Below are 44,647 nucleotides of genomic sequence, written 5' to 3'. Positions count from 1 at the left end.
CATCGAGCGTCTCCCGCAGGCCATCGGCCAGATCCACGCTGGCGCGCCAGCCCAGCTCCCGCTCGATGCGGGCCGGCGAATAACAGGCCGAGCCGAGCAGCCGATCCAGCGCCTCGCTATCGAGCGGCATGCGCCGCCCGAGGACGGCCGCGCCCAGATCGCCCAGCCGCGCCGCCGCGGCGAGCACGCCCCGGGGCACCGCCCAGCCAACCGGAGGCATGCCGCTGGCGGCCCGCAGCGCGTCGTAAAGCTGTCGCCCGGAATGAGTTTTGGGGTGGGCGACGATGTAGCTGCGCCCAGCTGCACGCGGGTCGCCCGCCACCCGTCGCATCGCCGCCACCACGTCGACCACATGGACCATCGAGCGGCGGTTACCGGTTTCGGGCAGCGGCGGAAACCACCCGCGCCGCACCAGCGCGGCCATCCGCTCCAGGTTACCCCGCCCGCCGGCGCCATAGACCATCGCGAGGCGCAGGCACACCACATGCATCCCGAAACGCTCGCCGGTGGCCAGCAGCACGGCCTCGGCCTCGCGCTTGGCGAGGCCGTAGGCCGACGCGGGCGGAACGGGCCAGGCTTCGTCGATGCAGTCGTCGCCAGGATCGCCCATCGCCTTGACGCTCGAGAGGAACACCAGCCGCCGCACGCCAGCCCGGCCGGCGGCTTCGGCCAGCACCCGGCTGCCTTCCAGATTGACGAGCCGGTGCCGCGCCGCGTCGGCCTCGCTGCGGGCACCAAAGGCGTGGGCGTGGCCGGCGCAGTGGAATACCGTGTCGATGCCGGCGCAGGCCGCGGCGAGGCTGGCCGGCTGGCACAGGTCACCGCGGATCTCGTCGGGGCCGGCCGGCTCGCGCCGGGTGAGCACCCGCACGCGCAGGCCGTCCGCCCGCAAGGCGGCCACGAGACGCCTGCCGATGAAGCCGTTTCCGCCGGTAACGAGGATGCCCATGGCGTTCAGAACACCTCGCGCCGCCGCAGGTAGCTGGCGAAGCGCGGCACGCCGTCCTGGGTCAGGTCGCGATAGACGAAGGTGACGAGACTGCCGACGGGCGGCGGATTGCGCCGCTCTGCGTCGGTAAAGCCGGTGCCGAGCTGGAAGCGCACGCCCTTGTCGGTTTCCACCAGCAGCGCGCCCATCAGGCCGTCGAGCCGCCCGCGGCCCGGCAGATGGGCGATCACCGTGGCTTCGGCGTCGAGGAGCGGCTTGAGCTTGAGGAGCACGTCGCTGCGGCCGGTAAGATAAGGCGCGTCGGCCAGGTGGAGCATCAGCCCTTCGCCGCCACCGGCGACGACTTCGTCGAGCTTTGCCTGGAGCGCCGGCCGATCGGCGACGCGGAACTGCTCGACCACCGCCAGCCACGGCACGCCGGCCCGGGCCACGATGGCCTGCAGACGGGCGATGCGTTCGGTGAAGGAACCCTCACCGCCGGGCTGCTCGAAGACCATGAATCGCACCGGGCGCCAGTCGTCGTCGCGGGGCTCGCGGCGGCGGACGATGCCGGACAGATCCTCGAAACGCCCGCGACCGAGCCACAGCTCACCGTCCAGCGGCTCCGGCGGCAGGCCGGCGACGAACCACGCCGGCGCATTCACCACGCGCCCGCTGCGGAACCGCAGGACGCGGCCATCCCAGACGGCGCGCACGCCATCGAGTTTTTCGCTGACCCAGTAGCGGGTGACATCCACATCGCCCCGCAGCACTTCGGCCAGGAGCAGCGGCGGCGCCGCGACACCGGCGACCGCCAGCACCCGGGCCGGGCCGCAGAACGCAGCCGCAAGGGCAGCGCAAACCCCGCCGCGCAGCCACGCGCGACGGGTTTCAAGGGGAGTCTTCAGAACCATTTCCAGCCGTGCAATCGGAAGAACAGCGCGGCACCGTGCATGAAGAGGCGGATGTGATGCAAGCCCTTCTTTGCCGCGTGGCCGCCATGATGCACGACTTTCACCGTCGGCACATATGCGATCCGCGTTTCACGGGCGGCGCGCAGGCTGAGGTCGTAGTCTTCGAAGTAAAGAAAGAAGCGCGAATCGAAACCGCCGAGCCGGCGCAGCACGTCGGTGCGGAAGCACATGAAGGCGCCGCTCACCAGCGGCGGATCCCACACCACGGCGTCACCGATCACGTCCTGCATCTCATAGCGGGCCATGCGCGCGGCAAAGCGGCGGCGCAGCCAGCCGGGCGCAAAGCCGCGCAGGAACAGGTCGAACACCGTCGGCACGCGCTTGCACAGGTATTGCACGCGGCCATCCTCCCAGCGCACCGCCGGGGCGATCAGGCCGCATTCGGGGTGTGCGCGGAAGAAGGCCCGGGCCTCGACGAGGGCGTCGGGGGCCAGTTCGAGATCGGGATTGAGAATCAGGTGGACGTCGCCGGCGCCATCGAGGCTGAGGTTGTGCCCGCAGCCGAAGCCCACGTTGCCGTGGCCGGAGAACACGTGAACCTGCCAGTCGTCGGGCAGTTGCAGGCCGGCGAGCACGGCGTCGCTGCCGCCGTTGTCGATGAGGAAGAGATCGGGGACGACATCGGCCGCCCGGCTCGCCGTGACCAGCGAATCCAGGGTTGCCTTGAGCTGCGCGGCGTCGGGCCGGTACAGCACGAGGCTGACGGTCAGGCGCTCCATCAGCGCCCGACTTCAGGATTGGCGGGCGGCAGGACGCCGCCCAGCGCGACAGACATCAAACCTTGTAGTAACTCCGGTACCACTCGACGAAGCGGCCGATGCCCACCGGCACCGGGGTGGCCGGCACGAAGCCCGTCCAGGCGTTGAGGGCGTCGGTGTTGGCGTAGGTGGCGGGCACGTCGCCATCCTGCAGCGGCATGAAGTTCTTCTCGGCCTTCTTGCCCACGGCGTTCTCGATGGCTTCGATGAAGCTCATCAGCTCGACCGGGTTGTTGTTGCCGATGTTGAACACGCGGAAGGGCGCGTTGCTGGTGCTGGGGTTCGGCGCGTCCGCGTTGTAGGTGGCGTCCGGCTCGGCGGTGTGGTCGAGGGTCTTGATGACGCCCTGGACGATGTCATCCACGTAGGTGAAGTCGCGCTTCATCTTGCCGTGGTTGAACACGTCGATGGGGCGGCCTTCGAGGATGGCCTTGGTGAAGAGGAACAGGGCCATGTCCGGACGACCCCACGGGCCATACACGGTGAAGAAGCGCAGGCCGGTGGTAGGCAGACCGAACAGGTGGCTGTAGGTGTGCGCCATCAGCTCGTTGGCCTTCTTGGTGGCGGCGTACATGCTCACCGGGTGGTCGACGCTGTCGCACTCGGCGAACGGCATCTTGGTGTTGCCGCCATACACGCTGGAGCTGGAGGCATAGACGAGATGCTGCACCTTGTTGTGGCGGCAGCCCTCGAGGATGTTCATGAAGCCCGAGATGTTGCTCTCGATGTAGGCGTGGGGATTGACCAGCGAGTAGCGCACGCCGGCCTGGGCGGCCAGGTGGATGACCTTGTCGAACTTCTCTTCGGCGAAGAGCTTTTCCATGCCTTCGCGGTCGGCCACGTCGAGCTTCACGAAACGGAAGTTTTCGTGGGGCGTGAGGCGGGCGAGGCGATCCAGCTTGAGCTGGACGTCGTAGTAATCGTTGAGGTTGTCGAGGCCGACGACGGTGTCGCCGCGCGCCAGCAGGAGCAGACTGGTATGCGAGCCGATAAAGCCGGCAGCGCCGGTAACGAGAATTTTCATGTTCGTGAGGGACGATGCAGGTTGTAGGGCGGGCGCGCCTTCCGGGCGAAACCGTCAGCCCGGCATTTTCGCACGGGCACATGACAGCGTAAATCCAAGACACAACTTGTGCCGTGGCATCTGCAACGCCCGGTATACTTTGAGGCCATCGCATCGACACTCATCCCCTTGATCCATCGCAGCCTTTACACCGCCGTCTGGTATGCCGCCGCGCCCTTCGTGGGCCTGCGGCTGCTGTGGCGCGCGCGCAAGCAGCCGGAATACCTGCAGCACGTGGGCGAACGCCTGGGCCGCTACACCGGCCTGCCGCCGGGCCCGGTGATCTGGCTGCACGCAGTATCGGTGGGCGAGACCCGGGCCTGCGCGCCGCTGCTGCATGCGCTGCTCGATGCGCACCCGGATCACTCGGTGCTGCTCACCCACATGACGCCCACCGGCCGGGCCACCGCCGCCGAGCTCTATGGCAGCCTCGCGCCGCGGGTGCAGAGCGTGTATCTGCCCTATGACTTCCCGTGGGCGGTGGCGGCCTTCCTGCGGCATTTCCATCCCCGCCTCGGCATCCTGATGGAAACCGAGCTGTGGCCCAACCTGGTGGAAGCCTGCCGCCAGACCGGCACCCCGCTGGCGATGGTCAACGCGCGGCTGTCGGCCCGTTCGGCCAAGGGCTACGCGCGGGCCGGGGCGCTGGCGCGCAAGGCATTCGCGCACCTGTCGGCCATCGGCGCCCAAACCGAAGCCGACGGCCAGCGCATGAGCAACCTGGGCGCCCGCTACGTGATGGTCACCGGCAACATCAAGTTCGATATCGCCCCGCCGGCGCCGATGCTGGCCCTGGGCGCGGTGTTCCGCAACCGCTTCGGGCCCCAGCGCCGGGTGCTGCTGGCCGCCAGCACCCGCGAGGGCGAGGAAGGCCCGCTGCTCGAAGCCTTCGCCCGGCTGTGCCCGCCCGAGGTGCTGCTGGTGCTGGTGCCGCGCCACCCACAGCGTTTCGACGAGGTCGCCAAGCTGGTCAAGCGCGCCGGCCTGCAGATGCAGAAACGCTCCAAGGATGTCCCGGTGATGGCCGACACCCGCGTGTGGCTGGGCGATTCGATGGGCGAGATGTACGCCTACTGCGCGGCAGCCGACGTGGCGATCATCGGCGGCTCGTGGGAGAAGCTCGGCGGGCAGAACCCCATCGAGGCGAGCACCGTGGGCTGCCCGGTGATCGTCGGGCCCCACACCTTCAACTTCAAGGTGGTGTGCGAGCAGGCCATCGAGGTGGGCGCCGCGGTGCGCGCCGACGACATCGAAGACGCCGTCGAGGAAGCCATCGAGATCCTCGCCAACCCGCCCCGCCGCGCCGCCATGGGCCAGGCCGGGCGCGACTTTGCCCAATCCCACCGGGGCGCCACCGAGCGCACCATGGACATGCTCACCCCGCTTCTGCGGGGCTCGCGCCCCCAGCGGCGCTGATCAGCCGCGCAGCAGGTAATCCACCGCCCAGCCGGCGAAGATCGCCGCGCCCACCCAGTTGTTGTGCAGAAAGGCCTTGAAGCACTTCGCCCGGTCGCGCTCGCGGATCAGGGTGTAGTGGTAGCCCATGATGCCCGCCGCCACCACCAGCCCGGCCACAAAGGCCAGCCCGGCACCGGTGACAAACCCGACCCAGCCGAGGATCGCCAGGGTGGCCACGTAGCACAGCATCACCGCCGCCACGTCGAAGCGGCCAAAGGTGATCGCCGAGGTCTTGATGCCGATCTTCAGGTCGTCCGGGCGATCCACCATCGCGTACTCGGTGTCGTAGCCCACCGCCCAGAACACGTTGGCCACCAGCATCGCCCACGCTACAGCCGGAATCTCGCCCTGCAGCGCGGCAAAGGCCATCGGAATGCCGAAACCGAAGGCGATGCCCAGGTAGGCCTGGGGAATCGCCAGGAAGCGCTTGGTGAAGGGGTAACTGCCCGCCAGGAACACCGCCGGCACGCTCATCAGGATGGTGAGCAGGTTGAGGGGCAGCACCAGCAGGAAGGACACCACCGCCAGCCCGGCCGCGAGCCACAGGGCCTCCTTCGGCGTCACGCGCTTGGCGGCCAGCGGGCGGTTGCGGGTGCGCTCCACGTGGCCGTCGAAATCCTTGTCGGCGTAGTCGTTGATCACGCAGCCGGCGGAGCGCATCAGCACCGTGCCCACCACGAAGATCGCCACCACCAGCAGCGCTGGCCTGCCCTCGCCGGCCACCCACAAGGCCCACAGGGTGGGCCACAGCAGCAGCAGGATGCCGATGGGCTTGTCGAGGCGCATCAGCTTTTCGTATTCGGCGAGGCGCTCGCGCAGGGTGAGGGTTGGCATGGTCGGGTTCATGGGGCCAGGCTCCGGATCGCGGGCAGGAAGATTTCGGTGATGAGCAGCGGCGCGCCGTTGCGCCGGAAAGCCGAGCGGCGCGCCCACAGGGCCGGCAGATCGGCGTTGCCGGTAGCACGGGCGGCGTGGTGCCAGCGGGAATCGCGGGTGTCGAGGCGGGCTGCCTCCAGCGGCGAGCGGGCCACCCGCGGGTCGTCGAACAGCACCGCCGCCAGCGGCCGCCCGCCCAGCCCGCGCAGCAGGTGCCAGTCGGCGGGAATGATCGTGTCGGCCACCAGCGAGCGGGCGAACACCACCGGCTCCCCGTCGGCGATCAGCAGCACCTCGCGCTGCCACAGGCTGGCATGGCGATGCAGGCCGAGGGCGGCGAGCTCGTCCGGCAGCACGCGGCCCTTGCCCTGGCTCACCACCTGCAGCGAAAAGCTGCCGCAGCGGGCGCGGATGCGGGCGGTGAGGGAACTGTCGTCGGTCAGCCAGCCGCGCATCTGCCGCGGCGCCTGCCAGGCAGCCATGCGGAAGGGATCGCGGCCCGGGAAATGGGCGAGGGTCATCGGTGTGCGGAAAAACGAAAAACGCCCGCCAGCGGGCCGCGCAATTGTACGGCTTATGGCGGACCAGGGGAGCACGGCGGAGTGTAGGTCTGACTTTAGTCCGACAACCCCACCTGCCCAACCCGACGCTGTCGGACTGAAGTCCGACCTACAGGTGCGGGCGCCGCCGGGCGTGGCGCTTCTCCACCGCGGGGCGATTCCGGGCCAGGGGCGGACCGGCGTTTGCATCCCAGCCTGCCGATTATTGATCTCACTGTAGGTCGGACTTTAGTCCGACAAGCCCACCTGCCCAACCCGATGTTGTCGGACTGAAGTCCGACCTACAGGGACCGGATCAGGCCTTCAGCAGCGAGGCCCTTCCGCCGAACCAGCGGGCGGTGACTGCATCGGCCACCCGGGGCGCGTCGCGCAGCAGGGTTTCGGCCAGATCGCGGGCGATGTCGACGAGCACCGCGTCTTCTTCCAGGTCGGCGTAGCGCAGCAGCGGCACGCCGCTCTGGCGGGCGCCGATGAACTCGCCGGGGCCGCGGATGCGCAGGTCTTCCCGTGCGATGATGAAGCCGTCGGTGTGCTCGAAGATCGCCTTCAGGCGCTCACGCCCGGCCTGGGACAGGGGCTGGGCGTACAACAGAATGCACACCGATTCATGCACGCCGCGCCCCACCCGGCCGCGCAGCTGGTGGAGCTGGGCGAGGCCGAAGCGCTCGGCGTGCTCGATCACCATCAGGCTGGCGTTGGGCACATCCACGCCCACCTCGATCACCGTGGTGGCCACCAGCACCTGCACCTCGTTGGCGCTGAAGGCGGCCATGGTGGCGGATTTCTCGTCGTTCTTGAGCCGGCCGTGCACCAGCCCCACTTTAAGATCGGGCAGCGCCGCGGTGAGCATCTCGAAGCTCTCCTGGGCGGTCTTCAGCTGCAGGGCTTCGGATTCTTCGATCAGCGGGCACACCCAGTAGGCCTGCCGGCCGGCCACGCAGGCGTCGTGGACGCGGCGGATCACCTCGTCGCGGCGCTGCTCCGACACCAGCTTGGTGACGATGGGCGTACGGCCCGGCGGCAGCTCGTCGAGCACCGAGACATCCAGATCGGCGTAGTAGCTCATCGCCAGCGTGCGCGGGATGGGCGTGGCGGACATCATCAGCATGTGGGGCGACTCGCCGGCCTGGCCCTTCTCGCGCAGGGCCAGGCGCTGGCGCACGCCGAAGCGGTGCTGCTCATCCACCACCGCCAGGGCCAAGAGCGGCAGGGCCACCGGGTCTTCGATCAGCGCGTGGGTGCCCACCGCCAGCAGGATCTCGCCGGCGGCAAGGCGCGCCATGGTCGCCTCGCGCTCCTTCTTTTTGCGGCTGCCCGAGAGCCACGCCACCTCCAGCCCGATGGGCGCGAGCCAGTCGGCCAGCTTGCGGTAGTGCTGCTCGGCGAGGATCTCGGTGGGCGCCATCAGCACCGCCTGGCGGCCGTTTTCGGCGGCCAGCAGCATCGCCAGGGCCGCCACACAGGTCTTGCCGGAGCCCACGTCGCCCTGCAGCAGGCGCTGCATGGGGTGGTCCGAGGCCAGATCGGCGGCGATCTCGGCAAAGGCGCGGCCCTGGGCGCCGGTGAGGGCAAAGGGCAACTGCTCCAGCAGGCTGCGGGTGAGCGTGTCGTGGCGCGGCAGGCTGGGGGCGTTCTTGGCGCGGCGGGCGGCGTAGGCCCGGCGGAGCGAAATCTGCTGGGCCAGCAGTTCGTCCAGCTTCACGCGCTGCCACGCGGGGTGGCCGCGGTCCTCGATGTCCACGATCGCCATCGACGGCGGCGGCGCGTGGAGCGTACGCAGCGCATCGGGCAGCGTGGGCAGGTTGAGGCGGCGGCGCAGGGGTTCGGGCAGATCGTCGACAAGCGGGTTGTGGCGCAGCGCGCCGCCGATGATCTTGCGCAGCGCCGACTGGGCGAGGCCCGCGGTGGTCGGGTAGATCGGGGTGAGGCTGTCGGGCAGCGGCTCGCCCGCGGCCACCGGCTTGACCCGCGGGTGGATCATCTCGGCGCCGAAGAAGCCGTCGCGCAGCTCGCCAAAGATGCGCAGCCGGCTGCCGGCCGCAAGTTGCTTCTGCTGGTTGGGGTAGAAGTGGACGAATCGCAGCGTCACCTCGCCGCTGGCGTCCGACGCCCGGGCCAGCAGCTGGCGCCGGGGCGGCGGGCTCACGTCGCAGGAGATCACCTCCACCTCGCACTGGGCCGGCACGCCGGGGCGCAGGTCCGCCAGCATCGTAAGGCGGGTCTCGTCCTCGTAGCGCAGCGGCAGATGGAGGATCAGATCGGCCGGGGCAAAGATGTCGAGCTTGGCCAGGCGCTCGGCCAGCTGCGGCCCCACGCCCGGCCAGCCGCGCACCGCCGCCTTTTTGGGCGGCGCGGCGGTGGCAACGGGCGCGGCGGTGTCGGGCAAGATCAGCCGAGCACGAGGACGGCGTCGGCCTCGACCAGCGCGCCGCGGGGCAGTTCCTTCACGCCCACCGCCGCGCGGGCCGGGAAGGGCTCGGCAAAGTAGCGCGCCATCACCTCATTCACCTTGGCAAAGTTGGCCAGATCGGTGAGGTAGATGTTGAGCTTGACCGCATCGCCCAGCGAACCGCCGGCCGCCTCGGCCACCGCCTTGAGGTTCTCGAACACGCGCACCGTCTGGGCCTCGAAGCCCTCGACCATCTGCATGGAAGCCGGATCGAGCCCGATCTGGCCCGACATATAAACGGTGTCACCGGCCTTCACGGCCTGGGAGTAGGTGCCGATGGCGGCAGGGGCGTTGGGCGTGGCGATGATCGTCTTGGACATGGGAGAAGGCTCCGTGGGTTGAACGGGCGGAGTTTACGGGGGGATTGGGGAATGGGGAATGGGGCTCAACCTGTAGGTCGGACTTCAGTCCGACATTTCGTGCCATCTGGATCGCAGGGTGTCGGACTGAAGTCCGACCTGCAGATCCGCAGCGTCGTGGCCCGCCCCGTCCCGGAGCGGGCCACGGGCCCCTCCGGGGCCAAACCCCCGGTCACGCGTCCCGCGTGACCACCGCCTCCGGCGGGCGCACTAGATTGCGTCTAGGCACCAGTAAGAAGCGAAAGCCCTGAGAGTCGACGCGCTCGTCACGGCGCCTTCGGTTGCGGTAGGCAGCACGCAGCCCGTGAGGGTCATTGAACCATGACCCTCCGCGCACGGCACGCACGGCACGCGCAGCGTCGGCCTCTGCACCCACTGGGCCACGCGGGTCGATCTGCGGCGCACCGTCATAATCCCGCAGGCCGTCCGCGCACCACTCCCACACGTTGCCGTGCATTTGGTAAAGGCCCCAAGCATTCGGGGAATAGCTCTTGACCGGCACCGTTTTCTCAAGGTAGGCGCTCGTCGGACCTTTGGCGTAGCTGACTGTGGCGTCGTAATTGGCTTGATTGGGAGCAATGCAACTACCCCAACTAAACGCATTCTTGCTCCCCGCGCGACACGCATACTCCCATTCTGCTTCCGTCGGCAAATCAGCCTTTACCCCCGGCAGGCTCTTTTCCACTTCCCGCAGAAAACCCTGTACCTCATCCCAGCTGACCCGCTCCACAGGGTTCTCCGGGTCACTCTTAAACCTGCTAGGGTTGTTTCCCATCACCGCCCGCCATATCGCCTGGTTGCAGGCTGTCTCCGCCAACCAGCAGCCGTCGGCCAGGTGAACCTGGTGCTGCAGGCCTTCATTGTCAAAACGACCGACCTCGCCCTCCAGTGATCCCATCCAAAACTCACCTGGCTCAATCCAGCGGAAACGCTGCACCGGCCCGCCGAGCACCACATCGATCCACAATCCGAAACGGTCATCCCCCCACGCGCTGGCGCACACCGGCGGAAAAACCACCGGCCAGCGCTGGGGCTCGGGGCGCCAGGTGAGGTCGGGGGCGTGATTCTGAATAGAAACTTTGGTCACCTCTTGCCTCCGCGCTTCGGCTTTGGCTTCTTCGCCACAGGTATCGTTTCGCGGAGCGCTGACCACGGCACAGGACCCTTACCAACTACAAGCATTCTCGACATACGTTCAAGCATGCGGCCTCTGTCTACATTCGATGACCTTGATGGCTCACCAGACTGAACACCCACACTGCCATTGCCCGCCCTTTGCTTCTCATCAAAGAATCTGGACAGTTCGTGTGCATCAAGCGGCGCCAATAAACCCTCCGGGGCCACCGACGCATCCGGCGGGCGCTCCTCGCTGCTTGTGGACCTCAGGGAGAAGCGGAAGCCCTGGTCGTCGTAGTCCCCGACGCGGTGCCTGTAGTCGCGGGAGGCAGCACGCAGTCTGTACGGGTAGTCGAACCACGAACCGCCGCGCACGGCGCGCGGGGCGCTGCCCTCCGGGCCCCGCGGGTCCGCGTGCGGCGCGCGGTCGTATCGTCGCTCGCCGTCCGCGCACCATTCCCATACGTTGCCGTGCATCTGGTACAGGCCCCACGCGTTCGGGGCGTAGCTTTTGACCGGTACCGTCTTTTCCCGCCACTCGCCCGTTGGGCCGTTGGCGTAGCTGATCGTGGGTTGGTAGTTGGCTTGCTCAGGCGTAATCCCGTCGCCCCAGCTGAATGCCGTCTCACTGCCCGCACGGCACGCGTATTCCCACTCCGCTTCCGTCGGTAAATCCGCCTTCACCCCAGGCAGCCGCTTTTCTACTTCACGCAGAAAATCCTGGACGGCATGCCAGCTCACCCGCTCCACCGGGTTCTGCGGGTCGTCCGTGAAGTTGCTCGGGTTCCTCCCCATCACCAACGACCACACCGACTGGCTGCACGCCGTCTCCGCAAGCCAAAAGCCTTCCGTCAGACGAACCAAGTGACGCGGGCCTTCGCCGTCGAAGCGCACCGCCTCGCCTTTAGGCGAACCCATCGAAAACTCGCCGGGCTCGATCCAGCGGAAACGCTGAAGGGCGCTGCCGAAATGAACGTCGAGCACCAACCCGAACTCCAGATCGGCCCACATCCTGACGCCCGGCGCGATAGGTATTGTTTCGGCGCTGAAACCACGCCCCTTGGTATGGAAGCGGTCAAAAAATAACAGGGACGGTGGATCCCAATACAGCGGCCTTGGCGGCCCCACTGGCGATGGTGCCAAGGCATAAACTCCATTGGCGCCCTGCCCCCATTCGATGGCCCATGAAGGTCGCGTGACGGAACCAAAATCCCACTGCCGTCCACCCGACGCCAATGAGAAGGTGCAGCCTTCGGGCCCATCTCCCAGGGGCAGTTCAAGCGGTTTCAGACCCGGGACAAACCACCGACGGATCGCCCCGTCGCTCCGCGACCACTCAAAGCCCCCGTTGATCGTCACCACCGGCCAGGGCATGGATGCCCAGCCGTCGAGTTCCTGTTTCTGGCGCAATTCCCGCGGCTCCAGAAACAGCCTGTCGCCCTGCTGGACGAGCACGTAATCACGTTCGTCCAGCTCCAGCGCCACCGGCCACCGGGCGGCAGCCACATCGGCCGAGGCCAGGCCGGCGGGGATGGTTTCCTGGCCACTGCGCGCCCAGAGAGGCGCAAAATATTCGGACTGAACCTCCATCAGCCGAGAATCCCCGCCCTGGCGCGCGAGCAGATCTCTCGCGTAGCCCGCCACATCGCCCGCCACCCCATCGGCAACAAGACCGGCGCGGCTCATCCATTCCCCGGCGCCTTCCACTGCCAGCTTGAATTCATCCGGCAAGCGGGCTGCATGGGTACGCCAGATCAGCGACTCCATCGCGCCAGTGGACCGCCCCCGATAGGCATGCCAAGCCAGCATCCGCCGCAAGACTTCATCCTGCTCGGCCCTGCCGCCAGTGGTAGCCCCCAAGGCTGCGAAAGCCGCACGATAGCTGGTCAGCGCAGGGGTAGTGATTTCGCAGAAGCGATAACCCGCCCGAACGTCCGATGGATGCGCCCACACCAGCGCCTCCAACCCCGGCTCGGCGGCAGTTTCGAGCGACAGGAGGCGCAGACTGCGCAGCAGCGCGGGCTCGACACGCACGCAGCAGGCAATGCGGACAAGCAGGCGGTGCAAGGCTTCGTCGGGCCATTGGGCTTGGGCGGCGCAGCGGTTGGGTTTGACGTGCCGGAGGTCACCGGCGCCCAGGCAATGCACGCGGGCGTAGCGGGCAGTTTCGCGTGTCACCAGTTGCGGCGAGGCAGGCACCCAGGCCACCGGATGAGCGCCAGCGACTGACATCCGACGGCAGAACGCAATCCACTGAGCGCCAACGGCATTTTCGCGAGACAGCAAACCCAGGTCGCCCAGAATCAGCATCGGTATGCCCGCAGGTGGAGCGGGAATGTGCCCAGCCACGGCCTCGGGCTCTGCCCGGCCGCACTGCATTGACAGCACCGCATCGGGCACCTCCGAAACCAGCCACAGGCGCACGTTGGCCGCCCCATGCAGGCGCCGGACCTCATCCACAACGCCTACAAGATCGTGCTCATACGGAATCAGGCGCTGGGCAATGTCGAAAACGATCCAGATCTCTCCGCCGGTGCCACAGCGGCTTGTGCGCGGCAGGCGCCGGATGCTCTCGGCCCGGGACAGGCGGCGCACCAGCTTGGGCACGTCGACACGGCCAGCCCGGGTCTGACTTAGAGAGCGACGCAGGGCCGGCCACAAGCGTGCACGCGGGACGAGTGGCTGGATTGGCGGCGGTTCACTCGTATTCAATGGTCCGCAATCGGCTGCGGTAAGGGGCTCAAGCTGCCTGGACGTCGCGCGCGCCTCCTTCATCGGAAGCTCGCGGGATTCCAGCACGACAAAGAATCGGGCCTGCAGGGGAGGGCGCCGCCCGGGCTCTGGTCGGGGCGGCGGATCGGCAATGATGTGATCTTCGCCCTCATCGCCGGGTTGGTCGCCGGATTCCTCGCCCCCCGCCTCGGCCCCAATCAGCGCCTCTACCCCACCCCCTCCCTCAGCGGGCAGGGCGCGCCAGTCTAGCAGCGACGCAAAGCGTGCCAGTTCATCACCGGAAACTGCATCGGGATCGCGTCCGCAGGTATCGGCCAGCGCCCGGAGCAGATCGGCACGTCCGCTGATCCGGAGGTTGCCCATTCAGCGCGGCTCCTGGTCAGCCGTCTTGCCGCGTTCAGCAGCGTTGGTCGACTGATTGGCGGCGTTCTTCGGGTCGTCGACCGAGTGCTTCAGGTATCCATAGGCCGACAAACGGACAAGCCATTTGCGCTGGGCGGTGGCGCGTTTACCCGCGTCTGCTTCGTCCTCGAAGAGGGCATGCAGCGCATAGAGCAGATCCAGATACTCGGCGAGGCCGGGCTTGGAGAGATTGAGCCCTGCCACGGCGTCCCGGTCTTTCACCAGTTGCGCGGCAGCCTCCCACAGCACGTCGTCGTCCATCAGCGCGAGTTCTCGCCCAGCCACTTTCTCCAAGGCGCCAAAGTGGGCCTTGCCCCGCGCCACCAGCCAGCCTGCGTATTCGCCATCCGGCGCCAGAGAAAGCACGATGCAGCGGCGCAGAAAGGCGGCAGGCAAATCCCGTTCTTCGTTGGTGGTGATGACGATCAAGGGTGGTTTCACCTTGGGGCCACCGATGGGTTCAGCCACCGGCTCCACATGAAAACTCCGTTGGGCCAATACCTCCAGCAGGCTGTTGGGCAAATCACTGTCGGCCTTGTCGATCTCGTCGATGAGGACAACGTGGCCCTTAGGTTCGGCGATTCGTTCCACCACAGGCAGAAACTCTATTGCCGAATCCCAGCCATAGGCCTTCCAGAGCACACCCGGGCGCCAGTATCGATGGTCGTCCAAAGCGTCAGCCCCTTTGTCGCCAGCCTGCGCATCCGCCAGTCGTTTCACGGCGTCGAAGCGGAAGCGCAGTTCGTGGGGCTCGAACCGGGGGTGGATAGTTTCGGCATGCAGCTTCCAACCAAGAACCTGGGCTGCGGCACGGGCCAACTGGGTTTTGCCGGTGCCAGGCTCGCCGCGCACCAGCAACGGCCGGCCAGCCGCATAGGCGAGGGTCAACGCGTCAATTTCCGGCTGGGACCACTGGTGCCAGGATTGAGCGTACTCGACCGTCTCATCCAACTTGGTGATTGTTCCGGCCTTCAAGCTGGCAAAAGGGGATTTTGGGGGGGGCATGGGGGCGTCCTCAGGACATCAATTTCAGCAAATCGGGCCACGCCGCTTTGAGGCCATCCCGAATTAAGTTTAGTGTCTCGCGTAGTGGGTCTTGCGTGGGCAGGCCCTGGAAACCCTTCTCAATTTCGCCAAGACATCGCCTTACAGTGGGCGCATCGGCGGCCTCCGGTTCGGCAGCAATTCGCTCCTGAATTGTCTGGATGGCATCCAGCAGGTGGCTGCGCTGAGCGGCAAGGTCCGGACGTCTGCAAGTTTCCGTCATCAGACGTCTCAAGCACTGCCGACTCTCGGACCACGGCAACGCCGTACTAGGCGAGACACTCTGAGGTTCGATTTCGACGGGAAACGCGCTCTGGAATGCCTCTTCCAGGCTACCGATTGGAAAATCGGCCCACTCTTCCGGCGGAAGCTCCTGCTCCTCCGCAGCAAGAAAGAAGGTGTGAATCCCGCAGGTCTTCAGGTATTCGCAAAGCTGTTGCCGTCGCATGGGGTCTTCGTAATCGCCCACCGCATCCACTCGCACCGCGACATCGAACGCATCACGCATCGCGTCAACCGTAGCCTTGACTGTGTCATGGTCGATCTTTCCGCGCGTACCGATGCGGCGTCGCTTGATTGCCCGCATCGCCTCACGATTTACCAAGCTTGGCCCGAACTCTCCGGGCATGCCCAGTTCAACGGCTGGCGGTGTCGCTGCAAAAACGCTCTCGGGCTCACGCTTACCACTTTTGAGCGCAAGCCCGAAGTTCTGCTGTTCCGCCGCAATTGTGGCGGCGGTCAAGGCATCCCGAACCCAGATCGGCTCATGATCAGCCAGCCGCGCAGTTCCTCTCTTGTTCTGGATGAAGCGGTCTACGACAACGGGCAGCATTCGCAGGAAGGCATCGCACGCTGCACTACTTTCCGGTTTGTTCCAGACTCTCCCCAGCGCATTGCCGACTTTGACGAGATTAGCCGTGCTGCCGGGCAAGTCCACAGCACGCGCCATGACGGCCTCAATCGTGAGTGGCCTGGCAAGACCGGAAAAGAGCGGGTCTTCGACGAATTCAGGGTGCCTTTCGAGAGACCGCCATGCTTTGTGGAGATGCTGGCGCAACAACTGCGCATGTCGGGTGGCGTCTGCAGTGTTGTTCGCTGACGCTACATCGGCGGTGGCAACTGTGCCGACTTCCGCTTGCACTGGCGCCGACTGAACACCCCCTGGCTCTCTGAAGTTGTCGCCTTGCATGAAGGTCAGAATTCGCTTGCAGACATCGTCCCACGCTGCATCCTCGCTTGCCCACGCGCTGACGGGCTTCATGTTCACTCTTTCTTTGGGTAGCCCCCCCGAGTGAAAGTCGCCAAGTTTGCCCAACTCCGCCCCTGTACTCGGATCGCGCACCTTTGCGAGGTGCCAGTCGGTCGAGGGTTGCAGCAGCACAGTAATGACGGGCACCCGCCGCAACAAGACCGGAGCCAGTTCCTTGGGCCTGCAGAAGGTTGATTTGATCGAATCAGCGCTGACCAGGAATATCAGTAGCCAGCACTGGCTCAGCGCCTCGCCGATTGCACCGGACCAGGCAGCCTCTGCATCCAGCCTGGCGGCGTCGAAGAAGATCTCATCCTCAGTGAGCAGTTCTTCATGGCCTTCAATGGCCGCTTGGAGACGCGAGAGGAAGACGCTTGGATAACCCGCGCCAGGCTCCACTTTCGAATCCCCTCGCAGTTCATCCTTGTGCGCATACGAGATGAACACCTTGCAGCGCTTGGCCATGCTTTTCCCCAGCCCTTTCAATGAGTGCAAAGCATAAGCCATCGCCATCACAAGGGGGATGGCTCGTGGATCGCCGCAAGGGCGGGGGCAGAGCCTGGGCACGAAACCGCCCCACCCTGCAAATCCATATCGCCTACCATCATGTATTATTGAAATCGCGTAAACAACGCACCACGGTACTTTCACACAACATCAATCAATCTCAGGAGCACCACCATGACTCAAAACCTCGTCTCCCTCGATCTCACCGATAACCTGCCCAAGTTCGATGCAGCGCTGGATGCCATCGAGGGCTTGATGGACGTTTTTGTGTCGCTCACGCCGGACGAGGTGCGGCAGCTGACCAAGATCGGGGACAAGAGCGAGACCTTCTGCCGGCAGACGGTGGCGATCCTCGATCAGAACAAGCAGGCGCTGCCGCCGGGCTTTGATCTGGGCGAACTGAAGCGCGATCTGACCGCTTTCGATGCGCTGCGCCCGCGGCTGATCCGCCTGCAGGCGCTGGCGGCCAAGTGCGCCGATACCCAGGTGGCCCTGGGCAGCGACATCCTCTCGGCGAGCTACGACGGCTACCGGCTGCTCAAGGCCTTCGGCAAGGCCGACAACGTGACGCCCCTGCAGGAGACCATGCGTTCCAACGTGCGCCGCACCGCACCGGCCAAGGCCGATAGCGCGGCCTGAGCCCGGCCCGGGGTTTGAGGGGGTGGGGGGTGGTTTTTCATCGACGGGGGGTAATTGCCACCCTCCGCTGCCCAATTTTTAGGCGACGCTGCCTGATTTTTAGGCAACCGAGGGTAACCGGCACCCTCGGTCGCCTCATTTTTAGGCGACGTCGCCTAAATTTTAGGCAGCATTGCCTAAGGATTAGGCGGCATTGCCTAAAATTTAGGCAACAGAGGGTAATCGGGAGGGTCGATTGCCTAAAGATTAGGCAATCGAGGGTGAGCGGGACCCTCGATGGGGTGAGCGCCACCCTCCCGTTGCCCACGGCCCTGTAGGTCGGACTTCAGTCCGACATTTCGTGCGATCCGGATGGCGCGAAATGTTGGTCGATTGCCCGGCCTCCGGGGGCGGGGCGGCGGGGTTGGGTGTCGGACTGAAGTCCGACCTACAGGGTCGTGGGGAGCGGGGCTTTCCCGGGTAGTGATCCGCGCCAAACCGCGCTACCCTCTCGCCCACTTCCCAATCCCAATTTCCCACGCCTGCCATGCCCTTGCCCGACGCCTTTACCCAAGCCCTTGCCGAGCGCTTCGGCAAGCGTTTTTCCACTGCCGAGGCGGTGCGTGCCCACCACGGGCACGATGAATCGCACTTTCCGGATGCGCTGCCCGATGGGGTGGTGTGGCCGCATTCCACCGCCGAGGTGGTGGAGGTGGTCAAGCTGTGCCACGCGCACCGGGTGCCGGTGATCCCGTTTGGCGTGGGCAGCTCGCTGGAGGGGCACATCCTGGCGACCAACGGCGGGATCAGCATCGACCTGTCGGAGATGAACCAGATCGTCACGATCCACGATGAGGACATGGACGCGGTGGTGCAGCCGGGCGTGACCCGCAAGACGCTCAACGCGGCGCTGCATGGCACCGGGCTGTTCTTCCCCATCGACCCGGGCGCGGATGCTTCGCTCGGCGGCATGGCCTCGACCCGCGCCAGCGGCACCAACGCCGTGCGCTACGGCACCATGCGCGAGAACGTGCTGGGGCTGGAGGTGGTGCTGGCCGATGGCCGGGTGATCCGCACCGGCGGGCGGGCCCGCAAGTCGTCGGCGGGGTATGACCTGACCCGGCTGTTCGTGGGTTCGGAGGGCACCCTGGGCATCATCACCGAGCTCACGGTGCGCCTGCATCCGCTGCCGGAGGCGATCTCCAGCGCCACGTGCTCCTTCCCGGATGTGGCGAGCGCGGTACAGACGGTGATCCAGACCATCCAGCTAGGCGTGCCGGTGGCGCGCATCGAGCTGCTCGACACCCTCACGGTGCAGGCGGTCAATCGCTACAGCAAGACCACCCTGCGGGAATCGCCGATGCTGTTCTTCGAGTTCCACGGCTCGCCCACCGGCGTGGAGGAGCAAGCGCAAACAGTGCAGGAGCTCGCCCGCGACAACGGCGGCCAGGATTTTGAATGGGCCACCCGCCCCGAGGATCGCTCCCGCCTGTGGCAGGCCCGCCACGACGTGCTGTTCGCCTGCCTCAACCTGCAGCCGGGCAGCCGTGGGATTTCGACCGACGTGTGCGTGCCCATCTCGCGCCTTGCCGAGGCCATCGCCGGCACCCAGGAGGAGATCGCCGCCACCGGGCTGATCGCCCCCATCGTCGGCCACGTGGGCGACGGCAACTTCCATGTGGTGATCCTCACCGAGCCGGACAACCCGGATCAGGTGCACGCTGCCGAGGCCCTCGGCCGACGCATCGTCGAGCGGGCGCTGGCGCTTGACGGCACCTGCACTGGCGAGCACGGGATCGGGATCGGCAAGAAGGATTTTCTGCTCGCCGAACATGGCGAGGGCGTGGCGGTGATGGCCAGCCTCAAGGCGGCGCTCGACCCGCTGGGGCTGATGAATCCGGGCAAGGTGATCGGCTGATCCATCCCCGGATGGCGGGCGGCTGCAGATTTATCCGGAATTAACAATCGGGTGATCAAGTCGGCCCGGGCAGGGTCGATACCCGAAGGATCGTCAAACGCACCCACGCGATCCGCCATGTCCACATCCCCCTCCATCCGTGCCGATGACATCGCCACCCTCTCCGGCATCGTGCTGGCCCTGGCCGGCATCGCGGCCCACTACACCGGCGCCCCGGCGTGGCTGCACTACGCCCTGGGCTGCGGGGTGATCGCGGCGCTGCTGGGCGCCACCCTCATCAGCCACCAGGCCCGCGCCAGGGCCCGCGAGAACGCCCGCCGGCAGCGGGAGCGCATCGACTCCGGGGTGCTGGATTACGACACCCTGTGCGACCGGATCGCCGCCGAGAGCGAAGCCCACTACGCCCGGCTCGGCGAATCCCTCGCCCAGATGAACGAGGTGGTGGCCAGCGCAGCCCGGGCCATGGGCGGCAACGACCACCGGGAACAGCTGCGCCAGCAGGCCGACGAGCTGGTGGCCCTCGCCGCCAACGAAGACCAGGCCCGGCAGCACAGCGGGCTGCAGCGCTTTGCCGAGGAAACCCGCGAAGCGCTGCGGGCGTTCGTGGTGACGGTGGGCGCGCTCCAGGCCAGCGGCGCCGACATCTCGGCCCGCTTCATGGCGATGCGCGAGAAGGTGGATGGGGTCACCCGCCTGATGACCGAGGTGAACCAGATCAACAGCCAGACCGAGCTGCTGGCCCTCAACGCCGCCATTGAGGCCGCCCGCGCCGGCGAGGCAGGCCGCGGCTTTGCGGTGGTGGCCGACGAGGTGCGCAAGCTCGCCCAGCGCACCGAGCTGTTCAGCGACCAGATCGAAGCCCTGCTGCGCGAGATCCACGTGGCCATCGACGACGTGGGCGTGGCGGTGGATGTGTCCGCCTCCACCGACCTCAGCAAGGCCCGGTCGTCGGAAGACAACGTGAACGCCATGTGGGCCGAGATGAGCGAACTCAACGCCCGCACCGCCGTCCAGGCGCAGCGCATCAACGAGGTGTCCGAATCGATCCACCGGCTGGTGATGCAGGGCATCCTGTCGATGCAGTTCGAGGACATCGTGAGCCAGGTGCTCGGCAAGCTGCAGCAGCACACCGCCTTCATGAGCCGCTACACCCAGGGCTTCTTCGACGCCCACCGGGACATGGACGAGAAGGACGGCCTCGCGCGCATCCAGCGCCGGGTGAGCACCCTCCACCAGCTTCTCGCCGAATCCTGCCGCTCGTCGGCCGAGATCCGCTTCGAGGCGGTCAGCCAGACCGCGGTGAGCGCCGGCGAGATCGACCTGTTCTGACCCCGCCCCTCAGGCCTGCAGCGCAAGGAGCAAGCGCGCCGATGTGCGCAAATACAACAGTTGCAGCGAGCGACAACCGCACCGGCCGGAATGCATTACCATCCCTCCGGCATCACCTGGCAGCACGAACAAACTTCCAACAACGCACCAAGAGGGTAACGACTATGAAGAAACTGCTGATTTCGCTGGCTGTGCTCCTCCCCGCCTCCGCCTTTGCCGCCGCCAACAACGTCGGCTCCTGCGGCCTGGGCTCCAAAGTGTTCGAAGGTCAGAAGGGCATCGCCCCGCAAGTGCTTGCCGTCACCACCAACGGCACCTTCGGCAACCAGACTTTCGGCATCACCTCCGGCACCCTGGGCTGCTCCCAGGATGGCGTCGTGACCTCCGCCTGGAAGACCGCCATGTTCATCGACGGCAACAAGGCCCAGCTGGCCCGCGACGCCGCCTCCGGCCAGGGCGAAACCCTGGACGCGCTGGCCGCCCTGCTGAAGATCGACGCCCAGGACAAGGCCGCCTTCGTCAGCCTCGCCAAGGCCCGCCACGCCGACATCTTCGCCTCGGTCGACTCCGCCGACAGCATCGCCACCCAGCTCAAGGCCGCGCTGCAGTCCGACGCCCGCCTGGCCAAGTACGCCGACGCGGTGTAACCCCTCTCCGGCGGGCTGGCGATGCCCACCCGCCGCGCTTCAAGCCCTGTGCCCGCACAGGGCTTTTTCATGTCTGCCCGCCCCCGATGAAGACCCTGCCCGCCCTCGGCGCCGCCCTCGCTCTTGCCGCGTTGCCCGCCTGGGCCGCGCCCATCGACGACCTGCGGGCCGCCGCCCGCACAGCCCACCTCGCCGACGACCCCGCCTGGGCCGACCTGCTGCAGTACGAGCCCGCCCCGGTCACCGGCCGCCTGCGCAGCCTGGCTGACGACGCCAGCTTCTTCAACGCCCCCGACGGCGCCACCAACGCCGCCGCCGAACTCGACGCGACCCTCGCCCGGCTCGTCGAGCCGGCCCGCCCCAACGCCCCCGACGAGCACCCCCAGTGCCGCTTCCCGGCCCGCTTCCACTGGCTCAAGTCGCGCCTGCCCGAGCTCGCCCAGGCCACCCCGGACCAGCCCTGCCCGCGGCTGGCCGCCTGGGCCTCCGAGATCCGCCCGGCCGGCGCCACCCTGGTGTTTCCGTCGGCCTACGTGAACAGCCCGGCCTCGATGTTCGGCCACACCCTGCTGCGCATCGACGCAGAGGGCCAGACCGACGCCACCCGGCTGCTGGCCTACACCATCAACTACGCCGCCAAGGCCGACGCCACCGACGGCTTCACCTTCGCCATGAAGGGCCTCTTCGGCTTCTACCCCGGCACCCTGTCCAGCTCGCCCTACTACGTGAAGGTGCGCGAATACAGCGACATGGAAAGCCGCGACGTGTGGGAATACCGGCTCAACCTGACGCCCGACGAGACCCGCCAGCTGCTCCGCCACGCCTGGGAGATCGGCGCCACGCGCTTCGACTACTGGTTCTTCGACGAGAACTGCTCGTACATGATCCTGCGCCTGCTCGACGTGGCCCGGCCGGGCCTGCGGGTGTCCCAGCGCTTTCCCCTCACCGCCATCCCGGTGGATACCGTCAAGGGCGTGGTGGATGTGCCGGGCCTGGTCACCGACATCACCTTCCGCCCCGCTGGCGGCACCGAGCTCGCCCACCGGGCCAGCCGGCTGCCGCCCGACGCCATGGCCGCCGCCATCGCGGTGGCCGACGGCAGGCAGACGCCCGCGAGCCTGGGCACCGCGCCGCTGGCCATCGAACAGCTCGAATTCGCCGACCGGCTGGTGTCCTTCCGCGGCCACGCTGGCAAGCTCGACCAGGACGACGCCCTCGCCCGCCTGAAGGCCATCCAGACCACCCGCAGCCGGCTGCCCGCCATCGACACCGGCAGCGTGCCGGTGCCACCGCGCCCCGAAACCGGCCACGCCTCCGGCCGCTTCGGGCTCTCGGCCGGCCGCGCCGCCGGCGCACCGGCGCTGTTCCTGGGCCTGCGCCCGGCCTACCACGACCTGCTCGATCCAGAGACCGGCTACAGCCGCGGCGCCCAGATCCGCTTCTTCGACATCGCCGCCAGCCAGCGCGAAGGCCACGGCTGGCGCCTGGACCGTTTTCTGCCGGTGGATATCGTCTCCGTCGCCCCGCGCCGGGAATGGACCCAGCCCCTGTCGTGGAAAGTGCGCTTCGGCTGGGAGCGCAGCCTCGGCTACCCGCTCGCCCCTAGCCCGACGGTAGCCGGCGGCCCCGGCGCCGCGTGGGAGTGGCGGAACCTGATGGCCTACGTCTTCCTCGAGAACCAGATCCTCACCCAGGGCCGGCTCGAAAAGCGCTGGGCCATCGGCACCGGCCCGCTGGCGGGCCTGCTGTGGGATGTGGCCCCGGCCACCCGCGTGCAGCTCGAAGCCAGCCACCAGTGGTTCAACGACAGGCGCCTGGAACGCAGCCAGGCCCGCGCCCTGCTGCGCCACAGCCTCGGCCCGCGCAGCAACCTGGTGGCCGAGTACGAATGGACCCGCGCCGAACTGCCCGCCGACACGCCGCAGGCGCGCCGCATCGCGCTGGGCTGGCAGCTGTACTTCTAGGCGGTGAGCCCCAGCGGCGCCCGCGCCGCGAGGCCGGGGAAGACCGCCGCCCGGTCACGCTCCGGCAGGGCCAGCAGCTCGGCCAGCACGTGGCGGTGGTCGGTGGTCACCGCCAGATCGACGCCCTGATCGAGGCGCGGCGTCTCCAGCCCCGGCCAGTCGCCGAACATCCGTCCGCCGCGCACCCCGTCGCCCAGCACCAGCATTGCCGAGCCGTGGCCGTGGTCGGTGCCCTGGCTGCGGTTGGCGCGCAGGCGCCGGCCGAACTCGGTCACCACCACCACCCGCACCGGCAGCCCGGCGGCCGCCATGTCCCGGTGGAAGGCCGCCAGCCCGCGGGTGAGCTGGCCCACCAGCCCATTGAAGCGGCCCGGCTGGGCGTCGTGGGTGTCCCAGCTGGCGTGGTCGATGCACGCCACCCGCAGGCCCACGTCCATCCGCGCGAGGCGCGCGATGGCCTGTAGGCCCTGGGTGAAGCCGTTGTTCTCGTAGTTGGCGCCGGGTGGCGCGTAGGGCGTCAGGCGGCCGTCGGGCTGGCGGGGCAGGCGCGCGTCCACCAGCGCGGTGCGGGCCAGCACCCGGGCGCCGGCCTGGCGCACCGGGTCGGTGGCGCCGGACGGGTAGAGCCGGGCGAGCACCGCGGCGGCGTCCTTGCCCCCGGCCAGCGGCACGCCGCCGGAGAGATCGGGCAGCGCCAGCGCGTCGTCGTAACGCAGCAGCGAGGCCGACATGCCGGCGTTGGCCGACATCGCCGCGATGCGCCGGTCGTCGCCGCCCCGCTCGCCGAGGGTGGCGAGGTAGCGGGTCAGCCAGCCGCTGTCGCTGCGGGCGTAGTCGGCGATATTCACCACCCCGCGCTCGATCAGGTCCTGGGCCTCGAAGTGGCTGCGGGTGCCGTTCATCAGCCCGCAGGCGTGGAGCACCGCCAGCCGGCCGGCTTCATACAGCTCGAAGAGCGGCCTGGCCTCGGGGTGCAGGCGGAAATCCAGCCCGCTGCCGAGGCCGTTGGCGAGCGCCAGCCCGGGCCGCTCGCCGCTGTCGAGCACGCGCAGGTCGGGCGTGCGGGCGTCGATGTAGGGCTTGTCGTTGACGGGGGCGACGAGGTTGAGGCCGTCGCAGCCGCCGCGCTGGAAGACCACCACCAGCAGCGGCGTCGGGGCGCCCTCGGCGGCAAAGGCGAGGCGGCCCAGGCCGGCGAGGGGCGCGAAGGCCCCGGCGGCGGCGCAGGCCTTGAGAAAGTCTCGGCGGGTCGTCATGGCGGGCCTTTCGTCAGCAGGTCTGGAACTCGGCGCTCATCGCCGTAAAGGCAATCACGCGCCGCAGCAGGTTGGCATCTGCGGGTTTGGCGGCATCCAGCGCGCGGGCCGGGTCCACCGCCAGCCCGGCGAGGACGGCGCGGCCCACCGCTGCGTTGCCCGCCCCCAGCAGGCGGGTGGCGATGGCGTCCGCCGCCTGCCCGGCGCTGCTGGCCGGCGCCTCGAGCATGTCGGCCGGCTGCACCGTGCCGTTGCCCCAGCGGTTCTCCATCAGCCCCTGCACCAACTGCCAGCGCTGGCGCATGCCGTTGGCGCTGATCCAGTAGGCCGCCTCTTCCGGATGCCCGGTGGGCGGCGCCCAGCCGAACAGGCGCTGGCCGGCGTTGGCGAGGCCGGCGACCAGCCCCTCGGTGGCGGTGAAGGGCATCCCCGTTCCGCGCACGAAGGCCGCCGCCAGCGCCAGCGGACGCCGCAGCCGCGCGCCGCTGCTGCGGGCAAAATCCGGCGACAGGGCGATGAGCTCCACCACCCGGGCGATCTGGTCCGGCTGGCGGCGGGCGCGCCACCACAGGTCGGCGGCGGCAGACAGCAGCCGCGGCGAGACGCCATCGCCCACCAGCCGGCGGCACAGCTTGCCGCTCAGGTGGCGGGCGGTGGCCGGGTGGTCGGCGATCAGATCGAGCACCTTGCGGCCGTCGGCGAGCGCCGGCTGGAAGGGGTCGAACTCGACGCCCAGCACGCGCTTCTGGTAGTTGTCGTGCCAGGATTCCACGTAGGCGAAGTGGCCGCTGGCGGGCAGGCGGTCGGCGCCGCCAAGGCCGCTGCCGTCCTCCACCACCCAGCCGGTGAAGGCCCGGGCGGCTTCGTACACGTCCTGGTCGATGAAGCCCTTGGGCTGACCCTTGAGGGCACCGGGCACGTCGCGCCAGCGGTTGTAGAACTCGTTGAGGTAGTGCTCGCGGCCCAGGCTGTGAAGCTCGAAGAGCTCCCGGGCGAAGTTCTCGTTGGCGGCGCCGGCGCGGGACGAGCGGTTGTTGAGGTAGTACAGCATGGCCGTGCTGCCGGCCACCGCTTCGAGGAAGTCCCGAAAGTTGCCCAGCGCATGGCGGCGGATCACGTCCCGGTCGTAGGTGGGCAGCGCGACATTGACCTGCACCATCTGGCTGGCGTCCACGTTGAAGTGGTTGTGCCAGAAATCCACCAACACCTCGCGCAGCTGCCAGCGGCTGTGCACCGCGCGGATCAGGCAGGCCACGGCCACCTCGGAGCGCGGCCGGAAGCGTTCGACGCCGGCCATCGGGCGCTTGTAGTCGGTGAGCGGCCACAGCTGGGCGATGGGCGCGGTGAGCGTATCGAGGGGGCGCATCTCGTCCAGCGCCGGGAATTCCGGCCCCGGTGCCTTGCCCGCGTCGTAGCGGATGCGCAGGCGGGCGGCGGCGAGGCGCTCGGCGCAGTCCGGGTCGTCGCCCTCGGGCGGGGCGAGCTGCTCGGCCAGCCACGCCCGCAGGCCCACGTCGCGCAGATGCAGGCGCTCGGGGAGCGGCCCGGGCCCGAAGGCCAGCCGGCCGAGCACGAGATCGTCCGCCACCTTGGGGGGATTGCCGGGATTGTCGGGGTTGCCGGACTTGCGCCCCACACCTGTTCGCGCCATCGAAGGCCTCCACTGCCAGTCCTTGAGCCCCGATGATAGCCGCCGCCCTTTGCAGCGGCCTTGCACGATGCCGGAACCCGGCACGCTACTTTGTATCCAATCCTTAGATTCCGCCCCGGACCGGGCGCTGCCCACGAAGCCGCGCCGTCCCGCAGTCGCACCCCGATTTTGCGAGGAAACCACCATGGCCGAGCAGGACCCTCTCCCCAGCCTCACCCCCGGCGCCACCCTCGACGACAAATACACCGCCAGCACCGGCCGCGTGTATCTCACCGGCTATCAGGCGCTGGTGCGCCTCTTGCTGATCCAGCGCGACCGCGACCGGGCCGCCGGGCTCAACACCGCGGGCTTCGTGTCCGGCTACCGGGGCTCGCCCCTGGGCGGGCTGGACTTGAGCCTGTGGAAGGCCCAGGCACATCTGGCCCGCCACGAGGTGGTCTTCCAGCCCGGCGTGAATGAAGACATGGCCGCCACCGCCGTGTGGGGCAGCCAGCAGGTCACGCTGTCGCCCCGGGCGCGGGTGCAGGGCGTGTTTGCCATGTGGTACGGCAAGGGGCCGGGGGTCGATCGCTGCGGCGACGTGTTCCGCCACGCAAACGCCGCGGGCAGCAGCCAGTTCGGCGGCGTGCTGGTGATCGCTGGCGACGACCACGCGGCCAAGTCATCCACCCTGCCCCACCAGACCGACCACTTCTTCAAGTCGATGATGATGCCGGTGCTGGCCCCGGCCGGCGTTCAGGAATACCTCGACTACGGCGTGCATGGCTGGGCGCTGTCGCGCTATTCGGGCTGCTGGGTGGCCTTCAAGGCGCTGGCCGACACGGTGGAGACTTCCGCCTCGGTGGATGTGGACCCGCAGCGGGTGGTCACCGTTACGCCCACCGACTTCGCGCTGCCGCCGGACGGCCTCAACCTGCGCTGGCCCGACCCGCCGCTGGTGCAGGAACGTCGCCTGCTGCACTACAAGCTCTACGCGGCGCTGGCCTACTGCCGCGCCAACCGGCTCAACCGGGTGGTGATCGACTCGCCCGCGCCGCGGCTGGGCATCATCACCTCGGGCAAGAGCTATCTCGACGTACGCCAGGCCTTCGACGACCTGGGCATCGACGAGCAGCTCGCCGCCGAGATCGGCATCCGGCTCTACAAGGTGGGCATGGTGTGGCCGCTGGAGGCCGAGGGCGTGCGCCGCTTTGCCGAGGGGCTGGACGAGATTCTGGTGGTGGAAGAGAAACGCCAGCTGCTCGAATACCAGCTCAAGGAAGAGCTCTACAACTGGCGCGAGGACGTGCGCCCGCGGGTGGTGGGCAAGTTCGACGAAAAAGGCGAATGGGCGATGATCGCCACGCCGGGCCCGGACGGGCGCATCACCGTTGATCACGGCGAGTGGCTGCTGCCGGCGGCGGGCGAGCTCTCTCCAGCGATGATCGCCCGGGTGATCGCGGCGCGCATCGGGCGCTTCTTCACCTCGGCGCGCATCGAGAGCCGGCTGGCCTTCCTGCAGGCCAAGGATCACACCCTCGCCCACCGGGTGTTCGCCATCGACCGGGTGCCCACCTTCTGCCCCGGCTGCCCCCACAACAGCTCCACCAAGGTGCCGGAAGGCAGCCGCGCCACCGCCGGCATCGGCTGCCACTACATGGCCAGCTTCATGCCCGACCGGCGCACCGGCCCCTTCACCCACATGGGCGGCGAGGGCGTGCCGTGGGTGGGCCAGGCGCCCTTCACCGACGAGCCGCACATCTTCGCCAACCTGGGTGACGGCACCTATTTCCACTCCGGCATCCTGGCGATCCGCCAGTCGGTGGCGGCCTTCAACCGCCCGGCCCACGGGCGCCAGCCCACCAGCGGCATCACCTACAAGATCCTGTTCAACGACGCGGTGGCGATGACCGGCGGCCAGCCGGTGGATGGCGAGCTCACCGTGCCCCGGCTGCTGCGCCAGCTGCAGGCCGAAGGCGTGGGCAGCATCGTGCTCGTCACCGACGGCACCGACCGCCCCTGGCACGTGGCCGACATCCCCCACGGGGTGGCGATCCGGCACCGGGACGAGCTGGAGGTGATCCAGCGCGAACTGCGCACCCTGCCCGGCGTGTCGGCGCTGGTGTTCGACCAGACCTGCGCCGCCGAGAAACGCCGCCGCAGGAAGCGCGGCACCTACCCCGACCCGCAGACCCGCGTCTTCATCAACGAGGCGGTGTGCGAGGGCTGTGGCGACTGCGGGCGCGAATCCAACTGCATGGCGATCCTGCCCGTCGAGACGGAGTTCGGCCGCAAGCGGCAGATCGACCAATCGGCCTGCAACAAGGATTTCTCGTGCATGAACGGCTTCTGCCCGAGCTTCGTGACCATCGAGGGCGGACGGGTGCGAAAGGGCCGCGCCGCCGCGGTGGATGCGAGCCACCTGCCGCCGCTGCCCGTGCCGCGGCTGCCCGCCACCACCCAGCCGTGGGGCATCCTCGTCACCGGCGTGGGCGGCACCGGCGTGGTCACCATCGGCGCGCTGATCGGCATGGCCGCGCACCTGGATGGCAAGGGCGTGACGGTGCTCGACATGACCGGCCTCGCCCAGAAGGGCGGCTCGGTGTTCAGCCACATCCGCATCGCCGACGACCCGGAGCAGCTCCACGCGGTGCGCATCGCGGTGGGCGAAGCCAACGCGGTGATCGGCGGCGACGTGGTGGTCACCGCCAGCGCCGACGCCCTCTCGCGGATGGCCGTCGGCACCACCCACGGGGTGGTCAATTGCGCCGAGACGCCCACATCCGAATTCACCCGCAACCCGGACTGGGTCTTCCCCCTCGACAAGATGCAGGCCGCGATCGTCGAAGCCGTCGGCCGCGAAGGCTGCAGCTTCCTCGACGCCGGCGCGCTGGCCACCGCGCTCCTCGGCGACGCCATCGCCACCAACCTGTTCCTGCTCGGCTTTGCCTGGCAGAAGGGCTGGGTGCCGGTGAGCGAGGCCAGCCTCGACAAGGCCATCGTGATGAACGGCGCGGCGGTCGAGATGAACCGCCAGGCGTTTCTGTGGGGCCGCCGCGCGGCGGTCGATCAGGGCGCGGTGGAACGCCTCCTCACCCCGGCGCCGGTGATCCCGATCCGCCCGGCCTCGGCGAGCGAAACCCTGGACGCCCGCATCGCCCGCCGGGCCGCCTTCCTCACCGATTACCAGGACGCTGCCTACGCCCGGCGCTACACCGATTTCGTTGCCCGGGTGCGCGCGGCCGAAGCCGCCCTGGGCAGCCAGCGCCTCACCGAAGCCGTCGCCGACAGCTATTTCAAGCTGCTGGCCTGCAAGGACGAGTACGAAGTCGCCCGGCTCTACGCCGACCCGGCCTTCTGGCAGCAGATCGACGAACGCTTCGAGGGTGATTTCACGGTGAGCTTCCACCTCGCGCCGACCTTCCTGGCCCGGCCCGACCCGGATTCCGGGCGCATCCACAAGCTCAAGTTTGGCCCGTGGATGAAGACCGCCTTCGGCTGGCTGGCCAAGCTGCGGCGCCTGCGCGGCACGCCCTTCGACGTCTTCGGCTACCACGCCGAACGCAAGGCCGAACGTGCCCTCACCGCCCAGTTCGAGGCCGACATCGGCCAGCTCATCGGCGAGCTCGGCGCCGAGCGCCTGCCCATCGCCATCGAGCTCGCCCGCCTGCCGGACGAGATCCGCGGCTACGGCCACATCAAGGCCGCAGCGATGCTGCGGGCGGCGGAAAAGCGCGAGGCGCTGCTGGCCCGCTGGCGCGCCGGCGGCCATCGACCGGCCAACGTGGCCTGAGTGCTGATCTGGACGGCACTACGCGATTTCATCGCGACAAACTGCACAGGACTAGGATGATCTCTTGAGGTGGGCCGAACATCTTGCCATGCAGTACCGCCATGAGAGTTCCCGAGCAACGGAACTTAGCTGGCTTGGATCATTGTCTCCAAACCCCACCAATGTCATGCAAATGAGTTAGTATAAACAGCACAATTAAGGCGACGACGAGCCTAAGCCTGTTGTTATCTCTTGACGACCTGGGAGGTCTTGAAATGAGTGCGTGGAACGTTGAGGATGCGGTGAAGATGCTGAATGGCCGGGCAAAGGATCATAGCCTGGGCCGATGTGCGGAATACACACGTATCGCCATCGAGGCTGGCGGGATTGTACTTAAAAGACATATCTCAGCCAAGGATTACGGTTCGAGCCTGTTAGCAGTCGGCTTCACAACGCTTTCGCCTGATGTGTCTCTTTTCAAAGCAGGTGACGTCGCCATCATTCAGCCGATCAAGGGGCACCCCCATGGGCATATGGCGATGTTCAACGGGAAGATATGGATTTCTGACTTCAAGCAGAATCACGGCTACTATCCCGGCCCAACCTACAGAAAAATCAAGCCGCCAGTGACGATCTATAGGTATGGATCGCAGTCTGAGCAGACTTTTATTTTTGCGCCGGTGTATGCGGTCGATCATAGTTTGGCCTGAACGGGAAGAAGAGTATGCGCCCCGTCGCAGTGGCACTATTGCGCCTATCTCTGATTTGGATGCTGGTGGGTTCTTGCTCATCCGTGGCATTTGCCGATGCCAAAGGGCAAGTGGCAGAGTTTTATGGATGGTATCTGGGGCGCATTGCCGCAGACGATCCCCCGTCCCTGTCTGAAGGGACTGATCTAAAACGTTACGTCTCATCAGCCCGCCTTCGAAAACTTAATAGGCAATTCAACAGTCCGGATGGCATGGATAACGACTATTTCATCCAAGCCCAAGACTATCTTGACAGCTGGATAAAGTACATTGCCGTAATTCCTATATCTGAATCTGCGAAGCGCGCTCAGCTCCGTGTGCAACTTGGGGAGGGGGACGAACTCTACACACTCAGGGTGATTGCGGTAAAAGAGGGGGGAGAGTGGAAAATCGACATGGTCAGTGTATCGCGTTCACCTTGAATCTCGGTTCAAGCATAAGCGCAGTCAACTGACCCGAGGTCTGCAGCAAAGCTAGCGTCCCAAGGACGAATAGGAGCGGATTCGATACAGATGCAGTTTTCCGGCAGATCACCATCTCCGGCGCAAACTGCAACGGAGCATCAACCAGCCCGTACGCCCACACCTCGAGCAACACGCACGATGCCCGTCTATGCTCAATGTGTCCCCCTTCGCCCTGCCGCCCGCCCTCAAGGCCCTGCTTTCGCAGCTGGGCGGGGTGGCTGTTGCCTACGCGGCGGGCCGGGCCGGGCTGCTGCCGCCCGGCGCGTGGCCGGTGGTCACCGTCCAGGCCGTCGCCGCCGCGGGCATCGCCACACTGCTCCGCAGCGCCCGCTGGTGGCGCTGGATTCACCTGGGATTCATGCCGGTGGTGGCCGGGGCGTTGGCGCTGCAGATCGCCCCGGGCTGGTATCTGGCGGCCTTCGTGGCGTTCGCGTTGATCTACTGGAGCAGCTTCCGCACCCAGGTGCCGCTGTTCCTCTCCAACCCGCGTACCGCCGAGGCGGTGGCCGGCCTGCTGCGCCGGGATCGGCCGCCGTCGGTGCTCGATCTGGGCAGCGGCACCGGCTCGCTGCTGCGCCCGCTGGCCCGACTGCGGCCGGATTGCCGCTGCGAAGGCGTCGAATCGGCCCCGGCGCCCTACCTGCTGTCGCGCATCCTGGCCCGCCACCAGCACAACATCGCGCTGGCCCGGGGCGACTTCTTCAAGATGCCCTGGGGCGACTACGATCTGGTGTATGCCTTCCTGTCGCCCGTGCCGATGAACGCGGTGTGGGACAAGGCCCGCGCCGAACTGCGCCCCGGCGCGCTGCTGGTGAGCAACAGCTTCCCGGTCGAGGGCGTCGATCCGGAGCAGGTGATCGAAGTGCCCGACAGCCGCCACACGCGGCTCTACTGCTATCGCCCCGCCGGCCACGAGCCGACGCCCAAGCCCTTGGCGTCAAACGCTTTTGGGCGCCGATAAGCGGTCGAATCCCCCCTCAATTCCGCCCCTCGCCCTGCCGTTAAGCAAGGAATAATGGCGTCATCGCGCCTTGCGTTCAGCGAGAGGATTTCCACCATGTCCCGCATCATCTGCGTCATCGGCAACAAGGGCGGCACCGGCAAGACGACCCTGTCGCACATGCTGTGCCAGGGCCTCGGCCTGCTGGGCCAGAGTTCGGCCTGCGTCCTCACCGACACCCACCGCGAACCGCTCTCGCCCGACGGCCGCCGCTACGTGACCGCCGACGGACGCACCCCCGAGGCACTCCAGAAGATCGTCACCAAGCTGCGCACCATGGAAGGCTGGGTCGGCGTGATCGACGGCGGCGGCAACCGGGCCGAGGTGGATCGCCTGCTCGACAGCCTCTCCGACATCGTGATCGTGCCCTTCCGCGATTCCCACGAAGACCTGCGCACCACCCTCGGTGACCTGCAGACCTTCCCCCACGCCTACGCCCTGCCGTCCCAGTGGCCCACCAACGCCTGGCAGCGCGACGCCGCCGACCGCAGCGTGGCCCAGCTCCTCGGCGAATACCGCGACCGCCTGCTCCACCCGGTGGCCAGCCTGTCCGCATCCAAGCTGCTGCTGCAAAAGCAAATCCCCGACAGCCTGCCCTCCAACCTCGGCAACGCCTGCCGCAGCCTGGCCCGGCAGGTGATGGAGATCCTCGAGATCGGCGAAGCGGACGCCGAACAGCGCGCCCGCCGCGACGCCCCGGCCGTCTCCGTGCCACCGGCAGCGGTCATGCCTGAAGGCTTCGCCAGCACCGCCCGCCACTAGGCCCACCCTCCCCCGCCACGGCCCTCCCTTCCCGGAGGGCCGTTTCATTTCGTCCGCCCGCCGGCGCAAGACCGCGCCGCACCCATGCCCCTGTACAAAAAATAACCACACATTTGCTGAGGTTTTCTTCCTTCCCGCCGAAATAGCAGTCAACAAGGCGACACACGCCAGGGCGACGGGGAGACTCATCAGATGCGTAACAACGGGCCAGTTACCGGCAAGGAACAGACTTTCGGCGACGACATCGCCATCATCTCGCACACCGACGATGCCGGCCGGATCAACTTCGTCAACGACGACTTCGTGGCGATCAGCGGCTTTTCCAGCGACGAACTGATCGGCCAGTCCCACAACATCGTCCGCCACCCGGACATGCCCGGCGAGGCCTTCCGCGACCTGTGGGTCACCCTCAAGCGCGGCCGGCCGTGGTCCGGGCTGGTCAAGAACCGCTGCAAGAACGGCGACTTCTACTGGGTTCGCGCCGCCATCACGCCCAAGCCCGACGGCGGCTTCATGTCAGTGCGGGTCAAGCCGGCGGCCGGCGAGGTGCAGGCCGCCGAGGCGCTCTACCAGCGCATGCAGCGCGATCCGTCGATCCGGCTCCACGAGGGCAAGGTGCGCCGTACCGGCGTGGCCGGCGTCATCGAGCGGGGCATGGCGCGGATCGACAACATGCCCATCGGCCGCCGCCTGCTCGGGGTGATGGTCATCGTGATGGTCCTGCTCGCCGCCACCCTGGCCGACAGCCAGCGCTCGGCCCGCCAGATCGAGGCCCGCTATCAGGCGCACATCGCCCACGACGGCGCCCGCCGGGTGGACTTCTACAGCATGTACGCCCAGGGCCTGCAGATGGGTCAGGCCCTGCGCAACGCCATGCTCGACCCGGCCAACCCCAAGGCCTACGAGAACTACACCAAGGCTGCCGAGGCCTTCGAAAGTGTGGCCGGCAAGGCGCGCAGCCTCGACGAGCAGACCTTCACGTCCGGCCTGCCGGCGCGCATCGAGGATCTGCGCCGCGAGCAGCGGCAGATCCACGACCGGCTGTTCGCCCTCGTCAAGAATGGCCAGGGCGAAGAAGCCCGGGCGATGCTCAACAAGGAGGAAACCCCGAAATGGCGGGAGATGCGTGACCTCCTGCTGGCCGAGATCAAGCGCCTCGACGAAGCCTCGCCTCACCTGCTGGCCGAGCTGAAGGAAGCATCCGACGCCGGCATCCGGCGCAGCCTGGGCCTTGGGCTGGGCGCCGTGGTGCTTGGCCTGATCCTCGGCGCCGGCCTGCTGGCCCGCACCGCCCGCCAGGCCGCCCGCGCCCGCGAGATGGTCTCCGCCGTGGCCGGCGGGCGGCTGTCCCTGCCCATCTGCCCGGGCAGCCGCGACGAGATCGGCGAGATCCTCACCCACGTGGCCATACTCAAGAACCGCCTCCACGAGGCGATCAGCCTGATCCAGCAGAGCGCCCGCGAGCTGGCCGACTCCAGCGCCCGCCTGGCCAGCGCCAGCGAGGCCACCGTCGACGCCACCACCACCCAGTCGTCCGCCATCTCCACCATCGCCGCGGCGGTCGAGGAGCTGTCGGTCGCCAGCGACGCGATGAGCGAGAACGCCCGCGAGGCCCTCGGCGCCGCCGAGCACGCCATCACCACCACCCGCGACAGCGCCACCATCAGCCGCGGCGCCGCCGAGACCATCGGCAACGCTGCCCGCGCGGTGGCCAGCACCGAATCCCGCATCGGCGAACTGGCCGACATGTCGGCCGAGATCAGCCGGGTGGTCAAGGTGATCCGCGAGATCTCCGATCAGACCAACCTCCTCGCCCTCAACGCCGCCATCGAAGCAGCCAGGGCCGGCGAACAGGGCCGCGGCTTCGCGGTGGTCGCCGACGAGGTGCGCAAACTGGCCGAGCGCACCGGCAGCTCCACCCAGGAGATCGCCGCGGTGATCCAGCGCATCCAGTCGGTGAGCGACGCGGTGGCCAGCGACGTGGCCGCCGGCAGCAGCCAGGTTGCCGCCGGCGCCCGCGACGCCCTGCACGCCGGTGACGTGGCGGCCTCGGTCGAGACCTCCGTCGTCCAGGCTGGCGAAGCCATGCACCAGATCGGCGCGGCCCTCACCGAGAGCAGCACCACCACCCGCCACATCGCCGACCAGATGGAAACCGTGGCCGAGAACGCCGAAGTGGACGCCGACATGGCCCGCCAGTCGGCCACCGAAGCCCGCCAGATCGGCCACCTCGCCAACAAGCTGCAGGCCCTCGCCGCCCAGTTCCGCACCTGAGCCAGCCAACGGGCATGGAAAGGAAGGGTCGAGCCGGTTTACCCGCCCGGGTCGGTCGGGCAGAATGCGCCGACTCCGACTCTCAAACCCTCCGATGCTCACTGCCCACGGTCTTGCCTGCGATCGCGGCGACCGCCGTCTGTTTTCCGCTGTGGACTTCGCCGTCGCCCAGGGCCAGTGGCTGCAGGTGGAAGGCCCCAACGGGGCCGGCAAGACCAGCCTGCTGCGCATCGTCGCGGGGCTGGCGCCGGCAGCGGACGGACGCATCGAATGGGAAGGCCAGCCAGTCGCCGAGGTGCGCGATGAGTTCCACGCCCGCCTGCTCTACCTGGGCCACGCCCCGTCCATCAAGGACGACCTCTCCGCCCTCGAGAACCTCCAGACCGCCGCCGCCGTGGCCGGCCGTCCGCTGGATGAGCACACCGCCCTCACCGCCTTGCGCCGGATCGGCCTGAAGGGCCGCGAGGATCTGCCCACCCGGGTGCTCTCCCAGGGCCAGAAGCGCCGCGTGGCGCTGGCCCGCCTGCTGTGCAGCCAGGCGCGGCTGTGGATCCTCGACGAGCCCTTCGTGGCCCTCGACGTGGCCGCCGTCAGCCAGCTGTGCGAGATCCTCGACGAGCACCTGTCCCGCGGCGGCATGCTCCTGTTCACCAGCCATCAGGCGGTGCAGCTGGGCGGCACGCCCTCCAGCCTGAGGCTGGGCGCATGAGCGCTTTCTTCGCCATCGTCCGCCGCGACCTGCTGCTGGCCGCCCGCCGCAAGAGCGAGGTGTTCACCGCGCTGTTCTTCTTCATGATCGTGGTGAGCCTGTTCCCTCTCGGCATCGGGCCCGAGACCGCGCTCCTGCGCCGCATCGCGCCCGGCGTGCTGTGGGTGGCGGCGCTGCTGGCGGCGATGCTGTCCCTCAACCGCCTGTTCGCCGCCGATCACGCCGACGGCACGCTGGAGCAGATGGCCCTGTCGCCCACGCCGCTGGCCCTGCTGGTGGCGGGCAAGACCCTCGCCCACTGGCTCACCGCCGGGCTGCCGCTAGTGCTGCTGGCGCCGGTGCTGGGCATCCAGTTCGATCTCTCCGCCCGCTCGCTGGGCATCCTGATGCTGTCGCTGCTGCTGGGCACGCCGCTGCTGTCCCTCATCGGGGCGATCGGCGCGGCCCTCACCCTGGGCCTGCGCGGTGGCGGCGTGCTGCTGTCGCTGCTGGTGCTACCCCTGTATATTCCGGCCCTGATCTTTGGCGCCGGCGCGGTCGAGGCCGACATGGCCGGGCTCGGCGTGGGCGGACACCTGTCGCTGCTGGGCGCCCTCTTGGCGCTCGGCGTGTTCTTTGCCCCGTGGGCCGCCACCGCCGCCCTGCGCATCGCCCTCGAATAGCGCCGCCACACCCTTTTTCGGATTCATCCCCATGAGTCAGCGCTTCATCAACTGGTTCAAGTTCGCCTCGCCGGCCAGCTTCTATCCCCTCGCCGGCAAGGCCTGGCCGTGGTTCGCCGCGCTTGCCACGGCGCTTGCCGCCGCCGGGCTGTGGATCAGCTTCTTCGTCGCCCCCACCGATTTCCAGCAGGGCGAGGGCTACCGGATCATCTTCATCCACGTGCCGGCCTCGTGGATGTCCATGTTCATCTACTGCGTGATGGCCTTCTGGGCGGCCATCGGCATCACGTTCAACACCCGCCTGTCGGGCATGATGAGCTCGGCCCTGGCGCCCACCGGCGCGCTGTTCGCCTTCATCTCGTTGTGGACCGGCGCCCTGTGGGGCAAGCCCATGTGGGGCGCCTGGTGGGTGTGGGATGCGCGGCTCACGTCCGAGCTGATCCTGTTCTTCCTGTACATCGGCTACATCGCCCTCACCGCCGCCATCGACGACCCGCGCCGGGCCGACAAGGCCGGGGCCATCGTGGCGCTGGTGGGCGTGGTCAATGTGCCGATCATCTATTTCTCGGTGAAGTGGTGGAACACCCTGCACCAGGGCGCGTCGGTGTCCCTCACCAAGGCGCCCACCATGGCCACCACCATGCTGTGGGGCATGCTGCTGATGGCCCTGGCCTTCTGGATGTACAGCATCGCCATCGCGCTCTACCGGGTGCGGGCGATCATCCTGGAGCGCGAACGCCACACCACCTGGGTGGCCGAACTGCCGGAGATGCAGCGATGAACTGGGGCAGCGCCAGCGAATTCTTTGCCATGGGAGGCTACGGCCTCTACGTGTGGGGCAGCTTCGGCGTGACCGCCGCCGCCCTGCTGATCGAGGTCGTGCTCGTCCGCAGACGCCTTGTCGACACCCGCCGTATCCTGCGTCGGGAACTGACGGCCGATCGCGACGACCAACACTGAATCAAACCCATCCGCCCGATCGCCGGCAGACTCAAGCAACCATGAAACCACGCCAGAAACGCTTCGCCATCATCATCGGCGGCCTCGCCGCCCTCGGCATCGCGGCCGCCCTCGTGCTCAACGCCTTCCAGAGCAATCTGGTGTTCTTCTTCACGCCCACCCAGGTGGCCAGCGGCGAAGCCCCCAAGGGCCGTGCCTTCCGCGTCGGCGGGCTGGTGAAGGAAGGCAGCCTCCAGCGCACCGACATCACCGCCCGCTTCGTGGTCACCGACACCGCCAAGGAAATCCCCGTCACCTACAAGGGCATCCTGCCGGACCTCTTCTCGGAGGGCAAAGGCGTTGTCGCCCAGGGCAGCCTGGGGCCGGATGGCCAGTTCACCGCCACCGAAGTGCTCGCCAAGCACGACGAGAACTACATGCCGCCCGAAGCCCAGGCCGCAGTGGACAAAGCCCACGAGGCGTCGCGAACTTTGAAGCAGTGAGAAGAACCGTGAGGAGTGAGGGGAGAGGAGTCAGGAGGCCTTCCTTCAGCCTTGTGGGCTCCCGACTCGCCTGATCACCACGTCACGCCTCACCCCTTACTCCCATCTCCTCACCAGAAAAACCATGATCCCCGAAATCGGCTCCTTTGCCCTCGTCCTGGCCCTGCTGGTGGCCCTCGTGCAGGGAACATTGCCCCTCGTCGGCGCCCAGCGGGGCGTGGCGGCGTGGGTGCAGCTGGCGCGGCCCGCGTCGGCCACCCTGTTCCTGCTCATCGCGGTGGCCTTCGGCTGCCTCACCGCCAGCTTCATCAACAATGATTTCTCGGTGCTGTATGTTGCCCAGCACTCCAACTCGCGCCTGCCGATCGAGTACCGCATCGCCGGCGTGTGGGGCGGCCACGAGGGCTCGCTGCTGCTGTGGGTGCTGATGCTGTCCCTGTGGGCGCTGGCCGTGGCGGCCTTCTCCCGCAGCCTGCCGGACGACATGGTGGCGCGGGTCGAGGGTGTGCTTGGGCTTGTAGCGGCCGGCTTCATCCTGTTCATCCTCACCACCTCCAGCCCCTTCGAGCGCCTCTTGCCCGGCGCCAACGACGGCCGTGACCTCAACCCGCTGCTCCAGGACCCGGGCCTGATCTTCCATCCGCCGATGCTCTACATGGGCTACGTGGGCTTCTCGGTGGCCTTCGCCTTCGCCATCGCCGCGCTGCTGTCGGGCCGGCTGGATGCCGCCTGGGCGCGCTGGTCGCGGCCGTGGACCACCGCCGCGTGGGTCTTCCTCACCCTCGGCATCGGCCTCGGCTCGATCTGGGCCTACTACGAGCTGGGCTGGGGTGGCTGGTGGTTCTGGGATCCGGTCGAGAACGCCTCGTTCATGCCCTGGCTGGTGGGCACGGCGCTGATCCACTCCCTGGCGGTTACCGAAAAGCGCGGCAGCTTCAAGAACTGGACGGTGCTGCTGGCCATCGGCGCGTTCTCCCTGTCGCTGCTGGGCACCTTCCTGGTCCGCTCCGGCGTGCTCAGCTCGGTGCACGCCTTCGCCACCGACCCGAAGCGTGGGGTGTTCATCCTGTTGTTCCTGGCGGTAGTGGTCGGCTCGTCCCTCACCCTGTTTGCCTGGCGGGCGCCCAAGGTCAGCCTGGGCGGCGCCTTCGCGCTGGTGTCGCGAGAGACCATGCTACTGATCAACAACCTGCTGCTCCTGTGCGCCGCCGGCGCGGTGCTGCTGGGCACGCTCTACCCGCTGGTGATCGACGCCCTCAACCTGGGCAAGCTGTCGGTCGGCCCCCCGTATTTCAACGCGGTGTTCGCCCCGCTGATGGTGCCGGTGCTGTTCCTGATGGCCGTCGGCCCCGTTGCGCGCTGGAAGCAGGCCAATCTCGCCGACATCATCCGCCCCCTGCGGGCCGCCTTCGCGCTGGCCGTGGTGGCCGGCGTCGGCCTGCCCTTCGTGGCCGGCAACTGGAGCGCCGGCGTGGCGCTGGGCATCGGCCTGGCGGTGTGGATCGTCGGCTCGTCGGTGCTGCAGATCCTCGCCCGGGCCAAGTCCGGCATGCCGCCGCGGTCCTTCTGGGGCATGCATCTGGCCCACGTGGGCATCGCGGTCACCGTGGTCGGCATCGTGATGGTCAAGCACTACGAAACGGAGCGCGACGTGCGCATGGCCCCCGGCGACACCGTCGCGGCGGGCAGCTACACGATCCGCTTCCTGGGCGTCGAAGGCGCACCCGGCCCCAACTACACCGCCGCCCGCGGCAACCTGGAGCTCCTCAAGGACGGCCAGCTGGTGATGCCGCTGCACCCCGAGAAGCGCAAGTACCTCTCCTCCGCCATGCCGATGACCGAAGCCTTCATCGACCCGGGCCTCACCCGCGACATCTACGTCTCGCTGGGCGACCCGCTCGAAGGTGACGACGGCGCCTGGAGCGTGCGCGTGTATTACAAACCCTTCGTCAGCTGGATCTGGGCCGGCGCCGTGCTGATGGCCCTGGGCGGCATCTTCGCCGCCAGCGACCGCCGCTACCGCCTCAAGTCGGCCGCCCGCGCCGCCACCAAGCTCGCCCCCGGAGCCGCATCGTGAAACGTTTCCTGATCCCCCTCGGCATCTTCCTGGTGCTGATCGTGTTCCTCGCCATCGGCCTCAACCGTGATCCCCACGAGGTGCCCTCGCCGCTGGTCGGCAAGCCGGCGCCCGAATTCCGCCTCGTCACGCTGGCCGATCCGGCCAAGGAATTCTCCCCCGCCGACATGCGCGGCCAGGTGTGGCTGCTCAACGTATGGGCCTCGTGGTGCGTGTCGTGCCGCGCCGAGCACCCGCTGCTGGTGGCCTTCGCCAAGGACGGCAAGCTGCCGGTGGTCGGGCTCAACTACAAGGAAGTGCGCGGCGACGGTGGTCTCGACGCCAAGAAGCTCGCCCCGGAGCAGGAACTCGCCCTCACCCGCCAGCGCGCCGGCGCCTGGCTCGCCCAGCACGGCAACCCGTACCTGCTGTCGGTGCTCGACATGGACGGCCGGGTCGGCATCGACTACGGCGTGTATGGCGTGCCCGAAACCTATCTGATCGACAAGAAAGGCGTGATCCGCTTCAAGCAGATCGGCCCGATCACCCCCGAAGCCCTGAGCCAGAAGATCCTGCCGCTCGCCAAGCAGCTCGCCGCCGAATGACGACCGCCATGACCCGCCGCCTGCTCGCGCCCCTCGCCGGCCTGCTCCTCGCCGCCAGCCTCAACCTCCACGCCGCCGACGCCACGCCGATGGCCGAAGACCCGGTGGTCGAGGCCCGGCTCGTCACCATCTCCGAAGAACTCCGCTGCCTCGTCTGCCAGAACGAAAGCCTCGCCGCCTCACGCGCCGAGCTCGCCAACGACCTGCGCGAGGAAGTCCGCAAGCTCATCCACCAGGGCAAGTCCGACGCCGACATCCGCGACTACCTCGTCGCCCGCTACGGCGACTTCGTGCTCTACCGCCCGCCGGTCAAGCCCACCACCTGGCTCCTGTGGTTCGGCCCCTTCGCGCTGCTCGCCGGTGGCGCCGTCGGCCTCATCGCCTACCTGCGCCGGCGTGCCGGCAAGGTTGATGCCCCCGACCTGACCGCCGACCAGCGCGCCGCCGCCGAGGCCCTCCTCGGCACCGACTCATCCCAACGCCCGAAGAACGACGCATGACCGCCTTCTGGATTGCCGCCGGGCTGCTCACCGCCCTCGTCCTCGCCGTGCTGTGCTGGCCGCTGCTGCGCCACAAGGCCGCCGCCCACGCCTCCCGCCAGGCCATCAACACCGCCATCTACCGCGACCAGCTGGCCGAACTCGACCGGGATCTCGCCAGCGGCGCCCTCTCCCAGGCCGACTACGCCAGCGCCCGCAGCGAGATCGAGCGCCGCGTCCTCGAAGACGTGGCCGGTGACCCCGCCGCCCCGACGGAGGCCCCGCGCCGCCTGCCGCGCACCGCGCTGGGCCTCGCCGTCAGCGTGCCGCTGGCCGCCGTTGCGCTGTATTTCGCCCTCGGCAACCCCGCCGCCCTCGACCCGGCTGCCTCCCAACAGGGCGCCGAACCCAGCGCCGCCGAAGTCGAGAAGATGGTCGCCGCCCTCGCCACCAAGCTTGAGCAGAACCCCGACAACCCCGAAGGCTGGGTGATGCTGGGCCGCAGCTACAAGGTGATGGGCCGCTTCGACGACGCCGCCAAGGCCTTCGAAAAGGCCGGCCCGGCGATGGAAACTAACCCCGAGCTGATGCTCGAACTCGCCGACCTCTCCGCCGAACTCAACAACGGCAAGATCGAAGGCAAGGGCCGCGAACTGCTGCTGAAGGTGCTCGCCGACCAGCCCGACAACCCGCAGGCGCTGGTGCTCGCCGGCTACGACGCCTATTCGCGCCAGCGCTACGCCGACGCCATCAAGCACTGGGAGAAGCTGCTGGCGATGGTCCCGCCCGATTCCCAGGACGCCCAGAACCTCACCGCCGGCATCGAGAAGGCCCGCAGCCTGATGGGCGCCGGCGCCCCCGCCCGTGCAGCCGAGAAGCCCGCAAAGGCAGCCAAGGCCGACGTGCCCGCCGCCAGCAAGGTCAGCGGCAAGGTCGAGCTGGCCCCGGAACTCAAAGCCAAGGCCAGCCCCGACGACGTGGTGTTCATCTTTGCCCGCGCCGCCCAGGGCCCGCGGATGCCCCTGGCGGTGGTCCGGGCCAAGGTGGCCGACCTGCCGGTGGATTTCACCCTCGACGACAGCATGGCCATGAGCCCCGACTTCAAGCTCTCCTCCGCCGGCGAGCTGCGCATCGAAGCCCGCGTTTCCAAGAGCGGCAACGCCATTGCCGCGCCGGGCGACCTGTCCGGCGAAGTCGGCCCGGTGAAAGCCGGCGCCAGCGGCATCCGGCTGCGCATCGACCGCGTCGTGCCGTAATTTCGGCCCGGTACAGGCTGCCGGCCGCGATAAATAGTCGCAGCCTATACCGAGCATCGCAATAAACAATTGGCGCCGCGGCAGCGCTGCCGTACGATGGTCCGACGTCTGACAAAACTGCTTCCTGAGGGCAGGTCAGGCGATCTAGCTGCACTTGGCGCGCCGGGGTAAAAACAGAAAACACCCCCCAATACCCACAGAGATCCATCCCGGCGCCCATTTTTCCCCAATGTCCCGCGAAAATCTCCTCTCGCCGCTCCCGCCACCGGGCCCGGAAGAGCGCTTTGACACCCTCTTCGCCAGCCCTCACGTGCGCATCGAGCGCATCGTCTCGCACCGCCACGCCAGCCCGCCCGGCTTCTGGTACGACCAGGCCGAGGACGAATGGGTGATGCTCGCCCAGGGCTCTGCCGAACTGGAATTCGATGACGGCCGCCGCGAGGCGCTCGCCCCCGGCGACTGGCTGCTGATCCTCGCCGGCTGCCGGCACCGGGTCGCCGCCACCGGGCCCGACACCGTGTGGCTCGCGGTGCACGTCGCCCGCTGACGCTTGGCTCCCAACACAGATCCCGGCCGATTGTCGTATTCTCCTGTCCTTCCCCCACAGGAGAACCCCCCATGATCCGACGCAGTCTCACCGCCCTGGCCTTTGCCGTGGGCGCCAGCTTCCTTCCCTTTGCCCCCGCCCAGGCCGAAGCGCCGGCCGTCGGCACCCAGGTGCCCGGCTACTACCGCATGGCCCTCGGCACGCTTGAGATCACCGCCCTCTACGACGGCTACGTGGATCTCGGCGCCAACCTGCTGCTGGGCGCCAGCAAGGCCGAAGTGCAGAAGCTGCTCGCCAGACAGTTCATCGCCGGCGAGAAGGTCCAGACCGCCGTCAACGCCTATCTCATCAACGCCGGCGGCAAGCTGATCCTCGTGGATGCCGGCGCCGCCAAGGCCTTCGGCCCGACCCTCGGCTTCATCGGCGATCAGCTCCGCGCCGCCGGCTACAGCCCGGACAAGGTGGACGTGGTGCTCCTCACCCACCTCCACGCCGACCACGTGGCCGGCATCCTCGACGCCGACGGCAAGCCGCTCTTCCCCAACGCCGAGATCCACGTGGCCCAGGCCGAGAGCGACTTCTGGCTGTCGGAAGCCAACGCCGCCGCCGCGCCCAAGGACTTCAAGCCCTTCTTCGAGCTCGCCCGCAAATCGGTGGCGCCCTACCAGGCCGCCGGAAAGTACAAGACCTTCACCGGCGAAGCCGACTTCGGCAGCGTGAAGGCCGTGCCCTCCAACGGCCACACGCCGGGCCACACCAGCTATATCGTCGAATCCGGCGGCCAGCGCCTGCTGATCCTCGGCGACGCGGTGCACGCCCACGCGGTGCAGTTCGCCCACCCGGAAGTCGCTATCGAATTCGACAGCGACAAGAAAGCCGCCATCGCCGCCCGCAAGAAGCTGTTCGCCTGGGCCGCGAAGGAGAAGCTGCTGGTCTCCGGCATGCACCTGCCCTTCCCGGGCATCGGCCACGTGCGCAGCGAAGGCAAGGCCTACGCCTGGGTGCCGGTGGAGTACAGCCCGATCCGCACCGACAAGTAAGCGCGGCATCGCTGCAAACAAAAGGGCGACCCGCGGGTCGCCCTTTTTGCTGGAACCGGAAACCGGCGCGGCTTACAGCCCCGCGTCGGCGCGCAAGGCGGCGGCCTTGTCGGTGGTTTCCCAGGTGAAGTCCACCTCGTCGCGGCCGAAGTGGCCGTAGGCGGCGGTGGCCGAGTAGATCGGGCGCAGCAGGTTGAGGCTGGCGATGATGCCCTTCGGACGCAGGTCGAAATGGCGACGCACCAGCTCGACGATCTTCTCGTCCGACACCTTGCCGGTGCCGAAGGTCTCGACCATCAGGCTCACCGGCTGGGCCACGCCGATGGCGTAGGCCACCTGCACCTCGCAGCGATCGGCGAGGCCGGCGGCGACGATGTTCTTCGCCACGTAGCGGCCGGCGTAGGCGGCGGAACGGTCCACCTTTGACGGGTCCTTGCCCGAGAACGCGCCCCCACCGTGGTGGGCCGCGCCGCCGTAGGTGTCAACGATGATCTTGCGGCCGGTGAGGCCGCAGTCGCCGTTCGGGCCGCCGATCACGAACCGGCCGGTGGGGTTGATGAGGTAGCGGGTGTCGGCGGTGAGCATGTCCTTGGGCAGCACCGGCTTGATGACTTCCTCGATCACCGCCTCGGAGAGCGCCGTGTGGGCGATGTCCGGGTGATGCTGGGTGGACACCACCACGGTGTCGATCGCCACCGGCTTGCCATCCACGTAGCGCACGGTGAGCTGGCTCTTGGCGTCCGGGCGCAGCCACGGCAGGCGGCCGTCCTTACGCACTTCGGCCTGGCGCTGCATGATGCGGTGGGCGTAGTAGATCGGGAAGGGCATCAGGCTGGGCGTCTCGTTGCACGCGTAGCCGAACATCAGGCCCTGGTCGCCGGCGCCCTGGTCGAGGTCGAGGCCTTCGCCTTCATTCACGCCCTGGGCGATGTCGGAGGACTGGCGGTTGATCGCGGTGAGCACCGCGCAGCTCTTGTAGTCGAAGCCGATGT

General features: G+C 68.0%; 38 protein-coding genes. 23 read left to right on the top strand and 15 right to left on the bottom strand.

Annotated features, from left to right (window positions below; translation table 11 throughout):
- From Q0672_RS09265 to Q0672_RS09250, 4 genes are all read right to left on the bottom strand, one after another.
- Positions 1 to 949: NAD-dependent epimerase/dehydratase family protein (locus Q0672_RS09265; RefSeq protein WP_298621712.1), on the bottom strand; the 949-nt coding region annotated here is incomplete at its 3' end.
- 5 nt (positions 950 to 954) lie between these two features.
- Positions 955 to 1,842, bottom strand: a complete 888-nt coding sequence (locus Q0672_RS09260; RefSeq protein WP_298621711.1) for a DNA ligase — start codon at positions 1,840 to 1,842, stop codon at positions 955 to 957.
- Positions 1,833 to 2,621, bottom strand: a complete 789-nt coding sequence (locus Q0672_RS09255; RefSeq protein WP_153163068.1) for a glycosyltransferase — start codon at positions 2,619 to 2,621, stop codon at positions 1,833 to 1,835. The genes Q0672_RS09260 and Q0672_RS09255 overlap by 10 nt, the downstream gene beginning before the upstream one ends.
- Before the next feature lie 55 nt (positions 2,622 to 2,676).
- Entirely contained in the window at positions 2,677 to 3,684 is a 1,008-nt protein-coding gene (locus tag Q0672_RS09250) for an NAD-dependent epimerase (protein WP_284189656.1), read from the bottom strand.
- 168 nt (positions 3,685 to 3,852) lie between these two features.
- Between Q0672_RS09250 and waaA the strand changes: the two genes are divergently transcribed.
- A complete protein-coding gene (gene waaA, locus Q0672_RS09245) occupies positions 3,853 to 5,139 on the top strand; it encodes a lipid IV(A) 3-deoxy-D-manno-octulosonic acid transferase (protein ID WP_298621710.1) in 1,287 nt (428 codons plus the stop codon).
- Here the strand turns inward: waaA and ubiA are convergent, their stop codons facing one another.
- The 8 genes from ubiA to Q0672_RS09205 all read right to left on the bottom strand — a co-directional run bounded on the left by ubiA (position 5,140) and on the right by Q0672_RS09205 (position 16,434).
- A complete protein-coding gene (ubiA, locus tag Q0672_RS09240) occupies positions 5,140 to 6,027 on the bottom strand; it encodes a 4-hydroxybenzoate octaprenyltransferase (protein ID WP_298621709.1) in 888 nt (295 codons plus the stop codon).
- A complete protein-coding gene (locus Q0672_RS09235) occupies positions 6,024 to 6,578 on the bottom strand; it encodes a chorismate lyase (protein ID WP_298621708.1) in 555 nt (184 codons plus the stop codon). The genes ubiA and Q0672_RS09235 overlap by 4 nt, the downstream gene beginning before the upstream one ends.
- A gap of 334 nt (positions 6,579 to 6,912) precedes the next feature.
- Positions 6,913 to 9,003: an ATP-dependent DNA helicase RecG gene (gene recG, locus Q0672_RS09230; RefSeq protein ID WP_298621707.1), complete on the bottom strand. Its 2,091-nt coding sequence runs from the start codon at positions 9,001 to 9,003 to the stop codon at positions 6,913 to 6,915.
- Between the two features lie 2 nt (positions 9,004 to 9,005).
- Positions 9,006 to 9,386 (bottom strand): RidA family protein, encoded by a 381-nt coding sequence (locus Q0672_RS09225; RefSeq protein WP_298621706.1) that lies wholly within the window; start codon positions 9,384 to 9,386, stop codon positions 9,006 to 9,008.
- 211 nt (positions 9,387 to 9,597) lie between these two features.
- Positions 9,598 to 10,512, bottom strand: coding sequence for a formylglycine-generating enzyme family protein (locus Q0672_RS09220; RefSeq protein WP_298621705.1), 915 nt, complete (start codon positions 10,510 to 10,512; stop codon positions 9,598 to 9,600).
- Entirely contained in the window at positions 10,509 to 13,637 is a 3,129-nt protein-coding gene (locus Q0672_RS09215; protein ID WP_298621704.1) for a formylglycine-generating enzyme family protein, read from the bottom strand. Before Q0672_RS09215 ends, Q0672_RS09220 begins: the two co-directional genes overlap by 4 nt.
- Positions 13,638 to 14,681, bottom strand: a complete 1,044-nt coding sequence (locus Q0672_RS09210) for a MoxR family ATPase (protein ID WP_298621703.1) — start codon at positions 14,679 to 14,681, stop codon at positions 13,638 to 13,640.
- Between the two features lie 10 nt (positions 14,682 to 14,691).
- A complete protein-coding gene (locus Q0672_RS09205) occupies positions 14,692 to 16,434 on the bottom strand; it encodes a hypothetical protein (RefSeq protein ID WP_298621702.1) in 1,743 nt (580 codons plus the stop codon).
- Positions 16,435 to 16,650: 216 nt separating this feature from the next.
- Between Q0672_RS09205 and Q0672_RS09200 the strand changes: the two genes are divergently transcribed.
- From Q0672_RS09200 to Q0672_RS09180, 5 genes are all read left to right on the top strand, one after another.
- On the top strand, positions 16,651 to 17,115 hold the full coding sequence (locus Q0672_RS09200; RefSeq protein ID WP_298621701.1) for a hypothetical protein: 465 nt from the start codon (positions 16,651 to 16,653) through the stop codon (positions 17,113 to 17,115).
- A gap of 526 nt (positions 17,116 to 17,641) precedes the next feature.
- Positions 17,642 to 19,012 carry an FAD-linked oxidase C-terminal domain-containing protein gene (locus Q0672_RS09195; RefSeq protein WP_298621700.1) on the top strand — a complete coding sequence of 457 codons (1,371 nt, stop codon included), beginning with the start codon at positions 17,642 to 17,644 and terminating at the stop codon, positions 19,010 to 19,012.
- Positions 19,013 to 19,129: 117 nt separating this feature from the next.
- Positions 19,130 to 20,341, top strand: coding sequence for a methyl-accepting chemotaxis protein (locus tag Q0672_RS09190; RefSeq protein ID WP_298621699.1), 1,212 nt, complete (start codon positions 19,130 to 19,132; stop codon positions 20,339 to 20,341).
- A 164-nt stretch (positions 20,342 to 20,505) separates the two neighbouring features.
- Complete coding sequence (locus tag Q0672_RS09185) at positions 20,506 to 20,988, top strand: DUF3015 family protein (RefSeq protein ID WP_153163375.1); 483 nt, start codon at positions 20,506 to 20,508, stop codon at positions 20,986 to 20,988.
- Positions 20,989 to 21,074: 86 nt separating this feature from the next.
- The gene (locus Q0672_RS09180) at positions 21,075 to 22,952 is read left to right on the top strand and encodes a DUF4105 domain-containing protein (protein ID WP_298621698.1); all 1,878 of its coding nucleotides are present in this window, start codon (positions 21,075 to 21,077) and stop codon (positions 22,950 to 22,952) included.
- Here the strand turns inward: Q0672_RS09180 and Q0672_RS09175 are convergent.
- Complete coding sequence (locus Q0672_RS09175; protein ID WP_298621697.1) at positions 22,949 to 24,208, bottom strand: DUF1501 domain-containing protein; 1,260 nt, start codon at positions 24,206 to 24,208, stop codon at positions 22,949 to 22,951. The two genes, Q0672_RS09180 and Q0672_RS09175, sit on opposite strands and share 4 nt — an antisense overlap.
- Positions 24,209 to 24,221: 13 nt before the next feature.
- On the bottom strand, positions 24,222 to 25,859 hold the full coding sequence (locus Q0672_RS09170; RefSeq protein WP_298621696.1) for a DUF1800 domain-containing protein: 1,638 nt from the start codon (positions 25,857 to 25,859) through the stop codon (positions 24,222 to 24,224).
- Positions 25,860 to 26,043: 184 nt separating this feature from the next.
- Here Q0672_RS09170 and Q0672_RS09165 point away from each other — a divergent pair, with 184 nt between their 5' ends.
- The 17 genes from Q0672_RS09165 (at position 26,044) to Q0672_RS09085 (ending at position 43,655) form a co-directional block, all read left to right on the top strand.
- Positions 26,044 to 29,631 carry an indolepyruvate ferredoxin oxidoreductase family protein gene (locus Q0672_RS09165; protein WP_298621695.1) on the top strand — a complete coding sequence of 1,196 codons (3,588 nt, stop codon included), beginning with the start codon at positions 26,044 to 26,046 and terminating at the stop codon, positions 29,629 to 29,631.
- A gap of 254 nt (positions 29,632 to 29,885) precedes the next feature.
- Positions 29,886 to 30,320, top strand: coding sequence for a hypothetical protein (locus tag Q0672_RS09160; protein ID WP_228112005.1), 435 nt, complete (start codon positions 29,886 to 29,888; stop codon positions 30,318 to 30,320).
- Between the two features lie 14 nt (positions 30,321 to 30,334).
- Positions 30,335 to 30,781 carry a DUF3828 domain-containing protein gene (locus Q0672_RS09155; RefSeq protein WP_298621694.1) on the top strand — a complete coding sequence of 149 codons (447 nt, stop codon included), beginning with the start codon at positions 30,335 to 30,337 and terminating at the stop codon, positions 30,779 to 30,781.
- 190 nt (positions 30,782 to 30,971) lie between these two features.
- Positions 30,972 to 31,784: a trans-aconitate 2-methyltransferase gene (locus Q0672_RS09150; RefSeq protein WP_298621693.1), complete on the top strand. Its 813-nt coding sequence runs from the start codon at positions 30,972 to 30,974 to the stop codon at positions 31,782 to 31,784.
- Between the two features lie 96 nt (positions 31,785 to 31,880).
- Positions 31,881 to 32,585: a hypothetical protein gene (locus tag Q0672_RS09145; RefSeq protein WP_298621692.1), complete on the top strand. Its 705-nt coding sequence runs from the start codon at positions 31,881 to 31,883 to the stop codon at positions 32,583 to 32,585.
- Between the two features lie 192 nt (positions 32,586 to 32,777).
- A complete protein-coding gene (locus Q0672_RS09140; protein WP_298621691.1) occupies positions 32,778 to 34,859 on the top strand; it encodes a PAS domain-containing methyl-accepting chemotaxis protein in 2,082 nt (693 codons plus the stop codon).
- A gap of 94 nt (positions 34,860 to 34,953) precedes the next feature.
- Positions 34,954 to 35,568, top strand: coding sequence for a cytochrome c biogenesis heme-transporting ATPase CcmA (gene ccmA, locus Q0672_RS09135; protein WP_298621690.1), 615 nt, complete (start codon positions 34,954 to 34,956; stop codon positions 35,566 to 35,568).
- Positions 35,565 to 36,230 (top strand): heme exporter protein CcmB, encoded by a 666-nt coding sequence (ccmB, locus tag Q0672_RS09130; protein ID WP_298621689.1) that lies wholly within the window; start codon positions 35,565 to 35,567, stop codon positions 36,228 to 36,230. The genes ccmA and ccmB overlap by 4 nt, the downstream gene beginning before the upstream one ends.
- A 31-nt stretch (positions 36,231 to 36,261) precedes the next feature.
- Positions 36,262 to 37,011, top strand: coding sequence for a heme ABC transporter permease CcmC (gene ccmC, locus Q0672_RS09125; protein ID WP_298621688.1), 750 nt, complete (start codon positions 36,262 to 36,264; stop codon positions 37,009 to 37,011).
- The gene (gene ccmD, locus Q0672_RS09120) at positions 37,008 to 37,190 is read left to right on the top strand and encodes a heme exporter protein CcmD (RefSeq protein ID WP_284186604.1); all 183 of its coding nucleotides are present in this window, start codon (positions 37,008 to 37,010) and stop codon (positions 37,188 to 37,190) included. Before ccmC ends, ccmD begins: the two co-directional genes overlap by 4 nt.
- A 41-nt stretch (positions 37,191 to 37,231) precedes the next feature.
- Positions 37,232 to 37,672, top strand: a complete 441-nt coding sequence (gene ccmE / locus Q0672_RS09115; protein ID WP_284186605.1) for a cytochrome c maturation protein CcmE — start codon at positions 37,232 to 37,234, stop codon at positions 37,670 to 37,672.
- A gap of 124 nt (positions 37,673 to 37,796) precedes the next feature.
- Entirely contained in the window at positions 37,797 to 39,749 is a 1,953-nt protein-coding gene (locus Q0672_RS09110) for a heme lyase CcmF/NrfE family subunit (protein WP_298621687.1), read from the top strand.
- Positions 39,743 to 40,333 (top strand): DsbE family thiol:disulfide interchange protein, encoded by a 591-nt coding sequence (locus Q0672_RS09105; RefSeq protein ID WP_153163389.1) that lies wholly within the window; start codon positions 39,743 to 39,745, stop codon positions 40,331 to 40,333. The genes Q0672_RS09110 and Q0672_RS09105 overlap by 7 nt, the downstream gene beginning before the upstream one ends.
- Entirely contained in the window at positions 40,330 to 40,833 is a 504-nt protein-coding gene (locus tag Q0672_RS09100) for a cytochrome c-type biogenesis protein (RefSeq protein ID WP_298621686.1), read from the top strand. Before Q0672_RS09105 ends, Q0672_RS09100 begins: the two co-directional genes overlap by 4 nt.
- Positions 40,830 to 42,068 (top strand): c-type cytochrome biogenesis protein CcmI, encoded by a 1,239-nt coding sequence (ccmI, locus tag Q0672_RS09095; protein WP_298621685.1) that lies wholly within the window; start codon positions 40,830 to 40,832, stop codon positions 42,066 to 42,068. Before Q0672_RS09100 ends, ccmI begins: the two co-directional genes overlap by 4 nt.
- A gap of 229 nt (positions 42,069 to 42,297) precedes the next feature.
- Positions 42,298 to 42,615: a cupin domain-containing protein gene (locus Q0672_RS09090; protein ID WP_298621684.1), complete on the top strand. Its 318-nt coding sequence runs from the start codon at positions 42,298 to 42,300 to the stop codon at positions 42,613 to 42,615.
- A 71-nt stretch (positions 42,616 to 42,686) separates the two neighbouring features.
- Complete coding sequence (locus tag Q0672_RS09085; protein WP_298621683.1) at positions 42,687 to 43,655, top strand: MBL fold metallo-hydrolase; 969 nt, start codon at positions 42,687 to 42,689, stop codon at positions 43,653 to 43,655.
- Between the two features lie 72 nt (positions 43,656 to 43,727).
- On the opposite strand, the gene metK is transcribed toward Q0672_RS09085, so the two are convergent.
- A partial coding sequence (gene metK, locus Q0672_RS09080; protein ID WP_298621682.1) for a methionine adenosyltransferase occupies positions 43,728 to 44,647 on the bottom strand: 920 nt, incomplete at its 5' end.

Origin of the sequence: uncultured Zoogloea sp., assembly GCF_937894855.1 — a bacterium.
GTDB classification, from domain to species: Bacteria; Pseudomonadota; Gammaproteobacteria; order Burkholderiales; family Rhodocyclaceae; genus Zoogloea; species Zoogloea oryzae.
This window is presented reverse-complemented; position numbering and strand designations above follow the sequence as displayed.

What these genes read in the sequence shown, in the direction of transcription:
- Q0672_RS09260 (WP_298621711.1), bottom strand. Translation starts at nt 1,842, where the DNA reads ATGGTTCTGAAGACTCCCCTTGAAACCCGTCGCGCGTGGCTGCGCGGC.
- Q0672_RS09255 (WP_153163068.1), bottom strand. Translation starts at nt 2,621, where the DNA reads ATGGAGCGCCTGACCGTCAGCCTCGTGCTGTACCGGCCCGACGCCGCG.
- Q0672_RS09250 (WP_284189656.1), bottom strand. Translation starts at nt 3,684, where the DNA reads ATGAAAATTCTCGTTACCGGCGCTGCCGGCTTTATCGGCTCGCATACC.
- ubiA (WP_298621709.1), bottom strand. Translation starts at nt 6,027, where the DNA reads ATGAACCCGACCATGCCAACCCTCACCCTGCGCGAGCGCCTCGCCGAA.
- Q0672_RS09235 (WP_298621708.1), bottom strand. Translation starts at nt 6,578, where the DNA reads ATGACCCTCGCCCATTTCCCGGGCCGCGATCCCTTCCGCATGGCTGCC.
- Q0672_RS09225 (WP_298621706.1), bottom strand. Translation starts at nt 9,386, where the DNA reads ATGTCCAAGACGATCATCGCCACGCCCAACGCCCCTGCCGCCATCGGC.
- Q0672_RS09215 (WP_298621704.1), bottom strand. Translation starts at nt 13,637, where the DNA reads ATGGGCAACCTCCGGATCAGCGGACGTGCCGATCTGCTCCGGGCGCTG.
- Q0672_RS09210 (WP_298621703.1), bottom strand. Translation starts at nt 14,681, where the DNA reads ATGCCCCCCCCAAAATCCCCTTTTGCCAGCTTGAAGGCCGGAACAATC.
- Q0672_RS09205 (WP_298621702.1), bottom strand. Translation starts at nt 16,434, where the DNA reads ATGGCCAAGCGCTGCAAGGTGTTCATCTCGTATGCGCACAAGGATGAA.
- Q0672_RS09200 (WP_298621701.1), top strand. Translation starts at nt 16,651, where the DNA reads ATGACTCAAAACCTCGTCTCCCTCGATCTCACCGATAACCTGCCCAAG.
- Q0672_RS09195 (WP_298621700.1), top strand. Translation starts at nt 17,642, where the DNA reads ATGCCCTTGCCCGACGCCTTTACCCAAGCCCTTGCCGAGCGCTTCGGC.
- Q0672_RS09190 (WP_298621699.1), top strand. Translation starts at nt 19,130, where the DNA reads ATGTCCACATCCCCCTCCATCCGTGCCGATGACATCGCCACCCTCTCC.
- Q0672_RS09185 (WP_153163375.1), top strand. Translation starts at nt 20,506, where the DNA reads ATGAAGAAACTGCTGATTTCGCTGGCTGTGCTCCTCCCCGCCTCCGCC.
- Q0672_RS09180 (WP_298621698.1), top strand. Translation starts at nt 21,075, where the DNA reads ATGAAGACCCTGCCCGCCCTCGGCGCCGCCCTCGCTCTTGCCGCGTTG.
- Q0672_RS09175 (WP_298621697.1), bottom strand. Translation starts at nt 24,208, where the DNA reads ATGACGACCCGCCGAGACTTTCTCAAGGCCTGCGCCGCCGCCGGGGCC.
- Q0672_RS09170 (WP_298621696.1), bottom strand. Translation starts at nt 25,859, where the DNA reads ATGGCGCGAACAGGTGTGGGGCGCAAGTCCGGCAACCCCGACAATCCC.
- Q0672_RS09165 (WP_298621695.1), top strand. Translation starts at nt 26,044, where the DNA reads ATGGCCGAGCAGGACCCTCTCCCCAGCCTCACCCCCGGCGCCACCCTC.
- Q0672_RS09160 (WP_228112005.1), top strand. Translation starts at nt 29,886, where the DNA reads ATGAGTGCGTGGAACGTTGAGGATGCGGTGAAGATGCTGAATGGCCGG.
- Q0672_RS09155 (WP_298621694.1), top strand. Translation starts at nt 30,335, where the DNA reads ATGCGCCCCGTCGCAGTGGCACTATTGCGCCTATCTCTGATTTGGATG.
- Q0672_RS09150 (WP_298621693.1), top strand. Translation starts at nt 30,972, where the DNA reads ATGCTCAATGTGTCCCCCTTCGCCCTGCCGCCCGCCCTCAAGGCCCTG.
- Q0672_RS09145 (WP_298621692.1), top strand. Translation starts at nt 31,881, where the DNA reads ATGTCCCGCATCATCTGCGTCATCGGCAACAAGGGCGGCACCGGCAAG.
- Q0672_RS09140 (WP_298621691.1), top strand. Translation starts at nt 32,778, where the DNA reads ATGCGTAACAACGGGCCAGTTACCGGCAAGGAACAGACTTTCGGCGAC.
- ccmA (WP_298621690.1), top strand. Translation starts at nt 34,954, where the DNA reads ATGCTCACTGCCCACGGTCTTGCCTGCGATCGCGGCGACCGCCGTCTG.
- ccmB (WP_298621689.1), top strand. Translation starts at nt 35,565, where the DNA reads ATGAGCGCTTTCTTCGCCATCGTCCGCCGCGACCTGCTGCTGGCCGCC.
- ccmC (WP_298621688.1), top strand. Translation starts at nt 36,262, where the DNA reads ATGAGTCAGCGCTTCATCAACTGGTTCAAGTTCGCCTCGCCGGCCAGC.
- ccmD (WP_284186604.1), top strand. Translation starts at nt 37,008, where the DNA reads ATGAACTGGGGCAGCGCCAGCGAATTCTTTGCCATGGGAGGCTACGGC.
- ccmE (WP_284186605.1), top strand. Translation starts at nt 37,232, where the DNA reads ATGAAACCACGCCAGAAACGCTTCGCCATCATCATCGGCGGCCTCGCC.
- Q0672_RS09110 (WP_298621687.1), top strand. Translation starts at nt 37,797, where the DNA reads ATGATCCCCGAAATCGGCTCCTTTGCCCTCGTCCTGGCCCTGCTGGTG.
- Q0672_RS09100 (WP_298621686.1), top strand. Translation starts at nt 40,330, where the DNA reads ATGACGACCGCCATGACCCGCCGCCTGCTCGCGCCCCTCGCCGGCCTG.
- ccmI (WP_298621685.1), top strand. Translation starts at nt 40,830, where the DNA reads ATGACCGCCTTCTGGATTGCCGCCGGGCTGCTCACCGCCCTCGTCCTC.
- Q0672_RS09090 (WP_298621684.1), top strand. Translation starts at nt 42,298, where the DNA reads ATGTCCCGCGAAAATCTCCTCTCGCCGCTCCCGCCACCGGGCCCGGAA.
- Q0672_RS09085 (WP_298621683.1), top strand. Translation starts at nt 42,687, where the DNA reads ATGATCCGACGCAGTCTCACCGCCCTGGCCTTTGCCGTGGGCGCCAGC.